Origin of the sequence: Neptuniibacter marinus, from assembly GCF_001597725.1 — a bacterium.
In the GTDB taxonomy this organism is placed as follows: Bacteria; Pseudomonadota; Gammaproteobacteria; order Pseudomonadales; family Balneatricaceae; genus Neptuniibacter; species Neptuniibacter marinus.
This window is the reverse complement of sequence record NZ_LUTR01000007.1, coordinates 1-57,671: the sequence shown is the minus strand read 5'-3', so window position 1 is coordinate 57,671 and position 57,671 is coordinate 1. Positions and strand designations below refer to the sequence as shown.

The 57,671-nt window shown below is 43.6% G+C and carries 46 protein-coding genes (1 of these 46 running past the window's edge); 35 read left to right on the top strand and 11 right to left on the bottom strand.

What is annotated here, in order from left to right; genetic code table 11:
* The 4 genes in view from A3774_RS07280 to A3774_RS07265 are tightly spaced (at most 18 nt apart) and all read left to right on the top strand, a layout consistent with a single transcriptional unit that may run on beyond the window.
* Positions 1 to 306 carry the final stretch of a TetR/AcrR family transcriptional regulator gene (locus tag A3774_RS07280; RefSeq protein ID WP_067865488.1) on the top strand. Its footprint begins 354 nt before the window's first position, so 306 of the gene's 660 nt are visible here — the last part of the coding sequence; its start codon lies off the left edge, out of view; it ends in the stop codon at positions 304 to 306.
* 4 nt (positions 307 to 310) lie between these two features.
* On the top strand, positions 311 to 790 hold the full coding sequence (locus A3774_RS07275; protein ID WP_197468030.1) for a L,D-transpeptidase: 480 nt from the start codon (positions 311 to 313) through the stop codon (positions 788 to 790).
* A gap of 18 nt (positions 791 to 808) precedes the next feature.
* Positions 809 to 1,816, top strand: coding sequence for a beta-N-acetylhexosaminidase (nagZ, locus tag A3774_RS07270; RefSeq protein WP_067865485.1), 1,008 nt, complete (start codon positions 809 to 811; stop codon positions 1,814 to 1,816).
* Positions 1,813 to 2,949, top strand: a complete 1,137-nt coding sequence (locus A3774_RS07265; protein WP_067865482.1) for a mechanosensitive ion channel family protein — start codon at positions 1,813 to 1,815, stop codon at positions 2,947 to 2,949. Before nagZ ends, A3774_RS07265 begins: the two co-directional genes overlap by 4 nt.
* Before the next feature lie 67 nt (positions 2,950 to 3,016).
* On the opposite strand, the gene A3774_RS07260 is transcribed toward A3774_RS07265, so the two are convergent.
* The 3 genes from A3774_RS07260 to mfd all read right to left on the bottom strand — a co-directional run bounded on the left by A3774_RS07260 (position 3,017) and on the right by mfd (position 7,796).
* A complete protein-coding gene (locus tag A3774_RS07260; protein ID WP_067865479.1) occupies positions 3,017 to 3,574 on the bottom strand; it encodes a hypoxanthine-guanine phosphoribosyltransferase in 558 nt (185 codons plus the stop codon).
* A 74-nt stretch (positions 3,575 to 3,648) separates the two neighbouring features.
* Positions 3,649 to 4,353 carry a CsiV family protein gene (locus tag A3774_RS07255; protein ID WP_067865477.1) on the bottom strand — a complete coding sequence of 235 codons (705 nt, stop codon included), beginning with the start codon at positions 4,351 to 4,353 and terminating at the stop codon, positions 3,649 to 3,651.
* On the bottom strand, positions 4,350 to 7,796 hold the full coding sequence (gene mfd / locus A3774_RS07250) for a transcription-repair coupling factor (RefSeq protein ID WP_067865472.1): 3,447 nt from the start codon (positions 7,794 to 7,796) through the stop codon (positions 4,350 to 4,352). Before mfd ends, A3774_RS07255 begins: the two co-directional genes overlap by 4 nt.
* A gap of 267 nt (positions 7,797 to 8,063) precedes the next feature.
* On the opposite strand from mfd, the gene A3774_RS07245 reads away from it, so the two are divergent.
* From A3774_RS07245 to sthA, 10 genes are all read left to right on the top strand, one after another.
* Positions 8,064 to 9,497, top strand: coding sequence for a glyceraldehyde-3-phosphate dehydrogenase (locus A3774_RS07245; RefSeq protein WP_067865467.1), 1,434 nt, complete (start codon positions 8,064 to 8,066; stop codon positions 9,495 to 9,497).
* Positions 9,498 to 9,823: 326 nt separating this feature from the next.
* The gene (locus A3774_RS07240) at positions 9,824 to 11,158 is read left to right on the top strand and encodes a Na(+)-translocating NADH-quinone reductase subunit A (RefSeq protein WP_067865464.1); all 1,335 of its coding nucleotides are present in this window, start codon (positions 9,824 to 9,826) and stop codon (positions 11,156 to 11,158) included.
* 2 nt (positions 11,159 to 11,160) lie between these two features.
* Entirely contained in the window at positions 11,161 to 12,369 is a 1,209-nt protein-coding gene (locus A3774_RS07235) for an NADH:ubiquinone reductase (Na(+)-transporting) subunit B (RefSeq protein WP_067865461.1), read from the top strand.
* Positions 12,359 to 13,141 carry a Na(+)-translocating NADH-quinone reductase subunit C gene (locus A3774_RS07230; protein WP_067865458.1) on the top strand — a complete coding sequence of 261 codons (783 nt, stop codon included), beginning with the start codon at positions 12,359 to 12,361 and terminating at the stop codon, positions 13,139 to 13,141. The genes A3774_RS07235 and A3774_RS07230 overlap by 11 nt, the downstream gene beginning before the upstream one ends.
* Positions 13,142 to 13,144: 3 nt before the next feature.
* Positions 13,145 to 13,804, top strand: coding sequence for an NADH:ubiquinone reductase (Na(+)-transporting) subunit D (locus tag A3774_RS07225; protein ID WP_067865455.1), 660 nt, complete (start codon positions 13,145 to 13,147; stop codon positions 13,802 to 13,804).
* Positions 13,804 to 14,412 carry an NADH:ubiquinone reductase (Na(+)-transporting) subunit E gene (gene nqrE / locus A3774_RS07220; protein WP_067865451.1) on the top strand — a complete coding sequence of 203 codons (609 nt, stop codon included), beginning with the start codon at positions 13,804 to 13,806 and terminating at the stop codon, positions 14,410 to 14,412. The genes A3774_RS07225 and nqrE overlap by 1 nt, the downstream gene beginning before the upstream one ends.
* Before the next feature lie 33 nt (positions 14,413 to 14,445).
* Positions 14,446 to 15,672, top strand: a complete 1,227-nt coding sequence (gene nqrF, locus A3774_RS07215; protein ID WP_067865449.1) for an NADH:ubiquinone reductase (Na(+)-transporting) subunit F — start codon at positions 14,446 to 14,448, stop codon at positions 15,670 to 15,672.
* Complete coding sequence (locus A3774_RS07210) at positions 15,656 to 16,726, top strand: FAD:protein FMN transferase (RefSeq protein ID WP_067865446.1); 1,071 nt, start codon at positions 15,656 to 15,658, stop codon at positions 16,724 to 16,726. Before nqrF ends, A3774_RS07210 begins: the two co-directional genes overlap by 17 nt.
* Before the next feature lie 10 nt (positions 16,727 to 16,736).
* The gene (gene nqrM / locus A3774_RS07205; RefSeq protein WP_067865442.1) at positions 16,737 to 16,976 is read left to right on the top strand and encodes a (Na+)-NQR maturation NqrM; all 240 of its coding nucleotides are present in this window, start codon (positions 16,737 to 16,739) and stop codon (positions 16,974 to 16,976) included.
* A gap of 89 nt (positions 16,977 to 17,065) precedes the next feature.
* Positions 17,066 to 18,466: a Si-specific NAD(P)(+) transhydrogenase gene (gene sthA / locus A3774_RS07200; RefSeq protein WP_067865440.1), complete on the top strand. Its 1,401-nt coding sequence runs from the start codon at positions 17,066 to 17,068 to the stop codon at positions 18,464 to 18,466.
* Between the two features lie 110 nt (positions 18,467 to 18,576).
* Here sthA and A3774_RS07195 read toward each other — a convergent pair whose 3' ends face one another.
* Positions 18,577 to 20,805: an NADP-dependent isocitrate dehydrogenase gene (locus A3774_RS07195; RefSeq protein ID WP_067865438.1), complete on the bottom strand. Its 2,229-nt coding sequence runs from the start codon at positions 20,803 to 20,805 to the stop codon at positions 18,577 to 18,579.
* 404 nt (positions 20,806 to 21,209) lie between these two features.
* On the opposite strand from A3774_RS07195, the gene A3774_RS16370 reads away from it, so the two are divergent.
* Positions 21,210 to 21,380 (top strand): oxidoreductase-like domain-containing protein, encoded by a 171-nt coding sequence (locus A3774_RS16370; protein WP_075107927.1) that lies wholly within the window; start codon positions 21,210 to 21,212, stop codon positions 21,378 to 21,380.
* 6 nt (positions 21,381 to 21,386) lie between these two features.
* Positions 21,387 to 21,545: a hypothetical protein gene (locus A3774_RS16770; protein ID WP_197468029.1), complete on the top strand. Its 159-nt coding sequence runs from the start codon at positions 21,387 to 21,389 to the stop codon at positions 21,543 to 21,545.
* Positions 21,546 to 21,600: 55 nt separating this feature from the next.
* Here the strand turns inward: A3774_RS16770 and A3774_RS07190 are convergent, their stop codons facing one another.
* Positions 21,601 to 21,996 (bottom strand): Fur family transcriptional regulator, encoded by a 396-nt coding sequence (locus A3774_RS07190; protein WP_197468028.1) that lies wholly within the window; start codon positions 21,994 to 21,996, stop codon positions 21,601 to 21,603.
* A 139-nt stretch (positions 21,997 to 22,135) separates the two neighbouring features.
* Between A3774_RS07190 and zigA the strand changes: the two genes are divergently transcribed.
* The 4 genes from zigA (at position 22,136) to A3774_RS07170 (ending at position 27,464) form a co-directional block, all read left to right on the top strand.
* A complete protein-coding gene (gene zigA / locus A3774_RS07185) occupies positions 22,136 to 23,368 on the top strand; it encodes a zinc metallochaperone GTPase ZigA (protein WP_067865435.1) in 1,233 nt (410 codons plus the stop codon).
* 172 nt (positions 23,369 to 23,540) lie between these two features.
* A complete protein-coding gene (locus A3774_RS07180) occupies positions 23,541 to 24,101 on the top strand; it encodes a gamma carbonic anhydrase family protein (protein WP_067865432.1) in 561 nt (186 codons plus the stop codon).
* 31 nt (positions 24,102 to 24,132) lie between these two features.
* Positions 24,133 to 26,097, top strand: a complete 1,965-nt coding sequence (thrS, locus tag A3774_RS07175) for a threonine--tRNA ligase (RefSeq protein WP_067865429.1) — start codon at positions 24,133 to 24,135, stop codon at positions 26,095 to 26,097.
* The gene (locus tag A3774_RS07170) at positions 26,094 to 27,464 is read left to right on the top strand and encodes a dihydroorotase (protein ID WP_067865426.1); all 1,371 of its coding nucleotides are present in this window, start codon (positions 26,094 to 26,096) and stop codon (positions 27,462 to 27,464) included. The genes thrS and A3774_RS07170 overlap by 4 nt, the downstream gene beginning before the upstream one ends.
* Before the next feature lie 83 nt (positions 27,465 to 27,547).
* Here the strand turns inward: A3774_RS07170 and rne are convergent, their stop codons facing one another.
* Positions 27,548 to 30,454, bottom strand: coding sequence for a ribonuclease E (gene rne / locus A3774_RS07165; protein WP_075107926.1), 2,907 nt, complete (start codon positions 30,452 to 30,454; stop codon positions 27,548 to 27,550).
* A gap of 518 nt (positions 30,455 to 30,972) precedes the next feature.
* On the opposite strand from rne, the gene rluC reads away from it, so the two are divergent.
* The 3 genes from rluC to cysB all read left to right on the top strand — a co-directional run bounded on the left by rluC (position 30,973) and on the right by cysB (position 34,141).
* Positions 30,973 to 31,938 (top strand): 23S rRNA pseudouridine(955/2504/2580) synthase RluC, encoded by a 966-nt coding sequence (gene rluC / locus A3774_RS07160; protein WP_067865422.1) that lies wholly within the window; start codon positions 30,973 to 30,975, stop codon positions 31,936 to 31,938.
* A 16-nt stretch (positions 31,939 to 31,954) separates the two neighbouring features.
* The gene (locus A3774_RS07155) at positions 31,955 to 33,055 is read left to right on the top strand and encodes a DNA-binding protein (protein WP_067865419.1); all 1,101 of its coding nucleotides are present in this window, start codon (positions 31,955 to 31,957) and stop codon (positions 33,053 to 33,055) included.
* Positions 33,056 to 33,166: 111 nt separating this feature from the next.
* Positions 33,167 to 34,141, top strand: coding sequence for an HTH-type transcriptional regulator CysB (cysB, locus tag A3774_RS07150; protein WP_067865416.1), 975 nt, complete (start codon positions 33,167 to 33,169; stop codon positions 34,139 to 34,141).
* A 181-nt stretch (positions 34,142 to 34,322) separates the two neighbouring features.
* Here cysB and acnA read toward each other — a convergent pair whose 3' ends face one another.
* On the bottom strand, positions 34,323 to 37,040 hold the full coding sequence (gene acnA, locus A3774_RS07145) for an aconitate hydratase AcnA (protein WP_067865413.1): 2,718 nt from the start codon (positions 37,038 to 37,040) through the stop codon (positions 34,323 to 34,325).
* A gap of 840 nt (positions 37,041 to 37,880) precedes the next feature.
* On the opposite strand from acnA, the gene A3774_RS07140 reads away from it, so the two are divergent.
* A complete protein-coding gene (locus tag A3774_RS07140; RefSeq protein ID WP_067865410.1) occupies positions 37,881 to 40,673 on the top strand; it encodes a bifunctional aconitate hydratase 2/2-methylisocitrate dehydratase in 2,793 nt (930 codons plus the stop codon).
* A gap of 174 nt (positions 40,674 to 40,847) precedes the next feature.
* Here the strand turns inward: A3774_RS07140 and A3774_RS16605 are convergent, their stop codons facing one another.
* The gene (locus A3774_RS16605) at positions 40,848 to 41,000 is read right to left on the bottom strand and encodes a hypothetical protein (protein ID WP_156473677.1); all 153 of its coding nucleotides are present in this window, start codon (positions 40,998 to 41,000) and stop codon (positions 40,848 to 40,850) included.
* 356 nt (positions 41,001 to 41,356) lie between these two features.
* On the opposite strand from A3774_RS16605, the gene A3774_RS07135 reads away from it, so the two are divergent.
* From A3774_RS07135 to A3774_RS07110, 6 genes are all read left to right on the top strand, one after another.
* Positions 41,357 to 41,821, top strand: a complete 465-nt coding sequence (locus A3774_RS07135; RefSeq protein WP_067865407.1) for a hypothetical protein — start codon at positions 41,357 to 41,359, stop codon at positions 41,819 to 41,821.
* Between the two features lie 22 nt (positions 41,822 to 41,843).
* Positions 41,844 to 43,478, top strand: coding sequence for a coiled-coil domain-containing protein (locus A3774_RS07130; RefSeq protein WP_067865405.1), 1,635 nt, complete (start codon positions 41,844 to 41,846; stop codon positions 43,476 to 43,478).
* A 34-nt stretch (positions 43,479 to 43,512) separates the two neighbouring features.
* The gene (locus tag A3774_RS07125; RefSeq protein ID WP_067865403.1) at positions 43,513 to 44,145 is read left to right on the top strand and encodes a hypothetical protein; all 633 of its coding nucleotides are present in this window, start codon (positions 43,513 to 43,515) and stop codon (positions 44,143 to 44,145) included.
* A gap of 64 nt (positions 44,146 to 44,209) precedes the next feature.
* A complete protein-coding gene (locus tag A3774_RS07120; protein ID WP_067865400.1) occupies positions 44,210 to 44,572 on the top strand; it encodes a roadblock/LC7 domain-containing protein in 363 nt (120 codons plus the stop codon).
* Between the two features lie 34 nt (positions 44,573 to 44,606).
* Complete coding sequence (locus tag A3774_RS07115) at positions 44,607 to 45,077, top strand: PAS domain-containing protein (protein WP_067865397.1); 471 nt, start codon at positions 44,607 to 44,609, stop codon at positions 45,075 to 45,077.
* Positions 45,078 to 45,089: 12 nt separating this feature from the next.
* A complete protein-coding gene (locus tag A3774_RS07110; RefSeq protein ID WP_067865396.1) occupies positions 45,090 to 45,839 on the top strand; it encodes a phosphate/phosphite/phosphonate ABC transporter substrate-binding protein in 750 nt (249 codons plus the stop codon).
* 65 nt (positions 45,840 to 45,904) lie between these two features.
* Here A3774_RS07110 and A3774_RS07105 read toward each other — a convergent pair whose 3' ends face one another.
* From A3774_RS07105 to trxC, 3 genes are all read right to left on the bottom strand, one after another.
* Positions 45,905 to 46,207: an antibiotic biosynthesis monooxygenase family protein gene (locus A3774_RS07105; RefSeq protein ID WP_067865393.1), complete on the bottom strand. Its 303-nt coding sequence runs from the start codon at positions 46,205 to 46,207 to the stop codon at positions 45,905 to 45,907.
* Positions 46,208 to 46,288: 81 nt separating this feature from the next.
* Positions 46,289 to 48,430, bottom strand: a complete 2,142-nt coding sequence (locus A3774_RS07100; RefSeq protein ID WP_067865389.1) for a Tex family protein — start codon at positions 48,428 to 48,430, stop codon at positions 46,289 to 46,291.
* Positions 48,431 to 48,437: 7 nt separating this feature from the next.
* Complete coding sequence (gene trxC, locus A3774_RS07095; protein ID WP_231867958.1) at positions 48,438 to 48,956, bottom strand: thioredoxin TrxC; 519 nt, start codon at positions 48,954 to 48,956, stop codon at positions 48,438 to 48,440.
* 77 nt (positions 48,957 to 49,033) lie between these two features.
* On the opposite strand from trxC, the gene A3774_RS07090 reads away from it, so the two are divergent.
* The 5 genes from A3774_RS07090 to A3774_RS07070 all read left to right on the top strand — a co-directional run bounded on the left by A3774_RS07090 (position 49,034) and on the right by A3774_RS07070 (position 57,514).
* Positions 49,034 to 49,459: an acyl-CoA thioesterase gene (locus A3774_RS07090; protein ID WP_067865664.1), complete on the top strand. Its 426-nt coding sequence runs from the start codon at positions 49,034 to 49,036 to the stop codon at positions 49,457 to 49,459.
* A gap of 3 nt (positions 49,460 to 49,462) precedes the next feature.
* A complete protein-coding gene (locus tag A3774_RS07085; RefSeq protein WP_067865386.1) occupies positions 49,463 to 49,906 on the top strand; it encodes a hypothetical protein in 444 nt (147 codons plus the stop codon).
* A gap of 41 nt (positions 49,907 to 49,947) precedes the next feature.
* On the top strand, positions 49,948 to 51,459 hold the full coding sequence (gene sbcD, locus A3774_RS07080; RefSeq protein ID WP_075107925.1) for an exonuclease subunit SbcD: 1,512 nt from the start codon (positions 49,948 to 49,950) through the stop codon (positions 51,457 to 51,459).
* Positions 51,456 to 55,148, top strand: a complete 3,693-nt coding sequence (locus A3774_RS07075; protein WP_067865383.1) for an SbcC/MukB-like Walker B domain-containing protein — start codon at positions 51,456 to 51,458, stop codon at positions 55,146 to 55,148. Before sbcD ends, A3774_RS07075 begins: the two co-directional genes overlap by 4 nt.
* A gap of 407 nt (positions 55,149 to 55,555) precedes the next feature.
* Complete coding sequence (locus tag A3774_RS07070; protein ID WP_067865381.1) at positions 55,556 to 57,514, top strand: nuclease-related domain-containing DEAD/DEAH box helicase; 1,959 nt, start codon at positions 55,556 to 55,558, stop codon at positions 57,512 to 57,514.
* Positions 57,515 to 57,671: the final 157 nt, after the last annotated feature.

Genomic DNA, 57,671 nt, shown 5'->3' with positions numbered 1-57,671 from the left:
TATATGCAAAACCAAGAAGAGCTACGTGGTTTTCTGATTAGTCGCTATCAAGATACCCTGCAGCCTTTTATTCAGTTACTTCGTGCCGATGCTGCGCCTATGGAGGATGATGAATTTTTCTGGCGGCTTCATTTCTGCTTAGGCTCTATCACTTTCACACTCTCTAATTTTCAAACGCTCCATGGCATAGAAAAACGTGAGTTTGATAGTGGTGCTGAGGTTGAGAGGATCTTACACCGTATGATTCCTGTACTTTCTGCAGGTTTGCAGGCTCGAACGGATAAAACCTATTTCTGTCGCGTTTAATCCTATGCTGCAGCTCGTTATCTCTATTGCTAACCAGCAACTATCATTAGTTGATGGGGAGCAGACGCTTGCGATTTATTCGATTTCTACCGCATTGAATGGGGTCGGTGAACTCAAAAATAGTGGATGTACCCCTCGAGGTAAGCATTATATTCGAGCAAAAATTGGCTCCGGTTTACCTATCAATGCTGTATTTGTTGGCCGTCGTTTTACGGGGGAGATTTACTCCTCTAACTTGGCAGCGAAGTTTCCTAAACGGGATTGGATACTGACCCGTATTTTATGGTTATCAGGGTGTGAACATGGCTTTAATCGCTTAGGGGATAAGGATAGTATGCAGCGGTATATTTATATTCATGGCACTCCCGATTCAGAGCCTATGGGTATTGCTCGCTCCCATGGTTGTATACGTATGCGCAATTCTGACATGCTTGAGCTGTTTGAAAGGGTTTCTTATGGCGCTCCGGTTTTTATTCAAGAATAAGTAATTAGGCTTATCTATATGCATGCTTCTCTGTTTCTCGATTTAGATGGTATTGAGCTAACTCAGGCGGAATCTGTTCTATTAAAACATCCGCTTATTGGGGGTGTTATTCTTTTTGGGCGAAACACAAAATCCGCCGACCAAGTTAAGACGTTAATCAAAAAGATTCGTGAGATACGTCCAGAGTTAATTATTAGTATTGATCAAGAGGGTGGACGGGTACAGCGCTTAAAGGAGGGCGTTACTCTGCTACCTCCGGTAAAAAGTGTTCATGCGTTATTCTGTTTGGACCATGCTCAGGGGTTGCAGGCAGCATCTCAGTTAGGTTATTTAATGGCGGCAGAAATGCGCTTATTGGATGTAGATCTTAGCTTTGCTCCCGTGTTAGATGTGGATTATGGGCGTAATTCGGTTATTGGAAACCGTGCATTTGCTACAGACCATAAGGCAGTTACTCAGTTATCTGAAGCGTATATATCTGGTATGGCTGATGCAGGTATGACAGCCACTGGAAAACACTTTCCAGGTCATGGCTGGGCTAATGCCGATACACACCATGCTGACGCAATTGATGATCGCCCTTTTGCCCAGCTCTGGGATACAGATATGCTGCCATTTCGGCGAGCAATTGAGAAGGGTATGCCGGCAATGATGTTTGCTCATGTACTCTATCCTGAGTGTGATTCAGCACCGGCGGGCTACTCTGCTTTTTGGATGCAAAAAATATTGCGAGAGCGGCTAGGCTTTAAGGGCATTATTTTTAGTGATGACCTTAGTATGAAAGCAGCCCATAGTGTAGGTGGCTATGGACAACGAGCAGAAAAAGCGCTGCTGGCAGGTTGTCAGGCGATACTTTGTTGTAATGATAGAGAGGGTACAATAGAGATATTGTCCTATTTGGACGCTTCAGGTTATAAAGCATTACCTGAGCTTCTTGAGCTGAAAGGCTCGGATTGGACTCTAGACGATGAAAGATTAAAATCTGCGCGCTTGTTAGCAAAAACATTGATGGATAACGGGAAATGATAGAATTACTAAATCAATTATTGACTGAATACCTCCCTGCGTATGATGCGTCTGCGTGGATGATTTTGTCGGTTGCTATTTGTGTAGCTGCGGTTGTGGCTGATATTGTAACGCGTGTTGTTCTTGGGCAATTAATGAGACAAGCTGAAAAAACTAAAATGCTCTGGGATGACGTTATTCTCAATGCTTTTAGTCGCCCGCTGCTGTTTCTTATTTGGCTGAGTGCAGGTTATTGGCTTGTACAGATTTTCCAGGCCCATCTATCAATCCAAGTATTAGATGATGATAGCCCACTGCCTCGTTCCGTGCTGATTGTAATTATTGCGTGGTCGTTTTTCCGTTTCCTTAATGGAATAGAAGAAGTCTTGGTGATGCCTGATCGAATGGTTAAGCCTATGGATCCAACAACAGTAGGTGCGCTTGGCCGTTTAGTTCGTTTGATTCTGTTAGTTATTATCATCATGATCGTGATGCAGAACTACGGTTACAGTATCTCTGGGATTCTTGCCTTTGGTGGTATTGGTGGTATTGCCGTTGGTTTTGCAGCTAAGGATATTTTAGCGAACTTCTTTGGTGGTTTGATGATCTATCTAGATCGCCCGTTCAAAGTGGGTGATTGGATCCGTTCACCAGATAAACAGATAGAAGGTACAGTAGAAGATATAGGTTGGCGTCAGACCCGTATTCGTACTTTTGATAAAAGACCGCTCTATGTGCCTAATGCAACTTTTGCGAATATCTCTGTAGAGAATCCATCACGTATGACCAATCGACGTATCTACGAATACGTGGGCGTTCGTTATGATGATGCAGCACAGCTCACTGATATAATTTCAACCGTTAAAACGATGCTTTTAGAGCATCCTGAGATTGATACAAGGCAAACATTGATTGTTAATTTTGATCGTTTTGGGCCTTCATCTTTAGACTTTTTTATCTATACCTTTACCAAGACAACCAACTGGATTCGCTTCCATGAAATTAAGCAGGATGTGATGGTTAAGGTTATGGATATTATTGAGCAGAGAGGAGCTTCAATTGCCTTCCCAACAACAACTGTTCACTTAGCAAGTCAGCCGCCTTTTGCTCTGGATGAGCCGGTTGTGACTGGAGAGTTTTCAGAGCCTCGTTAATATTTGATACACATAAGGCTCGAGTCCACGAGTCTTATGTGTATTTTTAGAATAGAGGATTTTATTTTTATTCCTTTACGGCAAAGATCCCGGGGGCATTTCGCCAATAGCCTTTGTAGTCCATGCCGTAGCCAAAAATATAGCGGTCTTCAATTTCTAGACCGACAAAGTCCGCTTTTAATTCAGGGTTAGGCTTACGGTCATGGTTTTTATGTACAAGTACCGCAACCTTTACCTCGCTAGCGCCTTCCGATCGACAATAACTAACAACCTCAGCTAGGGTATGTCCCTCATCTAAGATGTCATCGATAATAAGCACTGCGCGCCCTTTAAAATCAATCTGAGGTTTAACTATCCATTCGAGTTGATGGCCTGACGTCGTATTGCGATAACGAGTTGCATGCAAATAACCAGCCTCAAGAGGGAAGTTCAATTTAGTGAGCAGCTTGCCCCCAATGACTAAGCCGCCATTTAATACGGGGAATACCACAGGGGTCTTATTCATCATGTCTTTGGTGATTAGCGCGGCTAATTTGTTGATGGCATGCTCGACTTCAGCTTCTCCGTAGAGTAAGTCTGCTTGGATATAAACGCGCTTAATCTCTTCGTCATCTATTTTAGACATAAGGGTTTTCTACTCTTTGATCATATATAAAAAAGCCCAGTTATTCTGGGCTTAGTGGATAATTGGTTGAGTTGTTAATTTATAGGCCGGATTTCAACTAAGATACCCATTAATGGGTGGTCTATATAGTGTAACTCTTTTGATTTCATGCGCCGTGCTTGATTAAGGTTGGCCGTTAAGATATTGGGTATTGTAAATAATTCGTTGGCTAAAGAGCTGCTGGCGCTACTGGAGGCTTGCATTGTAAGCATTGCAGCAGCGTTTTCATCCGCGGCGTCGTTGGTTGCTGTAGGGTCGTCTTTAAGTAGCTTCGTTTCGTCAGCGCTTAATCTGCGGCTTAGGTAGATGTCAGGGCGAAAGTGTAGGTAAGTGCCTCTGCCTACGGCGATATACCCATCTAGTTCATGCATACCATTATCCAATATCTCGCCGCCTGTGATGTGAATTGGCCGTGGTGTTTGAGTGCGGTAAACCGGTTGCATCCATCCTGCATGAAAGAGGATTTTATAGGGGCCTGAGTTTCGTAGCCGGTTTTTTTCATCGTGAAGAGTTAAGGAACTTCCGGGTAGGCGTTTATAAGCACTTCCTTCAGCATTGGATGACTTTAAGTTAATCGCATTGCTGGGAGCAGGGATCTCTTTTATATCGGGCCAATACTCGTCAGCGATAGGAGCGCTGTCCTGATTTGCAAAAACAACAACTTCAACTTTATACCAGTCAGCGGCATTGGCTGTGAGGCTTAAAGCACTAAAAATTAAGGCGCTATACAATTTTTTCATGATGTTTTAACTGCCAAGTCGCTTAAAAGGCTTTCGATAGCGCAGAAGCGAACGTCGCTCTTCTCCATATTTAGGCTAAAACGTAATTTGTCTGCGCCTTCAAGTTTATACTTTTGTGGGTGCTTTTGAACCATTTTTACCAGTGTCAAAGGATCAACTTTAGCATCGGACGCAAATTCGATGCGTCCATTTGTTGTACCTGCATCGATTTTAACAATGTTCATAGCTTCTGCACGTAATTTTAGTTCTGTTACTTTAAATAGATTCTTCACTTGCTCGGGTAATAAGCCAAAGCGATCGATCATCTCTATTTGGAGCTCTTTCAGCTCTTTTGATGAGCTAGCGTTGGCAATGCGTTTGTACATGATTAAGCGGCTATGGACATCAGGAAGGTAATCATCAGGAATAAGCGCTGATAAGTGTAAATTGACTTCTGCGCCGTGCCTTAATGGTTGATCCATATTAGGCGTTTTGCCTTCTCTGATCGATTCAACGGCCTGTTCGAGCATCTCCATAAAGAGTGAGAAGCCTACGGTCTGCATTTGGCCGCTTTGTTCTTCGCCTAATAATTCACCGGCACCGCGGATCTCTAAATCATGGGTCGCAAGAGTAAAACCAGCGCCAAGGTCGTTGGTTGTTTCGATCGCTTCTAAGCGCTTAACGGCATCTTTGGTCATTGATTTTTTATGCGGGGTCAGTAGATACGCATAAGCTTGATGGTGCGAGCGGCCTACACGTCCCCTGAGCTGGTGTAGCTGGGCCAGGCCGAACTTATCTGCTCGGTCAATGATGATGGTATTGGCATTAGGAACATCAATACCCGTTTCAATAATGGTGGTGCACAGCAAAATATTAAAACGTTTATGGTAAAAGTCGGACATGACCTGTTCCAGTTCGCGCTCGCGCATCTGTCCATGACCGACGCCTATACGTGCTTCAGGTACAAGCTCACGTAGTTCTTCGGCGGTTTTCTCTATGCTTTTAACTTCGTTGTGTAGGTAGTAAATCTGTCCGCCACGAAGTAGTTCTCGGAGAATAGCTTCCTTAATAACCGTTGGGTCGCTATAGCGAACAAAGGTTTTAACGGATAATCGTTTGGCGGGTGGTGTAGCAATAATTGATAGATCGCGTATACCCGACATGGCCATGTTTAGCGTTCGAGGGATCGGCGTTGCGGTGAGCGTTAAAATATCTACTTCTGCGCGAAGTGATTTTAAACGCTCTTTTTGTTGAACACCAAAGCGATGTTCTTCATCAATAATGACTAAACCAAGGTCTTTAAAGTTAATGCCACCGCTAAGCAGTTTGTGGGTGCCTATTACTATATCGACACTGCCTGCTTCGAGTTTTTCTATTGCGCTATCTTGTTGTTTTCCTGAGCGAAAGCGTGAGATAAGTTCAATGTTAATCGGCCAGTCAGCAAATCTATCCTGAAAATTTTGGAAGTGCTGTGAAGCGAGTAGGGTGGTTGGGACTAAAATCACGACCTGCTTTCCGCTTTGCACTGCCACGAATGCTGCACGCATGGCAACTTCTGTTTTACCAAAACCGACATCCCCGCAAACTAGGCGATCCATAGGTTGTGGGGCTGTCATATCGCGTATCACATTGCCGATAGCGGCAGCTTGATCTGGGGTCTCTTCAAAAGGAAAAGACGCTGCAAATTGTAGATACTGCTCATCAGGGTCGTGAAATTTAAAGCCTTTTCGTGCCGCACGTCGTGCATAAATATCGAGGAGTTCTGCTGCTGCGTCATGGGCTTTTTCAGCGGCTTTCTGTTTTGCCTTACTCCATTGTTCCGTGCCTAGGCGATGTAGTGGCGCATTTTCGTCCCCCGCACCAGTGTACCGGCTTATTAAGTGTAGGGATGAAACGGGTACATAGAGTTTTGCTTCTTCTGCATACTCAAGGGTGAGAAACTCATTAGCTTGCCCCTCAAGTTCTATAATCTGTAAGCCTAAATAGCGTCCTACACCATGGTCTAAGTGAACAACCGGCGAGCCAGTGTTTAGCTCCGATAGGTTTTTTATAACCTGATCGTTTTGTTCCTGCTCACGGGAGCGCCGTCTGCGTTGGAATACTTGTCGGCCAAAGAGCTGAGTTTCGGTAATTAAATGAAACTCCCCAGGAACTGATAACCCTTGCTCTAAAGGGAACTCTGTTATGGCTAAATCTTCGGCTGAATCAACAAATGACGACCAGTCTTTAGTTTGCGTTGGTTTGATATTTATACGCGAAAGCAGTTCAAGTAGCGCTTCTCTTCGACCTGCTGATTCAGCACAAAATAGAACCGCGCCATCCCGTTGTATTAAAAATGACTGCAGTTCAGACAGGGGGTGTTTATTCTGTGACTGAACGGGGAGTTCCGGTGGTTGTATGCAGTCAAGGTTGGTTCTGCCCGCTTTGTCTTCGATAAGGTCAGTATGTAATGTGAGGCGGCCGTAGCTTTTTAGTTCAGAAAATAGCTCATCTGTTGAGAGGAAGAGAGAGTGCGGCGGGAGAACTGGATTGGTGATGTCGTGTCTACGTTGTTCGTAACGCTCATTAACTTCATCTGCAAATAGCTTGGCCGCTGCCTCTAACCCATCATTAACCAATATTTGAGTGTTTTCGGGTAATGAGGAGAATATGGAGCTGCACTCTTCAAAGAATAGAGGTAAGTAATATTCAATACCCGGAGATGCAAGCCCATCATTAATATTTGTGTAGATAGGGCACTGCTTGTAATCAACATCAAACTGCTCACGCCAGCGAGATTTGAATCCGCTTATGGCGCGTTTATCAAATGGGAATTCTTTGGCCGGTAGTAGATTGATTGAGTCTATTTGCTCAATAGAGATCTGCGTTTCTGTATTAAATGTACGTAGCGTCTCAATCTCATCATCAAATAATTCTATTCGAAAAGGGAGTTCGCTACCGGTAGGAAATAGGTCGATGATTGAACCGCGAATGGTAAACTCGCCGTGTTCCAGTACCGCATCTACAGCATGGTAGCCTGCGTCCGATAGTTGTTTGCGGAGACCTTCGACATTAATAGTGTCGCCCACTTTTAGGTCAAAGCAGTTGCCTGCTACAAACTCAGCTGGAGCAGTACGGTGCATTAGTGTACTGAGGGGAATGATTAAAATGCCTTGTTTGAGGCTTGGGAGACGATTGAGTGTAGATATTCGTTCTGAAATTATATCTTGGTGTGGTGAAAATGTGTCATAAGGCAGTGTCTCCCAATCTGGGAATGAGAGAATTTCCTGTTTGTTCTTTTTGAAAAAACAAACTTCATTATACAGGCGATTGGCTTGGTTGGTGTCATTGGTGATAACAAGCGTGACCCCTTCATAGCGCTCTGCCGCATCGGTGATAAGATAACCAGCGGCGGCTCCAAGAACTTGGCCGATATGTTTTCGGTCGCCGGGACCTGATGGTAAGGGGTATTTCAGCTGCAACACTGCGATGCTCCTGTTCGCATGAAGTTTATTCAGGCAGGGTAGTTTAGCGGCTAGAAACAGAATTGATAGACTTTAGGGGGCAATGAGCGGTTTTTATATCTGTGGTGTTGCTCGTATGGTTCGAAAGTATATCCAGATGAATTTGCTCAATGGACTGTAAAAGAGGATAATGCGCACCAAATTTTTAGCGGGTCTGCTAGTAAGACTTATATAGGGTCTTATTTTAGTAGTTGCCAACGAGTTGACACAGCTTTTTGGAGTCTCATAGTGAGCCAAGATCAAGTATTTACTGATTGGAAAGAACGCGAAGCGATAGCTGAAGCGATGGTGCCACTGATAGGTGGTTTGTACCGTGATCGGAATGTCGAATGTTCAGTGTTCGGTCGTCTGATTATTAAACGTTCTGTTGTTGATATTCTGAAAGCACATCGTTATGTGCGTCAGGTTGAAGAGCAAGAGTTGACTGTATCTGAAACGCTGCCTGTCCTTGAAGCAGTAAGCCGCCTTAATGTTCGCAATGCGCATGTTGATTTGGGCAAGTTGGCTGTTAAGTTTCGTAATGAGGCTAATGGCCAAGCGCTAGAGGCTTTTGTTAAATCTGAGCTAACTGAGGCTATCGACTCTGATGAGCGTGAACCTACAGATGTAGTACTTTATGGTTTTGGTCGCATTGGTCGTTTATTAGCACGTCTATTAATTGAACGTACGGGCGGTGGTCAAGCGCTCCGTTTAAGAGCGATGGTTGTGCGTAAAGGTTCAGCGGCTAAAGATCTTGAAAAACGGGCAAGTTTATTGCGTCGTGATTCAGTACATGGTTCTTTCCGTGGCACTATTACTGTAGACGAAGAAAATAATACGATTACAGCCAACGGCAATGTAATTCAGGTTATTTTCGCTAACTCTCCAGAGGAAGTTGATTATACGGCTTACGGTATCAATAATGCGATGGTTATTGATAACACGGGTAAATGGCGTGATAAAGAAGGCCTGTCTCTTCACTTGCAATCTAAAGGCGCGTCTCGTGTCGTACTGACTGCACCAGGTAAAGGCGTTAAAAATATTGTAATGGGTGTTAATGATGGGGATATCTCACCTGAAGATGAGATCCTATCTGCAGCGTCTTGTACTACAAACGCAATCACGCCGGTTCTTAAGTCTATCTGTGATAAATATGGCATTGAAAATGGTCATGTTGAGACAGTTCATGCTTATACTAATGATCAGAACTTGATTGATAATTACCATAAAGGTGATCGTCGCGGCCGTGCTGCGGGTCTTAATATGGTTATTACTGAGACGGGTGCAGCCAAAGCGGTATCTAAAGCACTTCCAGAGATGGAAGGTAAGCTAACAGGTAATGCTATTCGTGTGCCTACGCCTAACGTATCGATGGCTATTCTTAACTTAAACCTTGAAGCTGAAGCGGATAAAGAGTCGCTTAACGCGTATCTTCGCGAAGCTGCGGTTCATGGCCCAATGCAGAAGCAGATCGATTACAGCAATTCTCCAGAAGCAGTCTCAACTGACTTTGTTGGTTCTCGTGCTGCGGGCGTTGTTGATGCGCTTGCAACCATTGCTGGCGGTAAGCGTTGCGTACTTTATGTTTGGTACGACAATGAATTTGGCTATAGCTGTCAGGTTATTCGCTTAATGCAGAAAATGGCTCAGTGTACGCTTCCAGCTTTTCCAAAGCAGAAGTAAGCATTTAGTTCATTACTATTGACTAAAAAGCCACCTAAGGGTGGCTTTTTGTATATTTATTGCTCTATATTCTAAAATGATATATCCATATAGACAACTGTTCTATGATTGGTTACCTACTTTAGTTTGTGTAACGTCATGATATAGGTGGGTGTTTGTAGAAAAATAGGGCATTGGTCAGGTATACTTAGTCGGATTTTTGGGTGGGGTAATTTAATTTTCGTAATAACTATATAAAGTTATTCTTTGCGCTCGGGGACAGGGTGCTGAGAATTAAAGAAACGAAAATTGAATCCTGAAGAGTTTAACGTAATTGGGTGAGGCGTATGATCAAGATCAAGCAAGGTCTGGATCTACCGATCACGGGCGCTCCTGAGCAATCTATTAAAGATGGCCCAGCAGTGAACTCCGTTGCTATTGTTGGCTTTGATTATGTAGGTATGAAACCTACCATGGCTGTCAAGGTAGGTGATCGAGTAAAACTCGGTCAAGTGATCTTTTCCGATAAGAAAACAGAAGGTGTTAACTTCACAGCGCCAGGTGCGGGTGTAGTTAAGGCAATCAATCGTGGGGACCGTCGTGTTCTTCAATCTGTAGAGATTGAGTTGGATGGCGATGATGCGGTTGAATTTAATAAATACAGTGCTAGCGAATTGACTGGTTTGACGCGAGAGCAGGTTGAAGAAAACCTAATCGCTTCTGGCTTATGGACTGCGTTACGCACGCGACCATTTAGCCGTGTACCACAACCAGGTTCAACGCCAAATTCTATCTTTGTAACAGCAATGGATACCAATCCTCTTGCTGCTGATCCTTCAGTTGTTATTGCAGAGCAGAAAGAGGCATTTTCACAAGGTCTTGAAGTACTGACTAACCTTGCTGCTACAGTCTACTTGTGTAAAGCGTCTGGTGCCGATATCCCTACAACCGACGGTGTTACTGTCGAAGAGTTTGAAGGGTGTCATCCAGCGGGTAACGCAGGGACTCATATTCATTTTCTAGATCCTGTGTCTCAAAATAAAACGGTTTGGACTATTGGCTATCAGGATGTGATTGCTGTTGGTAAGTTGTTTACTGAAGGTAAGCTATTTACTGACCGTGTTGTTTCTGTTGCTGGTCCTCGTGCAGCTTCACCTTGTTTGTTGCGTACACGTCTTGGTGCTTCATTAGATACTTTGCTTGAAGGCGCTCAAGTCGGCACAAATAATCGAGTGATTAGTGGTTCTGTCTGGAGTGGTCGTACTACTCAAGGACCTACTGCATTTTTAAGTCGTTACGCGAATCAAGTGACTATTCTTGAAGAAGGCAATCAACGTGAATTTATGGGCTGGGTCGTGCCTGGTACGAATAAGTTCTCTGTGTTGAATCTATTTGCTTCTTGCTTGAACCGTTCTAAGAAATTTGATTTTACAACGACGACAAATGGCTCTGAGCGAGCAATGGTACCTGTTGGGCAGTTTGAAAAGCTGATGCCACTAGATATCTTGCCTACTCAACTTCTGCGTGCGCTTGTTACGGGTGATATTGTTCATGCGATGGAGCTTGGTTGTCTAGAACTAGATGAAGAAGACCTCGCACTGTGCACGTTTGCTTGTCCCGGCAAGTACGAGTACGGCCCTATTCTTCGCGATAACTTGACGCGTATCGAGAGAGAGGCCTAATCATGAGCTTAAGAAATATTCTTGATAAAATGGAGCCGCATTTCCATAAAGGCGGTAAGTATGAAAATTGGTATGCTCTTTATGAAGCAGCAGATACTATTTTTTATACACCAGGCCATGTAACTAAAACAGCAGCTCATGTACGTGACGCAGTCGATCTGAAGCGTATGATGATTTTGGTGTGGATGTGTACATTCCCCGCTGTTTTCTTTGGTATGTACAACGTCGGCCTACAAGCAAATACTGCTATGGCTCAGATGGGGCTTACTGAAGCTTCATCTTGGCAGGGTGCGATTGCTGGTGCATTAACTAGTTTCAATCCTGAAAGTATCTTTGACAATATTATTCACGGTGCCGCCTATTGGTTGCCTATCTATATTGTTACTTTCGTTGTGGGTGGTTTCTGGGAAGTTTTGTTCGCAATGAAACGTGGACATGAAGTCAATGAAGGTTTCTTCGTAACTTCTATCCTGTTTTCACTTATTCTTCCTCCGACTATCCCGCTTTGGGAAGTTGCACTAGGTATAAGCTTTGGTGTTGTGATCGGCAAGGAAGTTTTTGGTGGTACAGGTAAAAACTTCTTGAACCCTGCATTGACGGGTCGTGCATTCCTTTTCTTTGCTTACCCTGCTCAGATGTCAGGTGATGCAATTTGGACTGCGGTTGATGGGTTCTCCGGTGCTACACCGTTGAGCCTTGCAGCTGCGGGCGGTGTTGATGCGATCTTAGCGCAGAATATTACTTGGTTTGATGCGTTTGTTGGTCAAGTTCAAGGTTCTGTAGGTGAGGTTTCTACGCTTGCCATTGCAGCGGGTGGTTTAGTCTTGCTCATTGCTAGGATTGCTGCGTGGCGTATCGTCGCGGGTGTTTTCTTAGGTATGGCTGCGACTGCGACCTTATTCAATCTTATTGGTTCTGATACTAACCCTATGTTTGCATTGCCATTTTACTGGCATCTCGTGTTGGGTGGTTTTGCTTTTGGTATGTTCTTTATGGCAACTGACCCTGTGTCAGCGTCTATGACGAACAAAGGCAAATGGTATTTTGGGGCGTTGATTGGTGTGATGGTTGTGTTGATCCGTGTGGTTAACCCAGCATTCCCTGAAGGGATGATGCTTGCCATTCTGTTTGCCAATCTGTTCGCACCATTGATCGACAATTTTGTTGTTCAGGCGAACATTAAACGGAGGATGGCGCGCGATGTCAGCTAATAACGACTCTATCGGTAAAACGATTACCGTTACCGTTCTTTTGTGTGTAGTTTGCTCGGTTATTGTATCTGCTGCGGCGGTACTACTTAAACCGCAACAAATTGCTAACAAAAATCTAGATCGCCAGACCAATATTTTGGCTGCGGCCGGTGTTGATTATCAGGGTAAGAGTATTCCTGAGCTGTTTGAAAGCACGATCACTAAGAAGTATGTTGATCTTGCAACAGGCAAATATACTGAAGTGGCTGATCCTGCACGTTACGATGCTAAAAAAGCCGCTAAAGACTCTGAGCTTGGTATCAAACTTGATAAAGCAAAAGATCTTGCTTCAATCAAGTATCAAGCTAAGGTCATGCCGGTTTATTTGGTTGAAGATAATGGCCAGATAGAGAAGGTTATCTTACCTATTCATGGTTACGGTCTTTGGTCTACGCTTTACGGCTTTATTGCACTTGAAGGCGATCTAAACACAGTTGTTGGTTTAGGTTTCTATTCTCATGCAGAAACACCGGGCTTAGGTGGTGAGGTTGATAACCCTAACTGGAAAGCGTTGTGGCCTGGTAAGAAAGTTTATCCTGAAGGTTCTATGGAGCCAGCGCTTGGCTTGATTAAAGGGTCGGTTGACTCTTCGTCAGCCAAGGCTAAGCACCAGATTGACGGCCTATCGGGTGCCACTCTGACAAGTAATGGTGTAACCAATCTAGTTCATTTTTGGATGGGTTCGAATGGTTATGCGCCATTCCTAGCTAACTTAAAAGCAGGGGGAGCATAAATCATGTCTGCAACTAAAGACGTTCTAGTTACTCCGCTATTTAAGAACAACCCGATTGGTCTACAGATCTTAGGTGTTTGTTCTGCGCTAGCTGTAACTTCAAACCTAAATACAGCGTTGGTTATGACGTTGGCAGTAACAGTCGTTACTGCTTTCTCTAACATGTTTGTATCTTTGATTCGTAATCAGATGCCAAGCAGTGTTCGAATCATCTGTCAGATGACCATCATTGCTTCATTGGTAATCGTAGTTGATCAGATTCTGAAAGCTTATGCTTATGATGTTTCTAAGCAGTTATCGGTCTTTGTCGGTTTGATTATCACTAACTGTATCGTAATGGGTCGTGCTGAAGCGTTCGCAATGAAGAATCCTCCGGGGATCTCTTTCTTGGACGGTCTAGGTAACGGTCTAGGTTATGGTGTAGTGCTGATTTTCGTAGGCTTTCTGCGCGAGCTGTTTGGTGCGGGTAAACTATTTGGTATAGAAGTATTACCACTTGTGAATGATGGTGGTTGGTATTTAGCGAATGGCTTAATGTTACTTCCGCCAAGTGCATTCTTTATCATTGGTATATTCATCTGGATTGTACGTAGCTTTGACAAACAACAAGTTGAAGCACCAGAATTTGAGCTTGCTAAGAACTCTAAGAAGGAGGCTGTATAATGGAACAGTATATCAGCCTTGCCGTAAAGGCGATTTTCGTTGAAAACATGGCGTTAGCGTTCTTCCTAGGTATGTGTACTTTCTTGGCTATTTCTAAGAAAGTACAAACGGCTCTAGGTTTAGGTATCGCTGTAATCGTTGTATTAGCTATCACTACACCGGTTAATAACCTGATTTATAACTTACTATTGCGTGAAGGCGCATTAGCTTGGGCAGGTTATCCGGATGTTGATCTTAGTTTCTTGGGTTATATCTCTTATATTGGCGTAATCGCCGCGATCGTTCAGATCCTTGAGATGTTCCTAGATAAGTTCGTACCTGCTTTATATAACGCACTGGGTGTATTCCTACCGTTGATCACAGTTAACTGTGCGATCATGGGTGCTGCGTTATTTATGGTAGAACGTGATTACACATTTAGTGAATCAGTTGTTTATGGTGTCGGTGCAGGTGTAGGTTGGGCGTTAGCTATCACTGCACTAGCGGGTATCCGTGAGAAACTTAAATACAGCGACGTACCAGAAGGCTTACGTGGTCTAGGCATTACCTTCATTACCGTTGGTTTGATGTCTCTAGGCTTCATGTCTTTTTCTGGTGTGCAGCTTTAATGCCTACATGGTCAACAAAGGAAGGATTAGCCAATGAATGCTGAAATCGTTCTAGGTGTTGTCATGTTTACTGCGGTAGTGCTTGCACTTGTCGCAGTAATTCTGGCAGCTCGTTCTAAATTAGTAAGTTCCGGTGACGTTACGATTAATATCAATGACGATCCGGCTAAATCTATTACTGTACCTGCCGGCGGCAAATTGCTGCAGACGCTTGCAGATAAAGGGATCTTTATTCCTTCTGCTTGTGGTGGTGGCGGTACTTGTGCGCAGTGTAAGTGTCAGGTTCTTGAGGGTGGTGGTTCTATGCTGCCTACTGAGGAATCCCACTTCACTATGCGTGAAGGCAAGGAAGGCTGGCGCTTATCTTGTCAGGTGGCGGTTAAGCAGGACATGGAGCTTGAACTTGAAGAAGAGATCTTCGGGGTTCAAAAGTGGGAATGTACTGTTGAATCCAACCCTAACGTTGCGACCTTTATCAAAGAGTTAACGCTTCGCCTACCTGAAGGCGAAAATGTTGATTTCCGTGCCGGTGGTTATGTTCAGCTTGAATGTCCTCCTCACGTAGTTAACTACAAGGATTTTGACATTCAAGAAGAATATCGCGGTGATTGGGATCAGTTTAATATGTGGAAGTTTGTCTCTACAGTAACTGAACCTACTATCCGTGCATACTCTATGGCGAACTACCCAGAGGAGCGTGGTGTTGTTAAATTCAATATCCGTATCGCTTCTCCACCACCGGGAACTGATCACCCACCAGGTATCATGTCATCCTACGTCTTTAACCTTAAAGAAGGGGATAAGATTACGGTTTATGGACCATTTGGTGAGTTCTTTGCCAAAGATACTGATAATGAGATGGTCTTTATCGGTGGTGGTGCAGGTATGGCACCAATGCGGTCACATATTTTTGACCAGCTTAAACGCCTTCAGTCTAAGCGTAAGATCTCTTTCTGGTATGGTGCACGTTCTATGCGTGAAGCGTTCTATAACGAAGAGTACGATAAGCTTCAGGAAGAGAATGAGAACTTCCAGTGGCATTTAGCACTGTCAGACCCTCAGCCAGAAGATAACTGGGATGGTATGACTGGCTTTATCCATAACGTGTTATATGAAAACTATCTTAAGGATCACGAAGCGCCTGAAGATTGTGAGTATTACATGTGTGGGCCGCCAATGATGAACTCTGCTGTTATCCAGATGCTTGAAGATCTGGGTGTAGAGCGCGAAAACATCTTCCTTGATGATTTTGGTGGCTAATACGTCTATGTTTGTCATTATGCGACAAGCTAAAAAGTGGCCCGCAGCTTTGCTGCTGGCCACTTCTGTTTTTGTTTGTCTACTTCTGTCAGGTTGCGAGTCAGAGCAACCAAAAATCGTTAGCCATCAAGGCATGACGATGGGGACCACATTTACCGTGAAGTGGGTGTCCTCCCAATCGCCCCAATCTGATACTGAATTAAATAAATTGATTGATAATACGCTCGTTGATATCAATCAAAGTATGTCCACTTATATTCCCGATTCTGAATTATCGATTTTAAATCGAACCCCTGCTGGCGAATTCCTATCGGTATCTGAGCCGCTTGCTCACGTATTAGCGCTGTCTAAAAAAATTAGTGTGGAGACTGAGGGGGCATTTGATAATACGGTCGGTCCATTAGTGAATCTTTGGGGATTTGGTCCTGATGGTCGGGTTGTTAAGATGCCTCTGCAATCTGAACTTGATAGCGTTCGAGACCGTGTTGGCTATGACTATGTTAAAATCGAAGGGACTCAGGTCGTAAAGCAGCGTCAAAGTTACATTGACTTATCTGCCATTGCTAAAGGTTATGGTGTTGATGTGCTTGCCGAGCTTCTTGAGTCCCATGGTATAGAAAACTATTTAGTAGAAATTGGTGGTGAGTTGCGTGCGCGGGGTTTAAAGCCGGATGGTAATGAGTGGCGTATAGCCATCGAGTCGCCGACTAATGCAGCAGAGCGAACCATTCAACGAATTATAGCGGTCAAAAATGTGGGTATTGCTACCTCTGGTGACTACCGGAACTATTTTGAAGAGGAGGGCGTTAGGTTTTCCCATACTATCGACCCTGTTACCGGTAAGCCGATTAACCATAAATTGGTATCGGTTACTGTCTTAATGCCAACCTGTGCGGAAGCTGATGCGTTGGCAACGGCCATGATGGTTATGGGGCCAGATAAAGCATTTCAGTTTGCTCAAGCACATAAACTAAATGTGTTTTTGATTGTCAAAACCGATACAGGTTTTGAAGAGAAAATGACGCCTGGATTCAATGAGTTCATGGTACAGTGAGGTTAAAATTATGGATACGATGATACTTACGTTTGTAGTGTTAATTTCCGTTGTGGTGGCGATGTCGGTGGGTGTGCTGATGGGGCGCAAGCCGATTGCCGGTTCATGTGGTGGTATGGCTAATTTAGGCATGGATACCGCATGCGATATATGTGGCGGTGATCCGAAAAAATGTGATGAAGAGCAAGAGCGATTAGAGAATGAAGGATCTCAGCTTAATCTTTCTTATGAAGTTAAATCTAAAGAATAATTGAGTTGTGCGTCACTAAGCGTAAGCTGTTATGGGTAATAAAAATACCAGCAAAACAAGAAGATAACGATAATAGATAGGGGAATGTGATGGCGGTTTATGACTATGATGTCATTGTGATTGGCTCGGGGCCTGCAGGTGAAGGTGCGGCAATGAATGCGTCTAAGAAGGGGCGTCGAGTTGCGGTTATCGAGGAGCAGGAGTCTGTGGGCGGAAACTGCACTCACAAAGGGACAATACCGTCAAAGGCGCTACGCCATTCTGTTAAGCAGATCATTGAGTTTAACACTAACCCAATGTTTCGAGATATCGGAGAGCCTCGCTGGTTTTCATTTCCTAAAGTACTGAAACGTGCTGAGAAAGTTATTTCAAGTCAGGTTGTTTTACGTACAAATTTCTATGCTCGCAATCGTATTGATGTATTTTTTGGTACGGCTGAATTTGAAGATAAGAATACGGTTCTTGTGCGGGGTACTGTCAAAGGTGATGAGACCTTAAGGGCAAAAAATATTGTTATCGCTACAGGTTCTCGACCTTATAAACCGGTAGATATCGATTTCAACCACCCACGTATTTACAATTCAGATACTGTTCTTAAATTAAGCCATACGCCTCGTACGTTAATTATTTACGGTGCCGGTGTTATTGGTTCTGAGTATGCATCTATATTCAGCGGTCTCGGTGTAAAAGTTGATCTAGTTGATAATCAAAGTCGTTTACTCTCATTTTTGGATGAAGAGATCTCAGATTCATTAAGCTATCACTTACGAAATAATGCTGTAAAAATTCGCCATAATGAAGTTTATGAGAGTGTTGAAGCTGACGATCGTGGTGTAGTGCTTGAGCTTAAATCCGGTAAGCGGATTCGAGCGGACGCTTTCTTATGGTGTAATGGTCGTAGTGGTAATACTGAAACCTTACATTTAGAGCGCATAGGTCTAGAGGCAAATAGTCGAGGACAGCTCGAAGTTGATGAACATTATAGAACGGCTTGTGAGGGAATCTACGCTGCAGGTGATGTTGTTGGCTGGCCAAGCTTGGCATCAGCTGCGTTAGACCAAGGGCGTGCTGCTGCTGCGGATATGCTATCAGCTGAAGATTTCCGTTATATCAATGAAGTACCAACAGGGATTTATACTATTCCTGAAATTAGCTCTGTTGGTAAAACGGAAGAGGAGTTGACAGAGGAGCGTGTACCTTACGAAGTCGGTCAGGCTTTCTTTAAAGATACCGCCCGCGCACAAATTTATGGGCAGCCTGTCGGTATGCTTAAGATCTTGTTTAATCGTGATACCTTCCAGATTTTAGGTATCCACTGTTTTGGCGAGCATGCCTCTGAGATCGTACATATAGGTCAAGCGATTATGGCGCAAGAGGGTGAAGCTAACACCCTTAAATATTTCATTAATACAACCTTTAACTACCCCACAATGGCAGAGGCTTATCGTGTGGCCGCAATTGCTGGCTTGAATCGAGTAGCGAACCTTTAGTAAGTCGTTTGGTAGAGATATAAAAAAACACGCATATGCGTGTTTTTTTGTATCTAAATGAAAGAAAAAAAGCTCGGACTTAAGCCGAGCTTTTTAGATTTACTTCTTCGTTATTTAGTTGCTAACGCTAATGCTTTATTCAATGTCTCACTAGGGCGCATTACCTTTTTCACAGCTTCACGGTCCGCATGGTAGTAACCATCTAGAGGCGCTGGAGAGCCTTGGCAAGCAGCTAGTTCGGCAATGATTTTATCTTCATTGTCAGAGAGTGTCTTAGCAAGATCTTTGAATTGTGCAGCAAGCTCAGGATCTTCAGTCTGATTAGCGACCTCTTGAGCCCAGTACAAGCCTAGGTAAAAGTGGCTACCGCGGTTATCTAGCTCACCAGTTTTACGTGAAGGAGATTTGTTCTCTTCAAGTAGTTTACCTGTGGCAGCATCTAGTGTTTTAGACAAGATCGTTGCACGCTGATTATTGTTTTTCATCCCCATATCTTCAAGGGAAACGGCAAGTGCTAGGAATTCACCTAGGGAATCCCAGCGAAGGTGGTTTTCCTCTTGTACTTGCTGTACGTGTTTAGGAGCTGAGCCGCCAGCGCCTGTTTCGTACATACCACCGCCTTTCAGCATAGGTACAATAGACAGCATCTTAGCGGATGTGCCTAGTTCCATAATTGGGAATAGGTCAGTTAGGTAATCACGTAGTACGTTACCTGTAACAGAAATGGTATCTTTACCGCGAATTAATCGATCCATTGTAAAACGGATTGCTTGGCTGTAAGACTTGATAGAGATATCTAAGCCTTCAGTGTCATAATCTTTGAGATATTCTTTAACTTTTTTAGTTAATTCAAGATCATGTGCGCGTTCTTGGTCTAGCCAGAAAATAGCAGGAGTATTTGATAGGCGAGCACGGTTTACAGCGAGTTTAACCCAGTCACGTACAGGCTCATCTTTAGTTTGGCAAGCACGCCAAATATCACCTTTTTCAACATCGTGCTGCATTAGAACTGTACCATCGGCGCTTACTACACGCATAACGCCTGTTTCAGTTTCGAATGTTTTATCGTGCGAGCCATACTCTTCTGCTTTTTTCGCCATTAAACCAACGTTTGGAACTGAACCCATTGTTGTAGGATCAAAGGCGCCATTAGTTTTACAGAAGTTGATCATATCTTGGTAGATACGTGCGTAAGTACTTTCAGGCATAACCGCTTTAGTATCTTTTGGCTTGCCATCAGGGCCCCACATTTTACCGCCATTACGAATCATTGCAGGCATTGAAGCATCTACAATTACGTCGGAAGGTACGTGAAGGTTAGTGATCCCTTTGACCGAGTCTACCATCGCCATTTCTGGACGATGTGCCAAACACTGATGGATATCTTCTTCAATAATTTCGCGCTGTGAGCGAGGTAGAGAAGCGATTTTATCGTAAACGCTGCTAATACCATTGTTTGGGTTAACGCCAAGCTCTTTGAATAGTTCGCCATGCTTGTCAAAAACTTCTTTGTAGAAAACAGTAACGGCGTGGCCGAATACGATAGGGTGGGATACCTTCATCATTGTTGCTTTAACGTGAAGTGACCACATAACGCCAGTTTCTTTAGCGTCATTCATCGTTTCTTCAAAGAATTCGCGAAGGGCTTTGCAGCTCATTCGCATGCCATCAAGGATTTCACCTTTTTCTAGGCTCAGCTCTTTTTTAAGTTCAACCTTGCCCGCTGGATCAACAAACTCAATACGCACATCGCCAGCGTCTTGCATGGTAATCGAATGTTCGCTTGAGAAGAAATCACCGTCTGTCATGTAATCGGCGTGTGTGCGAGATGCTTTGCTCCATTTGCCCATAGAGTGTGGGAATTTGCGAGCAAATGCTTTTACTGCACCTGGGGCACGACGGTCAGAGTTACCTTCACGGAGTACTGGGTTTACAGCACTACCTAGAATTTTAGAGTAGCGAGCAAGAATCTCTTTCTCTTCATCAGTTTGCGGATCTTCAGGGAAGTTAGGAATGTCATAGCCCTGTGCTTGTAGCTCGGCAATGCATGCTTTTAACTGTGGGATAGATGCACTGATATTTGGTAGTTTTATGATATTCGCATCTGGGTCTTGTGTTAATGCGCCTAAGAACTTAAGGCCATCTTCTTCGCGCTGTTCCTCTGTAAGCTTTTCGGGGAAGGTCGAGAGAACACGGCTTGCTAGAGAGATGTCTGTAATTTTAACATCGATGCCAGCAGTAGAAGTAAATGTACGAACAATAGGTAGAAGCGAGCATGTAGCTAATGATGGTGCTTCGTCGGTTAGAGTGTAATAGATGGTTTGGTTCGTTGTAGTCATTGTATTCCCCAAAGATTTTATGGCAATGCAGCCAAGGGTTTGAACAAAGGCGGCTTGTGGCTACCTTTCTCCACTATTTCAAACCCGATGGTTGTAATTTAGTAACAGAATTATACTGAATTAAGTGCAATAGTCATACGTCTGGCCTATGTACTTATGGCTAATGTTGTTGTGTTTTTACAACTTTTTTTTCTATATTCATGCTGCAGCGCAGCATAAATCCGTTTGTAGTTTTATAAATAGAGCTGATTATTTATTTAATCGAATAACTATTGCCAATTAATGACAGTTATCGGTTAAGACTTTAGTTAAGATTTAGTTTTGGAAAAATAGGGGGCTAGGTTTTGTACGAGAGGAAAGGCGTTTATATTTAATTTAATTGGAGATAGGGCTAGAATAAAACAATGGATAAAGAGGATGACATGGCTGAATTAATGGAGAAACCTACGCCTCCCGCAGCTTGTGAATGTTGTGAAAACGCTTGTTCGCCTTGTGTATGGGATACCTATTTTGAGGCTTTAGCTGTTTGGAATGCTCAGCAGGCTTTAATAAAAAAAGAAAATGACAGTGAGTGATTAGTCATGGGTGATGTTGTAGATATGCGTTCTTCTAGGGAGAAGGCAAAACATAAAAAGAAAGAAGAGAAGTTCGCCTTATTGCAAAAGCGATTTGAAAAGGCGTTACCTGCTGATGAGCAGGATCCCAAACAGAAACTATTAGATTTATTTAAGAAAAAATGACTTTTATTAACGACCGTTTTTTATCGCCTACTAATGTTTCAACTGATTCATGCAGTTAAGACTCTTTCGATTTTTGTGCACTACATTCTTTACATTCGCCGTATAAAATAAGTTCATGATCTTCAACTGTGAACCCTTCAGGCATGAACTTCTCAAACCCCCCAGGACATAAATTTACCTCAAATACCTGTTCACAATATCGACATTGAAAATGATGATGGTGGATATGATTTTTTATCTCATACCTTGGATTTTGGCCGGGGAGTATAACGCTAGTAATAATGTTGTTTGCCTGAAGCCCTTTTAAATTTCGATAGACTGTTGCTAACGACATTGTAGGTACAATAGCGGAGGCTAAACTCAAAACCTCTTGGGCAAGTAGAGGGCGTTTTGCTTCTGTCAGTACTGTACGAATAGCCTCATACTGACGGGTTTTACGTTCTATCGTCATTTTTTCCTCAACATCTAGCTACTAATAATATTAATGGATTTAAACAGAGTGTGATTCTGACTGCACGAATAAATTCTTGTCAATTCTTTAATGATAATGCATTATCATTAGCAGCAAGAAAGGTGAGGAATAATAAGAGATGAGTTCTGAAAGTAGTCAAGCAAAGCGTCTTCCCGTTACGGTTATTTCCGGTTTTTTGGGGGCAGGAAAAACAACCCTGTTAAATCATATTCTTAATAATCGAGAGGGGCGACGTGTCGCTGTTATTGTTAATGATATGTCGGAGGTCAATATTGATGCCGCGCTTGTTAGGGAAGGGGGTGCAGAACTTTCTCGCACTGAAGAAAAGCTTGTAGAGATGAGCAATGGATGTATCTGCTGCACATTAAGAGAGGATCTGTTAGATGAAGTCAGCCGTTTAGCTAAGGAAGCTAGGTTTGATCATCTCGTGATTGAGTCTACTGGTATATCAGAACCTTTACCGGTTGCAGAGACATTTACCTTTGAAGATGAGGGAGGGCAGAGCCTTAATAGTGTAGCGCAGTTGGATACTATGGTGACTGTAGTCGATGCATTTAATTTTTTGCGTGATTACAGCTCACAAGACAGTTTACAGATGCGCGGTGAGTCCCTAGGTGATGAAGATCAGCGAACGGTAGTTGATCTATTGATCGAGCAGGTAGAGTTTTGTGATGTGATCGTGCTCAATAAAACTGATCTAATTTCAGCTGACGAGCGGGAGCAACTTGATGCCATTCTTCGTAGTTTGAATACGCGGGCTCGTATTGTGGTTGCTGAATATGGAAAAGTCTCGCTTGAGCATGTTTTAGGAACGGGGCTGTTTGATTTTGAGCAAGCTTCATTAGCGCGTGGCTGGCTGAAAGAGATGCGTGGTGAACATGTACCGGAAACTGAAGAGTACGGTATTAGCTCTTTTTTATATCAGGGAAGACGGCCCTTTCATCCTTTAAGGTTTAAAAAATGGGTGGAGAGTGAGTGGCAGGGAGTCGTGCGTTCTAAAGGCTATTTTTGGTTGGCTTCTAATCCGACGATGGCGGGCAGTTGGTCTCAAGCTGGGGCTGTTGCTCATCATGGTCCTGCGGGACATTGGTGGGTATCTGTACCAATTGAAAAGTGGCCAGATGATCCTCAAAGCGTTGTCTTTATACGTCAGAAATGGGATGCAGATGTAGGTGATGCTCGCCAAGAGATCGTGTTAATCGGCATGGATATGGATAAGGATGCGCTTTGTGCGGGGTTTGATGAATGCCTACTCACAGATGAAGAGATGGCATGTGGTCCTGGTATTTGGTCCACTTGGGAAAACCCTTTTATTAGTTGGCCGCAAGGTGAACAAAATACTTATTCCTAAGCACCTCCTTAAAATAGGGATTAGTTTATTAATTTTAGGTCATTTTAGTGGGTCGCTTTGATATGCGGCCTACTATTTCTATGACGTTTATTTTATTTCCTCTCTTTTTATATGGCGATAACAGCATCGTTGTTTCGTCATACTTAATTCGAACACTTTCCAGAGAAAAAATATGATTCGAAAAAAACCCCGCGGCGATGTGCCCCAGATTCATCCAGATGCTTTCATTGATCCCACAGCTATTATCTGTGGCTTAGTTATCGTTGAAGAAAACGTTTTTATTGGTCCTTATGCGGTTATTCGAGCTGATGAGGTTGATGCTGATAATCATATAGAACCGATCATAATCGGTGCGCATTCTAATATCCAAGATGGGGTAGTGATTCACTCTAAATCAGGGGCGAAAGTATCGATAGGGCAACGAACCTCTATTGCTCATCGAGCCATTGTTCATGGCCCCTGCACAGTGGGTAGTGGTGTGTTTATTGGTTTTAACAGCGTGCTATTTAACTGTACCGTCGAAACCGGATGTGTGGTTCGACACAACGCAGTGGTGGACGGTTGTCATCTTCCTGCTGGTTTCTATGTTCGCTCTACTGAACGAATAGGCTCAGAAACCGATCTTGCTTCTTTGCCGCAGGTTTCAGTAGCAGCGAGTGAATTTTCCGAAGATGTAGCACGGACCAATAATGAGTTGGTCATGGGTTATAAGCGAATTCAGAACGAGTTTTAATATATGCAGTCCGTTAATATCACACTGCCCGATGGGGGCAAGCAAATGTTTTGACAAGCCTGTTACCTCTTTGGATGTAGCCCTGTCGATTAGCAAAGGCCTTGCTGAGAATGTCATAGCGGCCAAGGTCAATAATAGGCTGGTGGATCTAAGTGATCTCATTGAGCGGGATGCAAGGGTACAGCTTATTACGGTACGAGATGATGAGGGGGTAGAAATTATTCGCCACTCCTGTGCACATCTAATAGGTCATGCGGTTAAGCAGCTTTACCCTTCAGCCCAAATGGTTATTGGGCCTGTGATTGATGATGGCTTTTACTATGATATAGCGTTTGAACGGCCTTTTACGCATGAAGACCTCAATGCCATTGAGCAACGTATGCAGGCATTAATCGCTAAACAGTATACGGTTGTTAAACGTGTATTACCTCGCGATGAAGTTATACAGAATTTTACCAAACGACAGGAAGCCTACAAGCTGCGTCTTATAGAGGATATGCCGGATGAGCATTCTTTTGGCCTCTATTTTCATGAAGAATATATAGATATGTGTCGTGGGCCGCATGTGCCTAATACACGCTTTTTAAAACACTTTAAGTTGACTAAGTTGTCAGGTGCTTATTGGCGTGGTGATGCTAACAACGAGCAGCTCCAGCGTATCTATGGTACGGCATGGGCCAATAAAAAAGCACTCTCTGCATATTTGCATCGTATCGAAGAAGCAGAAAAGCGTGACCATCGTAAATTGGGTCGTGAGTTGGATCTATTCCACTTTCAAGAAGAGGCGCCGGGGTCTGTGTTTTGGCACGCTAAAGGGTGGACGCTCTTTCAGCAGCTTATTGATTATATGCGTTACTGTCAGCAGCAAGCTGGTTACGTTGAGGTGAGTTCACCGGATGTGATGGATAGAGGTTTGTGGGAGCAGTCGGGCCATTGGCAGAACTATCGTGATCATATGTACACAACAGAAACTCAAGATGGAAAAGTACTCGCGCTTAAACCGATGAACTGCCCTGGTAGTATTCTGATGTATCGACACGGGTTTAAAAGCTATCGTGACCTACCAATCAGGATGGGAGAGTTTGGTAAAGTACATCGTTATGAACCTTCTGGTGCACTTCATGGTTTGTTGCGCGTTAGGCATTTTACACAGGATGATGCCCACATCTACTGCACACCTGAACAGGTTAAAGATGAGTGTCGATCTGTTGTGCGACTTGTGCTGGATATCTATAGTCATTTTGGTTTTAACGATGTGCGGATTAAATTGTCTACGCGTCCAGAAAACCGCATAGGTACAGATGAAACGTGGGACTTTCTTGAGGGGGCATTAACCCAGACCTTAGAAGCGATGGAACTTAGTTTTCAGGTAAACCAAGGGGAAGGAGCATTTTATGGTCCAAAACTAGAGTTTGTTCTCCGAGATGCTATTGGCCGCGATTGGCAGTGCGGTACCTTACAGGTGGATATGAATCTCCCCGAACGCTTTGCACTGGAATATGTTGATGAGGAGGGGCAACGTAAACCTCCTATCCTGCTGCACCGAGCTTTATTTGGTTCTTTAGAGCGTTTTACCGGTATTTTGTTAGAGCACCATGAAGGTAAATTACCTCATTGGTTGGCACCGATTCAGGTCGTAATTCTGTCGATTACTGATGCGCATGTAGGTTATGCACAAACCATTGGACAGTGGTTATCCCTTGAAGGGGTGCGTACTGAAGTGGATAGCCGGAAAGAAAAAATAGGCTACAAAATACGAGAGAGAACGCTACAACGAGTCCCTTTCATGTTTATTGTTGGAGCGAAAGAGCGTGATACTTGTTCCGTTTCTATACGAAGCCGTGGTGGCGAAGATCTAGGTACTTTCTCGTTTGCCGATGCGTTAAATTTTTTGCGCAGTGAATGTGCGCCGCCCTATAAAATATCGCAAGAGCAATTATTAACGTCACTGCAAGAAACGCTGCGAATTGACTCAGCTGATAAGGCATTGATATGAAAAAAATTACTGGGGAATTAGAACAATTTAATAGTCAGCATGCTGATCTATTGATTTTGGGCGGCACGGTTATCACGCCTAATGGTGCTGAACATATAGATATAGCAAGTTCCGGTGGGATTATTGTTGCTTTAGGTGATTTAAAGGGGAGGTGGCAGGCCGATCAAGTGATAAATGCACAAGGTTTACATGTATTGCCGGGCGTGATTGATAGTCAAGTGCATTTCCGTGAACCTGGACTCTCCCATAAAGAAGATATTGAGAGTGGCTCTCGTGGGGCTGTTTTGGGAGGCGTTACTGGTTTTTTTGAGATGCCGAATACTGACCCGCTGACACTTTGGGATGCTGATCTTCAGGCAAAGCTGGATGCTGCGGAAGCTAAAGCATGGTGCGATTACGCATTTTATATAGGTGGTTCCGCTGTTAATGCAAAGCAGTTAGATAGGCTAGAAAATCTGCCTGGATGTGCGGGTGTTAAAGTGTTTATGGGTAGCTCTTTTGGTGACCTACTAGCTGATGATGACGCGGTGTTACGTAACATATTGTCTCATGGCCATCGGCGTATGGCGGTTCACGCGGAAGATGAGGCCTTGTTAAAAGAACGTAAACAGATCGTGGAAGAAAGTGGCGATGTATGTCAGCACCACGAGTGGCGTAATGTGGAAAGCGCTTTTAAAGCGACTCAGCGTATCGTTGCTTTGGCGGCAGAAAGCGGGCGGCGATTACATGTTCTCCATGTATCAACTGCCGATGAAATGCGATTTCTAGCGCAGCATAAGCGTCGTGTTACAGTGGAAGTGACCCCGCATCACCTATCTATGTTTGCGCCTGATTGTTATGAAACGCTTGGGAGTTTGGCGCAAATGAATCCTCCTGTACGCGAATTAGAGCATCAAGAGGCATTATGGGAAGGTATTAAAAATGGCACAGTGGATGTTATTGGAAGTGATCATGCCCCTCATACATTAGAAGAGAAACTCAGGCCTTATCCTCAATCCCCAAGTGGGATGACAGGGGTGCAAACGTTATTACCTTTAATGTTAAATCATCTGCATGAAGGTCGATTAACACTTCAGCGATTAGTAGATTTAACCAGTGCTGGTCCTGCACGTATTTTTGGTATTGAGGGGAAGGGACGTATAGCTTTAGGGTTTGATGCAGATCTAACCTTAGTGGATCTTAACGCTCAACGTATTATTGATAATGAGTGGATTGCGAGCCGCAGTGGTTGGACGCCTTATCATGGCAAAAAGATTACGGGTTGGCCTATTCATACTGTGGTTAGGGGATTAGTCGTCGTCAAAGATGAGATCTTGGTTGGGGAGCCGCAAGGGAAGGCGATGGCGTTTCTTGAGGTGGTAGATTAAACCGATAGTGAAAACGAAGTAATTCTACAGATAAAAAAAGCGGGGCTTAAAAGCCCCGCTTTTTATTTGTGCTTTAAGCGGTTTTAGCTATCAGCATTACTTTCTTGGCGCTTACGTAGTTCGCGAGGGTCGTTAGGTGCACGGCGTGTTCTGCGTTTACGAACAGGAGGCGCTTCTTTGCTAGGCGCTTCAGTCGTTTCGCTAACGTCACTTGGCGTTTCGGTTGCTTCGCTAAGTGCTTTAGCGGTTTCGTTAACTTCGCTTGGCGCTTCAGCGGTTTCGCTAACTTTACTTGACGCTTCAGTTGCTTCGCTAGGTGCTTCAGCAGTTTCGCTAACTTTACTTGGTGCTTCAGCGGTTTCGTTAACTTCGCTTGACGCTTCAGTTACTTCGCTAGGTGCTTCAGCGGTTTCGTTAACTTCACTTGGCGCTTCAGCGGTTTCGTTAACTTCGCTTGACGCTTCAGTTACTTTGCTAGGTGCTTCAGCGGTTTCGTTAACTTCACTTGGCGCTTCAGTTACTTCGCTAGGTGCTTCAGCGGTTTCGTTAACTTCACTTGGCGCTTCGGTTACTTTGCTAGGCGCTTCGGTTACTTTGCTAGGTGCTTCGGTTACTTTGCTAGGTGCTTCAGCAGTTTCGTTAACTTCACTTGGCGCTTCGGTTACTTCGCTAGGTGCTTCAGCAGTTTTGTTAACTTCACTCGGTGTTTCTACTGTTGAGTTAAGTGATGTATTAGCTGTTTCCGTTGCCACCGATGCTTCAGTTACTTCAACAGGTGTTGTTTCTACTGTCTTCGGTGTTGTGTCTTCCGCTGTAGAAACCGTTGTTTCTTGTTGAACTGGATTAGAACGGTTTGCTGTACGTTCAGAAGGACGACGACGACGACCCCTACGGCGAGGGTTGCGAGGAAGTTCTTCATTATCAGAAGATGATGAGCTATTTGTATTAAGCTCTTCATTGTTGCGATTTTCAGTACGGTCTTGTTCCGATTTGCGTTTACGGCGTCTACGTTTAGGCTTTTCATCTGATGTAGATGCCGTTGGTAAAGGCTCATCGGGCTCCGGTTTTACTGTGATGATCTCATCATTCTGCTTTTTCGTGCCTCGAGACTTGCGATCATTATCACGGCGACGACGTTTGTTGCGGCTATTTTCACTACGGTCGTTGCGATCCTTGTTGTTGCGTTTGCTTTTTGGCTTGCTGCTTTCCTGTTTTTTAACAGGTGCTTCTTGCTTAGGCTGTTCGCTTGAGCCGAAGATCTCTTTAATAAACCCTATTAAGCGTTCCACAATACCTGTCTGAACCGGTGCTTTTTCAGCCTTGTTCGCGGGCTTTGCAGCTGGTTTATTTGAGCTTGCAGGAGTTGCTTCTGGTGCTGGAGTTGAGGGTGCGACGCTACGAACGGCAGCCTGTTCGCGAGCAACAACCGTTTGAGCGGTTGCTGATGCTTCGATAGGATCTTCGTTTGTGGGTTCTGGTTGCATTGTGTAGCTTGCATCGTTTGTCGTAGCTACAGTGTTGTCATCACGTAAGCGAACAACTTCATAATGCGGTGTTTCCATATTTGGATTTGGCACAATGACGACGCGAACACTTTGGCGTATTTCAATGTCATGAACCGCGTGGCGTTTCTCGTTCAGCAAGTAGGTTGCTACAGTGACAGGTAAGATAGCTCTAATTTGTGCAGTTCTATCTTTTCCAGACTCTTCTTCGATCAAACGCAGAATAGATAAGGCAAGGGACTCAGTATCGCGAATCGTGCCTTGTCCGCTACAGCGAGGACAAACAACACCACGTGTTTCGGCTAGAGATGGACGTAAACGCTGACGAGACATTTCGAGTAGACCGAAACGAGAGATGCGACCCATCTGTACGCGTGCTCTATCTAATTTAAGGGCATCGCGTAAACGGTTTTCCACTTCTCGTTGGTTTTTGATCGGTGTCATATCGATAAAGTCGATTACCACTAATCCACCAATATCTCGAAGGCGAAGTTGACGTGCAATTTCGTCTGCTGCTTCAAGATTGGTTTGTACTGCTGTTTCTTCAATATCACCGCCACGAGTTGCTCGTGCAGAGTTAATGTCGATTGAAACGAGTGCTTCGGTTGGGTCGATAACGATCGAGCCGCCTGAAGGTAAGGTTACTTCCCGCTGAAATGCGGTTTCAATTTGCGCTTCAATCTGGAAGCGGTTGAATAGAGGAGTTTGATCGTCATAAAGACGAATCTTACTCTCATAAGTAGGCATCACCTGTTTTACGAAGTTACGTGCATCTTCAAAAACTTGAGGGTCATCAATCAGTACTTCACCAATATCTGAGCGCAGGTAATCACGTACTGCACGTATAACAACGTTGCTTTCTTGATAGATCAAGAAGGGTGCAGGTTTCTCATCTGATGCTTGAGTGATCGCTGTCCAAAGAGTTTTTAAGTATTCAAAATCCCATTGAAGTTCTTCGCTGCTACGACCAACACCTGCTGTGCGAACAATGATACCCATCTGTTTAGGTACATTAACACCGGCAAGGGCTTCTTTAAGTTGGGTGCGCTCATCTCCTTCGATACGTCGGGAGATACCGCCAGCTCGAGGGTTATTTGGCATTAAAACTAAATAACGGCCGGCAAGGCTGATAAAGGTAGTAAGTGCAGCACCTTTGTTGCCACGCTCCTCCTTATCAACCTGAACAATAACCTCAGTGCCTTCTTTTAATACTTCTTTAATGCTTGGACGAGAACCGCGGCTTGGTGGCTGCGTGAAGTATTCTTTAGATATCTCTTTTAGTGGTAGGAAGCCGTGACGTTCCGAGCCGTAGTCAACAAATGCTGCTTCAAGGCTGGGTTCAATACGAGTGATTTTTCCTTTGTATATGTTGGCTTTTTTCTGTTCACGTGATCCAGATTCAATATCTAGATCATACAGGCGCTGTCCATCAACCAGCGCTACGCGCAACTCTTCAGGTTGAGTTGCGTTAATAAGCATTCTTTTCATAGCGTTCTCTTATAGAACGCTTCTCACGCAGCAGGGAGGTTCTGGAATCTCCAGAAGCCTGTCTTTTGGACGATTATATACATCAAAAATCCTAAGGGTATTTAAACCACTTCTGATTCAATAAGAGTTTCAGCTGCTCAAACAATATAATTGGAGCGGGAGTCGCATCTTACATTTAATGTGTTTTACGTTACTTCGCAAACGGCAAAGTAACTGTCCTCGGTAGAGGAAACATCAGCCTCATGTTCTTCTTTCTAATTGTTGCTGCTGTAAAAGCAGGTTCCTGGCTAATGCGCATCTCTACCTCCAACCGGTTTTTCCGACTGGGTGAAAAGCTATTCTTAATTTATATTCATGATAGTTGCCGCTTTTTTTCAGCAGAATTTGTTTTTTTTCCGCGATTTTCGGGTCTGTATTACAGCAATTGAAAAAAGATAAAGCCAACAGACCACGGCAGGGCTAGAATATAGCAGTTATCCACTACAGCATCAATTCGCTAATCGGTTTTCATTATAAATATGTCTCAAGAAAATAGTTCGCCAACCAATCAAGTACGCTTCGTTGAAATTACAGAAGGGAATGCAGGCCAAAGGGTCGATAATTTCTTGATCACTGCCTTAAAAGGTGCGCCGAAAAGTCTAATTTATCGGATTGTGCGTAAAGGCGAGGTGAGAGTTAATAAAAAACGAGTGAAACCAGAATATAAATTACAACTTAATGATTTGGTGCGTATCCCGCCCGTTCGCTTAGCGGATAAGCAAGCACCCGCAAAAATTGGTAATAAGCTGATAGATCAGCTTGAAGCCGCTGTCCTTTATGAGGATGATGATCTGATCGTCGTAAACAAACCATCTGGGATTGCAGTACACGGCGGTAGTGGTATTAGTTTAGGGCTGATTGAGAGTTTTCGGCAGATGCGACCTCAGGCTAAGTTTTTGGAATTAGTCCATCGATTGGATCGTGATACATCAGGTTGTATTCTTTTAGCTAAGAAGCGAAGCGCATTAAAGTTAATGCATGAATCTTTGCAGAAAAGTCGTATTACTAAGATCTATCATGCCATGGTGATGGGCTCATGGAGTGAAAGAAAAAGAAGAGTAGATGCGCCGCTGAGGAAAAATGAGCTTAAATCGGGAGAACGCGTAGTTAAAGTCTCTGCTGATGGTAAGGCATCATTGACTGAGTTTAAGGTGCTTGAGCGATTTGGTCGTCAGGCAACCTTGATTGAGGCGCGACCCATTACAGGTAGAACGCATCAGATTCGTGTTCATTGTCAGTTTTCAGGCCACCCCATTGTAGGTGATCAGAAGTATAATACGGATGAAATGAATGAGGTAATGCGTACTCATGGCTTTGATCGTTTATTCCTCCATGCTGCAGAATTGCGGTTCCCTCTACCTTCGGGTGGTCGTAAAGTAATAAAGGCTCCGCTTGAAATAAAGCTTCAAAAAGCGGTGAATAGTTTTAAGAGCAAGAATAGTTAATGGATTTTATTTTTATATGAGTGATTTGGCTTTAAAAGAGAGAATATATTCAACTGCAGATCGTTTGTTATTGGCTGGGTTTCAGCCGACAGCAATGCTTATATCTGAATCTTTAGGTTGCGATGAAGCAACAGTAGAAACTGATTTGCATGAGTGGTGGGCTTTAGTACCTGAACGTATTGTTTTGAATGTAGCTGATGTTAGCATTCCTGAGATTCCTGAATCGCTAACACAGTCATTTTCTAAACTTTGGCAGCAAGCGGTACAGGAGGCGAATGGTTTACTTAGTGTTGATAAGCATAGTCATGATGTTGGGCTTGAGGTGGCTCGTCGAGAAGCAGATGAGTCACTTAAAGAGTCGCGTGGCCGTTTAAGTGATATAGAGGAGAGGTTGAGAGCGGAAATAAATAAAAAAGAAGATGCAGATACTCAAATTAAAGGGCTTGAAGCTGAAATTGAAGTGCTGAAAGCTAACCTGACGGCGGAGACGTCACAGAAGAAGCAGGAAGAGCAAAACCGTTTAAATATTGAGCAGGAACTTAATCATTTACGAAAAACCTATGATGATAGTAAACGTACGTTTGATTTGCGTATAAAAGAGGAACAGCGACACACTCTCGAGGCGGTGAGTAAAGCAGACGCTGATGTGCGATATTATCGAGGCGCTCTTGAAAAGCTCAGAGATGAAGTGGGTAAAAAAGAATCAGCGCTGACTAAAAATATCCATGACTTACAAACTGAATTAGCTAGAAAAGATGTTAAAAATGACACACAGAAAACCCAGATAAAAAGTCTAGAAACTGAGCTTAAACAGATTAAGCAGGATACCTCTGGACAGACAAGAGAATTATCAAAAATCAATTCGTCACTACTTGCTGAATCTAATAAAAACAAAAGATTAGAAGATAAAGTTAAGATTATGGATGAAGAAGTTAGGCGGGCAAGACAGAAGCAAGTTAGCTTGGCTTCTGAGCACTCTAGGCGCGAAGCAAGTTTGCGTTCACAGTTCAAAGATAAAGAAGATGAACTTGTACGGTCGTTGGCTAAAATCAATAGTCTTGAAAAGAAAATTATTGCTCAGGATGAGGAAATCAGGCGATTGAATGCGCGAGGATAGTTCTTATCGCTCTTGCTTTCTGATCTATTGAATTTATTCTAAACTGTTATAATAACGTTAAATTTCTTATGACACAGACATAAGCTGTGTTGTTGTTTTTGGGAGTGCTTAATGAAATTGCAGCAGCTGCGGTACATCTGGGAAGTTGCCCGTCATGACTTAAATGTCTCGGCGACAGCTCAGATTTTATATACCTCCCAGCCTGGTATTAGTAAGCAGATTCGTCTTCTTGAGGATGAATTGGGTGTTGAAGTATTTGCGCGCAGCGGTAAGCATTTGACTCGGGTTACCCCTGCGGGGCAGGCTATTTTATCTGTTGCGGGAGAGATTCTGCAGAAAGTTGAAAGTATTAAGCAGGTTGCGCAAGAGTTTAGTGATGAGCGTAAAGGTAGTTTGGATGTGGCGACTACGCATACCCAAGCTCGCTATGCTTTACCTCCAACTATTACCAGTTTTATGAAAGAGTATCCTGATGTGTCTTTGCATATGCATCAAGGTACACCGATGCAGATTTCTGAAATGGCTGCGGATGGTACTGTAGATTTTGCTATAGCTACGGAAGCGATGTCGCATTTCAGTGATCTTGTTATGATGCCTTGTTATCGCTGGAATCGTTCTGTTGTTGTGCCTAAAGACCATCCACTTACGCAGATTTCTAAGCTAACTTTAGCTGATTTAGCTGAACATCCTATAGTGACTTACGTGTTTGGCTTTACGGGACGCTCTAAATTGGATGAGGCATTTGTAAATGAAGGCTTAGATCCTAAAGTGGTGTTCACCGCGGTTGATTCGGACGTGATTAAAACTTATGTCCGGCTAGGTCTAGGTGTAGGTATTGTTGCGACAATGTCGTTTGATGAGAAGCAGGATAGTGATCTTGTGCGTTTGGATGCCAGTCACTTGTTTGAGCCAAGTATCACCAAAATTGGTTTTAGGAAAGGAACCTTCTTGAGAGGTTATATGTATGAGTTTATTCAGCGCTTCGCACCACATTTAACGCCGGACGTTATTCATAGGGTGTTAGAGTGCAGTAATCGAAATGAGATTGATGAGTTATTTGCGCATCAGGTCCTTCCTGATCTTTAACGTTGCGTTAATATCTACCGAAGGCTTGTTTGTTTAAACAGGCCTTTTTTGTGTCTGAGTTTTATCGCAATTAGTATCTGCATAGGAATAGCAGTAGAGGCGCGGAGTCCGTCTCTGGCTGTTTTTGAAAAAGGGCAACCATATCCGAACTGAACTCAGATATCGTTGCCCAATTATGTTGTTAAGAGTTCGAGGCGATAATATCGCGTAACACCATCGGTAAGATGCCTTTATGACGTATTTGATCCAGTTCTGATGAGGTGTCGACGCGCGACAGCAGTTCTATTTTTTGAGATGTCCCATCCGTTCTGTGAATAGTTAGCTCCACAGATCCCCTTGGTTTAAGTGTATTTATACCATTTAAATCAAAGGTTTCTGATCCATCCAAGTTGAGAGAAGCGCGTGTGACTCCTTGTGGTAATTGCAGGGGTAAAACACCCATCCCCACTAAATTAGATTTGTGAATACGTTCAAAGCTTTCAGCGATAATAGCCTTTACACCCAGCAAGGCAGGCCCTTTAGCAGCCCAATCCCGTGAGGATCCTGTGCCATAAAGTTTGCCGCCAAACACTAGGCTAGGCGTGTTTTCTTCACGGTAACGGGCGGCGGCATCGTAAATAGACATTTGAGTGGGTTTACCTTCAGGCGGGTGATAACGGGTTACCGCGCCAGTGGTGCCGGGTAGCATCAGGTTTCTGGCTTTGCCATTGCCGAAAATACTGCGCAGCATCACATGATGGTTGCCTCGGCGTGCCCCAAGCGATGTCAGGTCGTTCTCTGTCACGCCTTTTGATATTAGGTACTCACCAGGAGGGGAGTCTGGACGTATACGGCTGACCGGTGATATATGGTCGGTGGTTGTATTATCATCACACATCACCAGCATGCGTGCTCCTGAGATATTGTTTAGTGCGTCTTTAGGTGTTTCCAGTGAGAAGCCATCGAAGAAAGAGATTTCTTGTATATAGGTTGAGTCTGGATCCCAGTCATAAACAGGACCGGTAGGAGAGGTTAAGTTTTGCCAAGTATCAGGCCCATCGAGTGAATTCTCATAGGTTTCTCTAAAGGCTTTCGGATCCATGCATTCGTGCATGGTCTGAGTGATTTCTGCATTGCTCGGCCAGATATCTTTAAGGAAAACATTGTTTCCTTCTGCATCCTGACCAATGGGCTGAGTGTTCACATCAATATTCACATTGCCCGCAATGGCCATGGCAACCACTAGAGGAGGGGACATAAGGAAGTTAGTATCAACATCCGGATGTACGCGGCCTTCAAAGTTCCGGTTACCGGATAAAACAGACGCGGCGATAATATCGTGGTTTTGTAATGCGGCTTCAATGCTTGGCGCTAGAGGGCCAGAATTACCCACACAGGTTGTGCACCCGTAACCGGCAGTATTAAAGCCCAGTGCATCCAAATGTTGTTGTAGTCCTGCCTTCGTTAAAAAGTCGGTTGCAACCGGAGATCCCGGTGCCAGCGATGTTTTAACGCCGTTAGGTACTTGCATCCCAAGGTCATTGGCTTTTTTGGCAAGCAAGCCAGCTGCAATCAATAAGCTTGGGTTGGATGTATTGGTGCAGGACGTAATCGCTGCTATTAGGATATCGCCGTCTTTTAACTCTCTTTCAGGAAGGGGGGCGAAAATGCCTGTTTCATCTGCTTTCATTGGTGTCACGTTAATCACTTCAGGCGTACGATCGCCTTCAGTTGCCGCTTTTTTGAAAACGTTGCCAAGTTCAGCCAGTGGTAGTCTGTCTTGAGGTCTTTTAGGGCCAGCCACCGAAGGTTCAACAGTGGATAGATCTAACTGCAGAAGATCAGTGTAGCGAGGCAAGGATTGTCCCGGCGTCCACGTCATATTTTGTGCTTTATAAAAAGCAAGTGGTAGATCGCCATCTCTACCCGTTGCTCTTAGATACTCGGCAGAGATTTCGTCAAATGGAAAAAAGCCCATGGTTGCGCCATATTCTGGCGACATGTTGGCGATGGTGGCACGGTCAGGCAGGGAAAGGTTTGCACACCCTTCACCGATATATTCAACAAACTTTCCAACAACTCCTGCTGGATATTTTCTCAACATCTCAGTGATCGTCAGTACCAAATCTGTTGCAGTGACGCCTTCCCTTAATGCGCCAGTAAGCTCAACACCCACTACTTCGGGTGCTAGCATCTGCATAGGTTGGCCAAGCATGGAAGCTCCGGCTTCAATGCCGCCAACGCCCCAGCCAACAATACCTAAGGCGTTAGCCATTGGTGTATGGCTATCCATACCAATGAGTGTATCCGGAACCATCAGCCCATTAATGTCGAGATAACCTTGTGCTAAATACTCTAGGTTGACCTGATGAACAATCCCGGTTTGTGGGGGGATTATTCTGATGGTATCAAATGCCTGTGCGCCCCATTTCAAAAATGCATAACGCTCTTTATTTCTGGTAGCTTCTAGTTCTCCATTGATTCTAAGGGATGCTGGGCTGCCTGTATTGTCCATTGTAACCGTATGATCGATAACCAGATCTGCACGAACTAAAGGTTCAATGATGGCTGGATCCATGCCCATGCGCTGAACAGCTGAGCGCATAGCTGCAAAATCCACAATGGCAGGGGTGCCACTCAGGTCGTGCATAAGGACGCGACCTGCAGTGAAAGGAATTTCGATCGGTTTTTTGCCTTGGTCTTCTGCCCAACTTCCAAGTGCCTGAACCTGCTCTGCGGTTATGCCGTTTTGGCCAACGTTTCGGGCGATACCTTCCAATATAGGGCGGAGAGAAAACGGAAGTTCATTAAGGTTTATGCCAAATAATTCAGCGGTATCTGGAAGACTATGGTAGCTGAGTGTTGTTCCGGGGAGTGTTTTAATGGAACAGGATGGATCAAAATTGATTGGGCTTGTCATATTGTATACCTCACGCAGATCGGATGTTGCTGGCTCTACAACTTTTCTTGCACGAGACTCCGGTCAGTGTCGAAGTTGCTCGGTTTTCTTGTCAGTTGTTTAGTTGGCCGTCAAACGAACCCTTGTTACCTGCAACATAAATTATTGCTTTATTTAGATTGTCGACAATGTTAGACGATGAGTTGCTTAAAACAAGTGTTGTAGGCATCTTTTTGGCATAATTACATACAATCTACGACTATTTGCTAGTAAATGTAGAGGTTTTAAAAAATTTCCACGTGGTGTTAGGCGTATTTATATACTGTTGTGTGACTGTGATGCTATTTACTAGAGCGAAAAAGGGTTAAGGGGTAAACCGGCATAGATAAGCTGTCTCTGTCTCTGTCTCTGTCTCTAAATTAAAGCCGATAATAAAAAGGCTTGCATGGCTGGTGGGCGAAAACCTATCTATGTTTAAGTGATCGGCAGCGTTTCAGTTAGACTGCTTCGAGTATGATTAATGGAGCTTAAGTATTAGGTATTAACTATAGATACGAGAGCTAGTTAATCGATTCTATAACAGATATTGGTTGACTCACCTTGGGCGATCCTAAAAATCAAATACGTTTTAAATGATTGTTGTTCTCAATAAGGGGGCGGGGCGGCAATATCTGTAAAAAAACATATGTACCTACAACCAATGTATACCATCTTTAACTATCTGATTTTACTTGTATTTATTTTATTTATATCGACTATAAGCTTTATTTAAATTGTTTTCATTGAGCTGTTTGTCGCTTTTTCCTTATAATATGTGACTGATTCATAATTAGAATTAATTGAGACGAGACGCTTTACGCTATGAGTTATTATTCTGACTACCTAGAAGAAATAGAGGTTCGCAAAAAGGACCTTGGCCTGAATCCCAAACCGATTGATAGTGCTGAGCTACTTTCTGAAATCATTGCCCAGATTAAAGACGTTGGTAATGAGCATCGCGAAGCATCTTTGAACTTCTTCATCTACAACACGCTACCGGGTACGACTCCAGCGGCTGTCGTTAAAGCGGCTTTCCTGAAAGATATTGCTCTGGGCACAGAAACAGTTGCAGAGATCTCTCCTGAATTTGCGCTTGAACAATTATCTCATATGAAAGGCGGTCCTTCTGTTGAAGTATTGCTGGATATCGCATTGTCTGACGATGCTCAGGCGGCAGCTGCGGGTGAAGTTCTGAAGTCTCAGGTATTCCTGTATGACGCAGACTACGCTCGTCTGGCTGATGCTTTCAAAGCGGGTAATGCCATCGCTAAAGAGCTCTTGGAAAGTTACTCAAAAGCTGAATTCTTCACCAAGCTGGATGATATCCCAGAGAAGATCGACGTTGTTACTTATATTGCCGCTGAAGGTGATATATCTACTGACCTTCTTTCTCCTGGTAACCAGTCTCACTCGCGTGCAGACCGTGAGCTACACGGCAAGTGCATGATCTCCCCAGAAGCTCAGCAAGAAATCGTTGAACTGGGTAAGAAGCACCCTAACGCTAAAGTGATGCTGATCGCTGAAAAGGGCACAATGGGCGTAGGTTCTTCCCGTATGTCGGGTGTAAACAACGTGGCACTGTGGGCAGGTGAGCCAACTTCTCCATACATTCCATACATCAACAACCGTCCGGTCGTTGCTGGTACTAACGGTATCGCACCTATCTTCCTTACGACTGTTGGTGTAACTGGCGGTATTGGTCTGGATTTAAAGAACTGGGTTAAGAAAACTGACGCAAACGGCGAGATTGTTCGTGACGCAAATGGTGACCCTGTACTGGAAGAAGCATACTCTGTCGCTACAGGTACTGTTCTGACGATCGATACTAAAGCTAAGAAACTGTACAACGGCGACAAAGAACTGGCCGACATAGCGGATGCTTTCACTCCTCAAAAAGTAGAATTCATGAAGGCTGGCGGTTCTTACGCGGTAACTTTCGGTAAGAAACTGCAAACGTTCGCAGCTGAAACTTTAGGTGTAGAAGCGCCTGCTGTTTACGCGCAATCTAAAGAGATCTCTATCGAAGACCAAGGCCTAACGGCTGTTGAGAAGATCTTTAACCGCAACGCAGTAGGTGTAGCGTCTTCTACTCCTTTACACGCAGGTTCTGATGTTCGGGTTAAAGTGAACATTGTTGGTTCTCAGGACACTACGGGTCCTATGACCTGTCAGGAACTTGAAGCGATGGCCGCTTCTACGATATCTACAAGTGTGGATGGTGCCTTCCAGTCTGGTTGTCACACTGCCTCTGTATGGGATAACAAAGCGAAGGCAAATACGCCTAAGCTGATGGCGTTCATGAACGCGTTCGGCGTAATCACAGCCCGTGATCCGAAAAACGTTTATCACTCCATGACTGACGTGATTCACAAAGTACTAAACGACATTACAGTTGACGACCGTGCAATCATCATCGGTGGCGACTCTCACACCCGCATGTCTAAAGGTGTAGCGTTCGGTGCTGATTCTGGTACGGTTGCGATTGCACTGGCAACCGGTGAATCGGCTATGCCAATTCCTGAGTCTGTGAAGGTTACCTTCAAAGGCAAGATGCAGCCTCACATGGATTTCCGTGATATCGTACATGCAACTCAGGCACAAATGCTGAAGAAATTCGCTGGCGAAAACGTATTCCAGGGCCGTGTTATCGAAGTACAGATTGGTACGCTGTTAGCTGACCAAGCGTTCACCTTCACTGATTGGACAGCAGAAATGAAAGCGAAAGCTTCTATCTGTATCTCCACTGATGACACGCTGATCCAGTCTTTGGAGCTGGCTAAGTCTCGTATCCAGATTATGATCGATAAAGGTATGGATAACGAAGCTCGCATGCTGCAGGGGCTGATTGACCTAGCAGACAAGCGTATCGCTGAAGTGAAATCTGGTGAAGCGCCTGCTCTGGCTCCAGATGATAACGCTAAATACTACGCTGAGCTTGTTGTTGATCTGGACGTAATTGAAGAGCCAATGATTGCTGATCCAGACGTCAACAATGATGATGTCTCTAAACGTTATACTCATGATGTGATTCGTCCTGCTTCATACTACGATGGCCGTAAGGTTGATCTGGGCTTCGTTGGTTCTTGTATGGTTCATAAAGGCGATATGCAGATCATCGCTGCAATGTTACGTAACCTAGAGAAGAAAGGTCCTGTGACCTTTAAAGCACCATTGGTTGTTGCGCCACCGACTTACAACATCGTTGATGAGCTGAAAGCTGAAGGTGATTGGGAGTTGTTGGAGAAATTCGCCGGGTTCGAATTCTCTGATGCTCATCCAAAAGAAGCAGCACGTACCAAGTATGAAAACATTCTGTATCTGGAGCGTCCTGGATGTAACCTATGCATGGGTAACCAGGAAAAAGCAGAAGCGGGTGATACTGTATTGGCTACTTCTACGCGTCTTTTCCAAGGTCGTGTTGTAGAAGATACTGCAGAGAAGAAAGGTGAGTCTCTACTGGGGTCTACCCCAATGGTTGTACTATCTTGTGTTCTAGGTCGTTTCCCGACGTTAGAAGAGTACAAAGAAGCGGTTGAGGGTATTGATTTGACTACCTTCACGCCACCGACTGATGACTTGAGTGTCGCGCATACTATCCCAGCTGCACGTATCTAATTATTGATAACGTGCTAACAGAAAAGCCCTGATCCTTCAGGGCTTTTTTATTTCTGTAGGTAAGCTTTACGTCCTGATTCAATTCGATTAACGTCCTGTTAGCCGAACTTATCACTTAATATCGAGTAATCCCAATTTTATTTGCCTGCGTTCCTAACAGCGCTTTTTACAGTCTTAATATTGATCTTTCGGCAAACAGTAATTTAACTGAAGTTGGAGGGTAACGTTGATGTGCGCGCTTTTAGGTGTGCACTTTTCTGCATATTCAAGGTCATCTAAGAGTAGCTTAAGGTCCTTATCTTTATAGTTATGTGCCGTAATCGTCATAGGTATTCTGATGCTGTCCCGTAGAAGAATGCTAGGAAATATATTGATGTTTAGCAGGTTAAATTCCGTTTATTTTCAGTGTGAATTGTAAGACCGTCGATAACTTTCAGGCTAATGCTTTAGGATGAAGTCAAAGGGATACTATTAGTTAGATGAACGTAAGTGGTTTGAATTGTATGATATTTATCTGAAATAAGGTAATAGATGTCAATTTAGTCTAAATTAGAATTTAATTTGCTTAATATATGCGATTTATGGCCAATAGATTTGTAATCTGACGTTTGTCAGGATATAAACAAACAGTTGTTTACATCTTTCTCATCGTTAGAACGATAATTATAGGATAGGAGGGAGCCTTGAATTCTCCAATTTGGGATGCGTTAGCTGATTGGGAACTAAATTCGGACTTTGATAGCCCAAATACAGGCCGTATCCAAGCTGCATTTGATGCACAGCATCCTAGGTACCTCATTTATAAGGGGCATCAAGGAAAACGGATCTTGTACCATTTCACCCGTATGGTTGCTGCTGAGCCGGATAAGCTTCGTCTTCATACTAAGCGAATTTATCTGTCTATTGCCTGTTATGATAGTGAAGCTCTTGAGGGTGCGTTTGCTGACTTTTTATTAGTGCTTGGTAAAAAGGGAGCAACATTACGTAAAAGGCTTTTTGAGCAAGCTAAGTCAGTTATGACACCAGAAGTTCAAAAGGTCATAAAGCGTGCTATCGAAGAAGATAATCTGGAAGGTTTGTCTAAGCTTTCTACAAAGCATTCAGTATTGATCAATGGACGCTTTCAGCCTGCTAGTTTACATGGATGAAATGAAGGGTAGCTGAATTTAAATGAGTATAAGAAGAAGCAATCAGTTAGAAAATGTACGGAAGGTTGCGTTGGTTGGTTTTATTGGACCCAGTCAGGCAATGCTTGAATATTGTTTTTCTTCTGTTGTCGATTGTGAACTAGTGAACGCAAGTAGTGCGGCTATCATTATTGTCAATGGTGATCAAGCGAGTAAAGATGCTGATGTGCAGCAGCAGATCAATGAAAAATTTGCCGATACTTATAAAATCGTCATCAGCATTAGAGATCTAAGCTGGGATGGATTTGTTCTTCTTAAAAAACCACATAATTCTGATGATTTACTCAATATCGTAAGAGCATTTGATCTTGAATCAGAGAGTGCTGGCTCTATGAGTGGTGACAGTAAACCATCCGAGCAGCAAGTACGTCCCAGAGATGTAGATTTTTATCGTGGTGGTGAATATTCCAAAAAACGAAAAAGTGAAGCACTTAAACAGAAGCTGATGCGTGGTAATTTAGTTGTCAGCGCTTCAGACCGTTTAGTTCACCAGCTTGAAGAAGAGATTAAAGCACAGGAAGCAGAGTTAAGAGCCAAATTAGAGGCTGAGAAGCTTGAACAGACAAAAGTGCTTTTGGCGAAAAAGAAGGCGCTAAAGCTTAAAGAACTCAAACTTGAAAAGCTAAAACAAGAGCGTTTAGAGCAGGCACGTATAGAGCAAGAGCGTTTAGAGCAGGAACGTATAGAGCAAGAGCGTTTAGAGCAGGAACGTTTAAAGCAAGAGCGTTTAGAGCAGGAACGACTTGAACAAAAACGTGCAGAACAAGAACGTCTAAAAGCAGAGCGTATCGAGAGTAAACGCTTGGAAAAGGAGCGTATAGAGAAAGCACGGTTGACGCAGGAGCGTATTAATAAAGCTCGTTTGGAAAAGTTGCGCATAGAAAAAGCCCGCAAAGATAAAGAAAAGTTAAAAGAAACTCAATCCAACGAAGCGGCTGATAAGACCGAGCTTCAAGTCGATGATTTGGATATAGAAGCGCTAGATGCGGATAGACAGCGATTTGCCAAGCATGAGCTTACCCCCGAAGAGGTTGTTCAGCGTTGCGGTAATTCCGGTGATGTAGATCTTAGTAAAAGAGAAGAGAGGCGACGTATATTCTTTAGTGCCGAAGACTCTCTGCTCGCAAAAATTATAGAGGCTGTCGCTCTAGCAAAGAAAATGGAGCAATCTGTCGAAATCACTGGACTGCCAGGAGAGATGTACTACTTTCCCGAGGAACAGGTTTTTTATTCTACATTTACTGACGATTTTTTAAATCAGCTTGCTTTAACCCGTTTTGGTTATCAGGAACTTGATATAAAAGCGCAAAGTGAGTTTGAGTTAGAAGGTAAAAGCAAGCATCTCGCAGAAGATGCACAAACGTTGATCTGGAAGGTGGCTATCTGGACAGCGCGAGGACGGTTATTTAATGGGATGGATCCCGAAAAGAATATGCAATTATCTACACAGCCTGATTTTGTTCGCTTTCTGCCATTGCCAAGTGGTGAAGAGATCAGTGAAGTATGGGCTGGACATAGTTTGTCTGCGTTAGATGTTGTAAGGATATTAGATGTTCCTCAGCGTGTTGTATTTTCATTCATGTCAGGGGCATATTCACTTGGATGGTTTCAGGAATGAAACAGAGTTAGACGATAGGTTTCGGAGTTAATTTGTGACGAGTGCTACTATTCAGAATCAGTTTATTCAAATCTGTCCGGCGGGTGCCTTCTATGCAACTGTAGGATCAGAGCCTGATGATGCCAGAGCTCTACTATTGCAGCTTCTTAGTACAGATGTGTCGCTGCCTTTTAGTCACGAGCTGATCATGGAGTTGACTGACTTAGAAGAAACGGAAGCGAAAGAGCTTTTTGATAAGCTATTAGAGAAGAATTTTGTCCAGTTGAGTGACACACCCGTGCGTGTTGTTGATGATTCTATTGAAAAAATTCTTCCTAGCTTATTGGCAAACCTTTCCAGTACTTCTAAGGTTGCGTTAGCGGACGATCATGGTTTTTGCCTGGGTTCTACCGGCTATAATCCAGATCATGCTGAAGCACTATGTGCTTTAGCCGCTGATATTAGTTCACTGCATGAGAGGCATAGTCTTCTTCTTAATCGCGACCTTTCATTTATGGGAGAGTCATGGGGAATGCTTGATCCAGTTGGGTTAAGCCAAGTTGGTTTCTGGGTGATTCATTTAGGCCATCAGCGCTTTGTGCTGGTTATCGATCAGATGCCACGATTGAATCACAACAATTATGTTGATTTATTAAGTGCCTTAGCAAGGCGCTATCTCGATTATTGATGTTGATCAATAAACGATTTTTAAATTCCTGTATTTTAACGCCTTACATAAAAGGAGTATGTATATGCGCTCAGAAATGTTGACCTCTATACTGAGTGACTTGAACGGAACTTCGGCAGAAATCGAAGCGTCCGCTGTCATTTCAACAGATGGTCTAATGATCGCAGCTCTTCTTCCAGCGGGTCTGGATGAAGATAGAGTCGGTGCAATGAGTGCGGCAATGCTTTCACTAGGTGAACGTACTGCCACTGAGCTTGCACGTGGAGAACTAGAACAAGTACTCGTAAAAGGTGATAAAGGTTACATACTGATGACTCATGCAAATGATGAATCCGTATTGACTGTTGTTGCCAAACCGAATGCTCGTCTTGGCTTAATCTTTTTGGATGTAAAACGTGCAGCAGAGGCAATAGGGAAGATACTCTAAACCGTTTTCTCCAAGTAACAGAATAGGTTTTTTGATGCCTGAACATGATGTGAAAGATGTTCGTGATGTTCGTGATACAGTCATCAACTATCATGATGGAACTTCTCGTAAAGCAATCGTTCTTGATCGAGAGGTTCCTTATCCTGAGGGAAAACTGATCGTTTCCCGCACTGATACTCAAGGCGTTATTACTCATGCTAATCAAGCATTTGTGGAAATGTCGGGCTATACTGAAGATGAATTAATTGGTGCTAATCACTACATTCTTCGGCATCCCGACATGCCCTCAGTGGCTTTCGCTGGGCTTTGGGAAACAATAGAAGCAGGTAATAAGTGGCATGGATACGTAAAGAATTTACGTAAAGATGGTGCTTATTATTGGGTCAAAGCGACAGTTATTCCAAACATACGTAATGGTGTGGTTGTTGGATATACCTCAGTAAGGCGTAAACCTTCACGCAGTAAAGTTTCTGAAAGTGAAGCGCTATATAAAACACTTAGCTAGGTTACGTCTCAAATGACATTAAATTTAACGGTTAGTCCTGATTTTGCGCCCGACCATATTTCTGGCTGGTTTATTTTCAATACTTGGTTACAGAGACAGTTAGGAACTGGGGTTCACCTAGAGCTTTATGATTGTTTTGATACCCAACGTAAAGATATTAAATCCGGTAAGTTTGATCTGGTTTATGCGAACCCCTTTGATGCGTCTATGTTAGTGCGCGAACTTGGTTTTAAAGCGCTCGTACGGCCCATATCAAAGCCTGATGAAACTATTATCGCAACCCATAAAGATGCTGCCATCCAATCGGTAGAGGACTTAAAGCCTGGGGCGACCTTAGTTACAACCGATGACCCTGACGTTAACCGCATTGGTATGATCATGCTGGAACCAGCAGATCTGGATGCAAGTAATACAGAAACCTTAGCCGTTGATAGTTATGTGATCGTTGCTAAAAATGTATTAAATCAAGATGCGGATGTCGGTTTTTTTCTAAAGGATGCCTATGATGAGCTATCTGATCTCATTAAAAACCAGATGAAAATTTTGGTGAGTAGTGAAATTAGTGTTGTGCATCACACCTTGTTATTAAGTCCTAAATTGCAAAAATATGCGTCTACCATTCAACAGCGGCTCATTAAAATGATGGATGATGAAAAAGGGCGTAGTGTGCTTGAAAGTATGAACCTTCTTGGCTGGGAGGCGATGACTGAAGAGGAAACCGAGTTTATGATCGACTTGATAGATACCTTGATCGACGAATAGTTATCTTAGTCTTCGGTTTTGTAGAGCAACCACATAAAGTGATTGCTCTGCTGATTCTTTTATTCTTATAGTACTGAGCTAAAGCCTTCAAATGAGGGCGGTCCTAAATAAATATCGGTGGCGGGCTTAGCATTAGCGTGCGCTTTACGGAAAGCTTCTGATTTAGTCCACCCCATAAATGCCTCTTCCGATTCCCAAACACTATGAGACGCGAACAGAGTACATTCCTCGTCGGTTTTGCCTTGTAGAAGGTTAAAGCTTTTAAATCCAGGGACTTCATCTAGAAAAGTTTCACGATTTTTCCAGATATTAATAAAGTCATCTTCCTTTCCGAGTGCGATTCTGAATCTATTCATTGCTACATACATTGATACAGTACCTACTGATTTTTTAAAAAAATTAATATAACCGATTAAATGACAACAACCTATCTGTCATTACTACGTTTATTATTGATCCGCTTTCATACTAAGAGCGATACGTTTTCTTTTAATATCGACTTCAGTTACGCGTACGCTAACGATTTGACCGGGTTTAACAACAGTATGGGGATCTTTAACAAACTTATTCGCCAACTGAGATATATGCACAAGCCCATCTTGATGTACGCCTATATCAACAAAAGCGCCAAAGTTAGTGACGTTGGTCACCGTACCTTCTAGTTTCATGCCCTCATGTAGATCAGCGATGCTTTCAACACCCTCTAGTAATCTAGCAGTTTTGAACTCAGGGCGAGGGTCACGTCCGGGCTTTTCTAATTCAGCCATGACGTCAGCAATCGTATATTGTCCATATTTAGCACTGATAAAATCAGAGGGGTTTAGCTTAGCTAACGAATGCTTGTCACCGATTAGCTGTGCAATAGGGCAGTTACTGCGTTTGGCTATTTGCGTAACCAAATCATAAGATTCGGGATGTACCGCAGAATTATCAAGAGGTTGAGTGCCATTTCGTATTCTTAAAAACGCTGCGGATTGCTCGTAAGCTTTAGGGCCAAGTCTAGGAACCTTCAACAACTGCTGACGCGACTTAAAACGACCTATCTCGTTGCGGTACTGAACAATGTTGTTTGCCAACGTTTGATTTAGCCCAGAGACTCGGGTTAACAGCGCTTCGGAGGCACTATTCAGATCAACCCCCACCGCATTGACACAATCCTCTATAACGGTTTCTAACTGCTCAGAAAGGTGGTTTTGGTTCACGTCATGTTGATATTGTCCGACACCAATCGCTTTAGGCTCAATTTTAACCAACTCTGCAAGAGGGTCTTGCAAACGCCTTGCAATGGAAACGGCACCTCGAATCGTAACATCTAGATCGGGAAACTCTTTTGTGGCGAGTTCCGAGGCTGAATAAACTGACGCACCCGCTTCACTGGTAATCAGTTTTTGCGCATGGATATCAGTGTGTTCCTGTAATAGTTCAGTAACCAGCTTTTCCGTTTCTCTTGAACCTGTGCCATTACCAATGCTGATTAACTCGACTTGATAGCGGTGACAAAGTTCGTAGAGTTTGTCCTTAGAGGGCTGCCAATCGTTTTTAGGCGGGTGAGGATAGATAGTCGTGTAGTTGATCAGTTTTCCTGTTTCATCAACCACAACGGCTTTAACGCCGGTTCTAAGGCCAGGGTCCAATCCTAAGGTAACTTTAAGGCCAGCTGGAGCGCTGAGTAGCAGATCTCTAAGATTACGGCTAAAGACCAAAATAGCTTCGTTCTCTGCTTGCTCTTTGTAATGCTGTATCAACTCTTTTTGAAGCTTAGTGCGTAAGCGGGTTTTCCAGCAGTTTTTGAGTTGATCCTGCAACCATTCTGCGCCCTCACCATTACGAGGTAGTTGTAAGTATCGAGTAATCAGTTGTTGGCAATGCTCTTCGTCGGGAATGATAAGCTTTAGTTTTAATATGCCTTCATTAGTGCCACGTAACTGAGCTAGCATCCGATGGGAGGGGATTATTTTTAGCTTCTCAGTGTAATCAAAATAATCTCTAAATTTAGTGCCGGCGTATTCCTGTCCTTTAACGACTGAGGCGTGCAGTTGCGCCTGCTCAGTTAAGGTGGAACGTAAACGGTTTAACAGCTCAGCATGTTCACAGATGCGATCGCTCAGTATAGCGCTGGCACCTTCTAGTACCCCATCAATATCAACAAAGCCTTTGTCTGGATTTACAAAGCCGCTACTTAATTGAGAAGGGGCGGTGTGAGGCTTCGCGATAATCTTATCTAAGAGTTGATCAAGCAGTGCCTCACGGGCTATCTGTGCTTTAGTACGGCGCTTACTTTTATAAGGAAGATAAAGGTCTTCTAGTTGTGTTTTGTTATCCGTTGATAGAATCGCCTGTCTTAACTGAGGTGTAAGGCTGGACTGTTCTTCTATATTTTTAAGAATAACGTCTCGGCGGGCATCTAATTCTCTTAAATAGATAAGTCGTTGGGATAAAATGCGTAACTGTTGGTCGTCCAGTGCACCGGTTAACTCTTTACGGTAGCGGGCAATAAAAGGCACGGTATCGCCACCATCTAAAAGCTTTATTGCGGCGTCAATCTGAGGGAGCTTAACGCCCAGCTCATCAGCAATTTTTTTCGCTATCATCTGTAGATCAAGCCTTATTCAGAGTTTGCAAGATCCACTGTTTTAACTGGGCTTCTTGTAATGCACCTGATACGCGATCGATCTCATGACCATTTTGGAACATGATAATGGTTGGAATGCTTCTGATATGCACATTCGCACTAACTTTTTGAGCCTGTTCTGTATCTACTTTAGCAAACAGCAGTGTTTCAGATTCTGCCGCTGTTTTTTCAAAAATAGGTTTCATCATTTGACAAGGGCCACACCAGCTTGCCCAGAAATCGACAATTACGGGTAGTTCGCTTTGGCTGATATATTTCTCAAAATTAGCATCGGTTAATTCAGCGGGGCTATAAGTATGCAGTGCGCCTTTACACTTTCCACACTTTCCCTGCAGATGAGACTTGTCATCAGGTATGCGGTTGGAGGTCATGCAAGTAGGGCAGACAATGATCATAACGTTCTCTCTAAACTCTGTGTTTACAAATATAATAACGTGCATCACAACTGATATGGAGATAAAAATAGATCTATTCTTTAAAGTCATATTAATCGCCTTTTCCAAAGGCGCTGTAATCCTCTATGCTACGGCCATATTTTATTGAAGGTGATAGGTTTTCATTTATGAGTGATCAGAATAATAAACCCCAAACACGGGGCCGTTTAACAACAAGAACGATTGCGATGCCAGCCGATACTAACCCATCAGGTGATATCTTTGGGGGGTGGGTTTTATCGCAAATGGATATAGCGGCAGGTATCTGTGCTGGACAGCGAGCGCAGACACGTGTTGTGACAGCATCCCTAGATAGTATGAGCTTCATCCGGCCTGTAAAAGTAGGGGATATTCTGGGTGTTTACACGGATGTCACCCGCGTGGGGCGCAGTTCGATGGATATCCATGTAGAAGCTTGGGTGCGCCGAGGCCGTATAGGGCAACGTGAAAAAGTAACCGAAGCGACCTTTAAATTTGTTGCTATTGATGAGCAGGGCAATCCAACACCTGTACCAGCTGAAGCGGATCTCCCTGATTACGTAATGGAGCTATAAACCGTGACGCAATTTGTGCCTGTGGAAGCGCTTGTTCCACTTGAGGTTGAGTCAGGATGTAATTATGCCTATCTGGTCATGCAAGAGGATTCGGCAGATAAATTGTTTCTTGCTTATGCTGCTAAGCGTGACTTTCTTTCTGTTCCACTGACTTACAAGATAGTTTGCTTTAGCAGTTCATCTGTTTTGGAAGTTCATAAAATGGGCATGGATGAATATCTGGATGGGTTTGAGGAGGATGTTCTGATTCCTGAGCCTGGTTTCTACCAGTTTGAAACTCATGATGATGGTAGAGATTCCGTAGAGGATGAGCTTGATATTATGCTCTTGGCTGATCCCGTTAGTGTGCTTGAAATTATGTATGAACGTATGGATAAACTACCTGAGGTTTACCATTGCGCTGATGCAAAAACCGCACTTATTACTGCCTTGTCCGCCCTAAGCTAGCGGAGTAGAACGGTACAAATGATAAGGAAGTTCAAAGCTCTATGATGCGTATTTTACACACCTCTGATTGGCATCTTGGTCAACACTTTATAGGTAAAAGCAGATTAGCTGAACATCAAAAATTTGTTCAGTGGCTGCTTGATAAAGTTAAAGAAAAACAAATAGATGCGGTGATTATCGCAGGTGATATCTACGATACGGGATCGCCACCCAGTTACGCTCGTGAGCTATATAATCAGCTGGTAGTTTCTATCAATAAGCTAGGCTGTCAGCTTATAGTTTTAGGTGGAAATCATGATTCAGTTTCAACCTTAAATGAATCTAAAGGACTGCTTAAATACCTAAGCGCTGATGTGATTGCCAATGTGCAAGACAACCTAAATGATCAGGTGATTACACTTAACAATCGTCAGGGCGAACCTTCAGCCATTTTGTGTGCGATACCCTATATAAGACCCCGAGATGTACTGCAAAGTCATGCGAATGAATCGGCTAGCGATAAAGCGCAAGCACTAGGTAATGGGATTGCCGAGCATTATCAGAAGGTATATGAAGCAGCCGATCAAAAACGCAAAGCACTAGGATTAGAACTGCCGATTATTGCCACTGGCCACTTAACCGCTATGGGGGTTAAAAGCTCAGATTCGGTAAGAGATATCTATGTAGGTTCTTTAGAGGCCTTTCCGGCGAGTGCCTTTCCGCCTGCCGATTATATCGCGCTAGGTCATATACACCGTCCGCAGATCGTTGCTAAATCAGAACATATACGTTATTGCGGATCGCCTATCGCATTGAGCTTTGATGAACTGGGCAGTCAAAAGCAGGTGCTGATGGTTGAGTTTGATGATACCGCTTTAGTGAGTGTAGAGCCGCTCTATGTCCCTCAATTTCAACCTATGCAAGTGATTAAGGGGGACCTTAAAACTATTGAAGAGGCACTGCTTGAGATTGATCGCACTGAGCATGAGTTACCTGTATGGCTTTCTATTGAAGTTGAAACTCAAGATTACCTGAATGACCTGACGCAACGTATAGAGAAACTAACCCAAGATATGCCGGTTGAGGTATTACTCCTACGTCGAGCGCGTAAGCAGCGCTCTAGCGAGATGACCCGTCAAGAGAAAGAGACACTGGATGAGCTGAATCCCTTTGAGGTCTTTGAACGGCGCTTAGCAAGTGAAGTATTTGAAGGTGATGAAGACAAACTTCGCATGCAACGAATTAAAGAACGTTTTGCCCAGATTGTTAATCAAGTGGAAGAGGAGAGCGGTTTCGCCCCGAGTAAGCCGGTTTCTACAGCCATTGATGCCGCTAAGGTTGTTCCTGAAGCGACAAGGCTAGCGCTTAATGAGGCTATGCCCATAGTGACCGATGGAGAAACTGTCGCGTCAACTCAAGTTGAAGCTGAAGCCTTGCCCTTGTTTGATGAGGAGCCACCGCTTTCAGCGACCTCAGCGGTACAGGTTACCTCCACCGTACCCGCAAAAAAATCTAAAAAAGAGAGTGACGCACCGATTGTGGATGATCTTTTTGCAACGGGAGATGATGTATGAAAATTCTATCCCTACGTTTTAAAAACATTAACTCCCTGAAAAACGAATGGAAAATTGATTTCACAAAATCGCCTTTTGTCGACAATGGCTTGTTTGCCATTATCGGGCCGACCGGTGCAGGCAAAACCACCATTCTTGATGCCATCTGTCTCGCCCTTTATCACCGCACACCTCGATTGGTTAATATTTCTAAGTCGACCAACGAGCTGATGACGCGTGGTACAGCGGATGCGTTAGCGGAAGTTGAATTTGAAGTAAAAGGTAAACGTTATAGGGCATTTTGGAGTCAACGCCGTTCCCGTAACCAGGTAGATGGAAACCTGCAAGACGCTAAAGTTGAGCTGGCAGATATCACCGACTCACCGATAGGTACTATTCTGGCCAGTCAGATTAAAGTGAAGAGCCAGTTAATTGAGCAGATAAGCGGTTTGGATTTCGATCGTTTCACTAAATCGATGATGCTCTCCCAGGGACAGTTCGCTGCGTTTTTAAATGCCGATGCCAATGAGCGAGCAGAACTACTCGAAGAGTTAACCGGCACTGAGATCTATGGTCTTATCTCTGAAAAAGTCTTTCTCCGTTATAGTGAAAGCAAACAAGCCTTAGAGAAGCTACAAGCTAAAGCTGAAGGTGTGGAACTGCTTACGCAAGAGCGTTTAACTGAGCTTATGGAAAAACGTGACGCCCTAGGTCAGCAGTTTACGGAGAAAAATAGCCAGCTTGAGCAGTTACAAAAACAAGCCACCTTTTTGGCTGAAAAGAAAAAAGCGCTTAATACACTGGCTCAAACAGAGAGGGAACTGGTTACAGCAGAGGAACAGCTTGCGCGTGAAAAACAGAATTTTGAGCGTTTAGCGCAAAGCACATTGGCCGAAAAGCTAAGCCGCGTTTATAACCCGTTAAAAGCGAACGAACCTAAGTTAGTAAAAATCGATGCTGAGTTAAGCGCGTTAGCCGAGTCGAAAGCGCAAAAGCGCACAGAGGTCGAGACGCTACAGACCCGCCAGAGCGTAGAGCAGGATGCCCTGCAAACCTTAAAGCAAAACAATACCGCGTTAGAAACACTGTTAAATGAAAAAGTGGTGCCACTCGATGCCGCTTATCAGCAGCAGGTTGATCAGTTAAAGGAAAAAGAGTCCCAGCTTCAACAGCTACAATCAGAGCAAGTGGAGTGCGAACAGACACTTAAGAATAATCAACAACGCAGTGATGAACTAAACCAGCGCCGTGGCGAGATCAGCAGTCTATTAACCAACCCATCTATCAATAAAGCGTTAGTGGATAAACTCCCCCTTTGGCGCGCACAGTTTGGGCGAATGATAGAGCTGCAAGCGGTTGAGCAAGCTAAACAAGCTGAGTTAACAGAGCTACAGCAAACACGGGTTGATCAGCAGCAGCAACTGAGCCAGGCGGATAAACAGCTAGATGAGGCAAGGTTAAACGTGGCCCATGCCCAGCAGCAGCTCGATAACCAAGCCGCATCACATCAACAGGATAGCCAAACCTTACAGACCTTTCTTGAGCAATCTTTACATAGGGTGATGGGGGAGCGTGGTGTTGTTGGACAGCTACCCGCTATCGCCTCAAGTTTTACAAAACTGTCGGCAGAGAAAACAGCGCTACAGGATAAAATAGCGCAAGCGAATCAAGATAAGCAGCACATTGATCAGCAGCTCAAGCAGTTTCGGGAAGCGTATAAAGATAAACGCGAGCAGCTTAGCGATATAGAACAGCGCTTAACATTAGAAAAACAGATCTCAGATCTGACGGCAGCGAGACAGCAACTTCAACCGGATCAGCCTTGTCCTTTGTGTGGCTCAAAAGCGCACCCGCTGGTGGAGACTTATCAAACCCTAGATCAAAGCGAAACCGAGTTACGTTACCGTACCCTTGAGGCGGCGCTGGAGACGGTTAAAGAGCAAGGGACTAAGCTTAACGAGGAACAGGTTAAGCAAACGCAATTACTGCAAAGTGCGACAGAGCGCCTTGAACAGATTGAAATTGATATAAAACAGGAGATGGACCGTTGGCAGGTGCTTGTGTCGGATCTGCCTTATGCTAATCCATCCCAATCACCCATTGATATAAACGATCAGGCCGCTTATGCCGCGTTAGCTCAGGCGCTTGAGCAACGAATGGCCTTTTTGCAAACACAGATTGAAGAAGCAAAACGCTACAACGCTCAAGTGCAAGCCGCCCAAACCCAATTACAGCAGGAGGAAGGGCAGCAAGCGTTAACGCAAAAAGCGTTAAATTATAGCGAGCAAACCATTAGCTCTTTGAGCCAAACGCTTAAAAAAGTAGTAGAAGAGAGCGAAACCCTCAAACAAAGCCTAGCCGAAAGCATCGGTGCACAACAGTTGCCGATGCCAGAGCTTGTAAATGCGACGCAGTGGCTAGAACAACTTAGTGCAACGGTAGAAAGCTACCTAAAAGCTGAAGAAGAAAAACAGCAGATAGAGATAGAGATCGCTGCACTCACTTCAGAGCGAGAGCAAACCCAGCGACAGGCAGAAAAAATCACACAGAGGCTGGGACAAGTTACGACAGAATTACAGGCCATTAAGGAGCGAGCTGAGAGCAATCGTCAGCAGCGCTACGCATTATTTGCCGATAAACAGGTGGGTGAGGCGCGGCAAAAGGCCCAAACTGCGCTGCAGGCATCAGAGCAGAACTATCAAAGGATTAATGAGCAGCATCAGCTTATCAGTCAGCAGCTACAGGACCTTAACGCAACAGAAAATGCGTTGCAGGAGCAGAGGGCGAGTTTACATACAGAGGGTGAACAACTCCGTAATGAGTGGGATGCGCAACTGGCTCAGAGTCTTTTTGGGAGTGAGGCCGAGTACCTAGCGGCGCTACTTAATGATGAGCAGCGTGCGCAACTGCAAGAACAGAAAGATCAACTAACCACCGCATTGCAGCGATCTATCGCGTTAAAAGAGCAAGCAGAGCAACGGTTAGAAACATTACTTGCTGAGTATAGCGGGGGAGAAAGCGACCCTGAAGCACTGCCGAGTCTTGAGCAACGCATGAGTGAAGACAAAGAGACGTTAAGAGAGATAACCCATGAACAAGGCCAAGTCAGTGCTCTGCTAGATGATGATAAAGCCCGCCGTGAGGGACAAACTCAGCTCTTTAAGCAAATTGAAGCCTCTAAACAGCAGTACGATGATTTAGCCTACCTACAAAGCTTAATTGGTTCGCAAAAGGGGGATAAGTTTAGACGCTTTGCCCAAGGCCTAACACTTGATCATCTAGTCCACCTTGCTAACGTTCAGCTAGAACGACTGCATGGCCGTTACTGCTTACAGCGCAAACAGGGCGCAGCCTTAGAGTTAGAAGTGCTGGATACTTGGCAGGCTGACACCTCAAGGGATACCAAAACCCTCTCCGGTGGCGAAAGCTTTTTGGTTAGTTTGGCGCTCGCCTTGGCTCTATCTGATCTAGTGAGCCAAAAAACCAGTATCGACTCACTCTTCCTAGATGAGGGCTTTGGCACCTTAGACAGTGAAACCTTAGACACCGCCCTCGATGCACTCGATAGCCTCAATGCCTCAGGCAAAATGATTGGAGTCATCAGCCATATCGAAGCCATGAAAGAACGAATACCTGTACAGATTAAAGTGAATAAAATGAGTGGCCTAGGTACAAGCCGACTTGATGAACAGTTTGCTCGGGCGGGGTGATGGATAGACTTACTGTTGGCGAGCCTCTGAACCGCTCTTGCTTATGTAAAATTAATCAGTAAATAGACGAGACTAGGCTCTTTATCGCTTTTTTTATTATTAAATTTCGACCAACGATAGGCCTTCTACAAGGAACATCCTAATCTAGGCGCTCACCCCGTGAGCGAAGGTTGTATAGCAAATATTTTATCCTGCTTTACTTTATGTAAGGATAGTAAGACAATTTTGTGTATTTTCTCCGGTAATAGGAAAAGTTAGCTAAGGAAAGCTTATGATAATCAAAGAGCTAGGTTGTTTTTCTCAAGTTTTTTCATGTAGATATATGACAAATTGTCGTGTTTAAACGCGACAATCTGTCATATATTTAGCTGTTAGTGCTCAAAGTAGTTCAGTCAAACTGAGGATGTATGGCCAAAATATTTCCAAGCCTTGATGTCATCAAGAAAAGCAAGCAGAAGCCGACTGAAGGTGAGTTATTTCTTCTGAATGAGTTGTCGCAGAATTTTGATGCGGAAGTGGAGATATACTTTCAGCCATTTTTTAATGGTGAAAGACCTGACATTATTATTATTCACCAGATATTGGGTGTAATCATAATCGAAGTAAAAGACTGGGACTTGTCATTTTACAATTTGGATGAAAACAACAAATGGCATGTGAATAAAAATGGGGCAGTAATACGCTCACCGTTCGCCCAAGTTTTTGGCTACAAGAAGAATATGTTTGATCTTCATATTAATGGGCTTTTAGAAAAAAACTTAAATAATAAGAATTTTTACAAGGCGATATCTTGTTACGTTTATTTTCATAGCGAGAACAAAGACTCTATTCAAAGTTTTTTTTCTCCCAGAATGGACGAATTCAAGAATATTCTCAGAGAGCATAATAATACATATGCTGAAAACCCAATAGACCATGATAAATATGAAAGAAAGAGAGAATGGCTCAACTCAAAAATAAGAAGGTTTGAAAGGGATTTATATAAACATGCTGTCACCAAAGACCAGTTAAAGAAGGTCAAGCTTCCATTTTCTAGAAAAAGTGAAATATTTCCATTATCAATCTATGAAGCTTTCTTAAGATATTTACAGCCCCCTTACCATTATCTTAATGATGGGAAAGAAATAGAGTACACAAAGGTTCAAGAAAGGCTTGTAACCAGCGAGCAAGGAAAACGAGAGAAAATTAAAGGTGTTGCAGGTTCAGGTAAAACCACTGTACTGGCAAAAAGAGCTGTAAACGCACATGCGAGACATGGAGGTAACGTTCTTATACTCACGTTTAATCTTACTCTTAGGATGTACATTAAAGACAAAATAAATGAAGTGAGAAGTGATTTTTCCTGGGGAGCTTTTGGCATCATTAACTACCATAGATTTATGAGTGCAGCACTCAGTCAATATGGAATAGACGTAAGTGTTCCTGAAGAAATAAAAAATGATAAAGATAAGGTCAGTGCTTACCTAGATTCAAAATACTACTCAAATGAAAATGCTTTTGAAAATTGCGAAATTGAAGAGAAATTCGACACAATATTAGTCGATGAAATTCAAGACTATAAGCCTGAGTGGATAAAGATAATACGTAAATACTTTTTAACCGACCAAGGCGAAATGGTTCTTTTTGGGGACGAGAAGCAGAATATTTACGAAAGGGAAATTGATGAAGAAAATACCACAAAAGTAGTTCAAGGTTTTGGTCGCTGGAATAAGCTGTCTAAATCTTTTCGTTATAAAGAAGATTCTCACATCTTAGATGTTGCAAAAAGGTTTCAGGAAGTATTTTTTAGTGGTCGGTACGAACTCGATTTTGCAGAGGCGATGCAACCCGCGTTGTTAGGAGTGGGGGTCAATCAATGTGTATTGATTGACGCAAACGATATCAACTCAATTGTTAATTATGTTTTTTCTGTCGCAAAACGTGAGTCTATTCACCCAAATGACATGGTTATTCTTTCATCCAGCATTTATCAAATGCGGGAAATCGATTTTTTAATAAGACAAAATCCACATTTTAACGAAAAAACCTTGACAACATTTGAAACCAAAGAAGCTTATGAATCTTCACGCATAGACCGTAGTGAAATTGAAAAAATAAGAAGTAATAAAAAATATGGATTTAACCTGAATAGTGGTGTTTTAAAGATATCGACAATACATAGTTTTAAAGGTTATGAGTCACCAACTGTTTTTTTGATTGTTAATGAGCTAGATAACGCGGAGTTGGTTTACGTTGGCCTCACAAGGGCAAAGTTCAACCTGGTTGTTTTTATCACAAAAAACTCTAAATATTTAAACTTTTTTGAAAGCGCTCTTGAAGTCATTCAATTAGCAGGCGCTATAGAAAACGATATGGAAAGAGCATAATCGAGTAGCCGAGGGTCTCTAACCCTCAGCCCCCACAACACCCTGCATGCGGATCCGCACAGGGCGTTTCACTGAGAATAGTGAAGCTTGATCCATCCATCGCGCAATTCATAAAGCCCCTGAGATTTTAAGTAAGCATTGGATAATGCCTGATTAA

What these genes read in the sequence shown, in the direction of transcription:
- A3774_RS07275 (WP_197468030.1), top strand. Translation starts at nt 311, where the DNA reads ATGCTGCAGCTCGTTATCTCTATTGCTAACCAGCAACTATCATTAGTT.
- nagZ (WP_067865485.1), top strand. Translation starts at nt 809, where the DNA reads ATGCATGCTTCTCTGTTTCTCGATTTAGATGGTATTGAGCTAACTCAG.
- A3774_RS07265 (WP_067865482.1), top strand. Translation starts at nt 1,813, where the DNA reads ATGATAGAATTACTAAATCAATTATTGACTGAATACCTCCCTGCGTAT.
- A3774_RS07260 (WP_067865479.1), bottom strand. Translation starts at nt 3,574, where the DNA reads ATGTCTAAAATAGATGACGAAGAGATTAAGCGCGTTTATATCCAAGCA.
- A3774_RS07255 (WP_067865477.1), bottom strand. Translation starts at nt 4,353, where the DNA reads ATGAAAAAATTGTATAGCGCCTTAATTTTTAGTGCTTTAAGCCTCACA.
- A3774_RS07240 (WP_067865464.1), top strand. Translation starts at nt 9,824, where the DNA reads ATGATCAAGATCAAGCAAGGTCTGGATCTACCGATCACGGGCGCTCCT.
- A3774_RS07235 (WP_067865461.1), top strand. Translation starts at nt 11,161, where the DNA reads ATGAGCTTAAGAAATATTCTTGATAAAATGGAGCCGCATTTCCATAAA.
- A3774_RS07230 (WP_067865458.1), top strand. Translation starts at nt 12,359, where the DNA reads ATGTCAGCTAATAACGACTCTATCGGTAAAACGATTACCGTTACCGTT.
- A3774_RS07225 (WP_067865455.1), top strand. Translation starts at nt 13,145, where the DNA reads ATGTCTGCAACTAAAGACGTTCTAGTTACTCCGCTATTTAAGAACAAC.
- nqrE (WP_067865451.1), top strand. Translation starts at nt 13,804, where the DNA reads ATGGAACAGTATATCAGCCTTGCCGTAAAGGCGATTTTCGTTGAAAAC.
- nqrF (WP_067865449.1), top strand. Translation starts at nt 14,446, where the DNA reads ATGAATGCTGAAATCGTTCTAGGTGTTGTCATGTTTACTGCGGTAGTG.
- A3774_RS07210 (WP_067865446.1), top strand. Translation starts at nt 15,656, where the DNA reads ATGATTTTGGTGGCTAATACGTCTATGTTTGTCATTATGCGACAAGCT.
- nqrM (WP_067865442.1), top strand. Translation starts at nt 16,737, where the DNA reads ATGGATACGATGATACTTACGTTTGTAGTGTTAATTTCCGTTGTGGTG.
- sthA (WP_067865440.1), top strand. Translation starts at nt 17,066, where the DNA reads ATGGCGGTTTATGACTATGATGTCATTGTGATTGGCTCGGGGCCTGCA.
- A3774_RS07195 (WP_067865438.1), bottom strand. Translation starts at nt 20,805, where the DNA reads ATGACTACAACGAACCAAACCATCTATTACACTCTAACCGACGAAGCA.
- A3774_RS16370 (WP_075107927.1), top strand. Translation starts at nt 21,210, where the DNA reads ATGGATAAAGAGGATGACATGGCTGAATTAATGGAGAAACCTACGCCT.
- A3774_RS16770 (WP_197468029.1), top strand. Translation starts at nt 21,387, where the DNA reads ATGGGTGATGTTGTAGATATGCGTTCTTCTAGGGAGAAGGCAAAACAT.
- A3774_RS07190 (WP_197468028.1), bottom strand. Translation starts at nt 21,996, where the DNA reads ATGACGATAGAACGTAAAACCCGTCAGTATGAGGCTATTCGTACAGTA.
- zigA (WP_067865435.1), top strand. Translation starts at nt 22,136, where the DNA reads ATGAGTTCTGAAAGTAGTCAAGCAAAGCGTCTTCCCGTTACGGTTATT.
- A3774_RS07180 (WP_067865432.1), top strand. Translation starts at nt 23,541, where the DNA reads ATGATTCGAAAAAAACCCCGCGGCGATGTGCCCCAGATTCATCCAGAT.
- thrS (WP_067865429.1), top strand. Translation starts at nt 24,133, where the DNA reads ATGGGGGCAAGCAAATGTTTTGACAAGCCTGTTACCTCTTTGGATGTA.
- A3774_RS07170 (WP_067865426.1), top strand. Translation starts at nt 26,094, where the DNA reads ATGAAAAAAATTACTGGGGAATTAGAACAATTTAATAGTCAGCATGCT.
- rne (WP_075107926.1), bottom strand. Translation starts at nt 30,454, where the DNA reads ATGAAAAGAATGCTTATTAACGCAACTCAACCTGAAGAGTTGCGCGTA.
- rluC (WP_067865422.1), top strand. Translation starts at nt 30,973, where the DNA reads ATGTCTCAAGAAAATAGTTCGCCAACCAATCAAGTACGCTTCGTTGAA.
- A3774_RS07155 (WP_067865419.1), top strand. Translation starts at nt 31,955, where the DNA reads ATGAGTGATTTGGCTTTAAAAGAGAGAATATATTCAACTGCAGATCGT.
- cysB (WP_067865416.1), top strand. Translation starts at nt 33,167, where the DNA reads ATGAAATTGCAGCAGCTGCGGTACATCTGGGAAGTTGCCCGTCATGAC.
- acnA (WP_067865413.1), bottom strand. Translation starts at nt 37,040, where the DNA reads ATGACAAGCCCAATCAATTTTGATCCATCCTGTTCCATTAAAACACTC.
- A3774_RS07140 (WP_067865410.1), top strand. Translation starts at nt 37,881, where the DNA reads ATGAGTTATTATTCTGACTACCTAGAAGAAATAGAGGTTCGCAAAAAG.
- A3774_RS16605 (WP_156473677.1), bottom strand. Translation starts at nt 41,000, where the DNA reads ATGACGATTACGGCACATAACTATAAAGATAAGGACCTTAAGCTACTC.
- A3774_RS07130 (WP_067865405.1), top strand. Translation starts at nt 41,844, where the DNA reads ATGAGTATAAGAAGAAGCAATCAGTTAGAAAATGTACGGAAGGTTGCG.
- A3774_RS07120 (WP_067865400.1), top strand. Translation starts at nt 44,210, where the DNA reads ATGCGCTCAGAAATGTTGACCTCTATACTGAGTGACTTGAACGGAACT.
- A3774_RS07115 (WP_067865397.1), top strand. Translation starts at nt 44,607, where the DNA reads ATGCCTGAACATGATGTGAAAGATGTTCGTGATGTTCGTGATACAGTC.
- A3774_RS07110 (WP_067865396.1), top strand. Translation starts at nt 45,090, where the DNA reads ATGACATTAAATTTAACGGTTAGTCCTGATTTTGCGCCCGACCATATT.
- A3774_RS07105 (WP_067865393.1), bottom strand. Translation starts at nt 46,207, where the DNA reads ATGTATGTAGCAATGAATAGATTCAGAATCGCACTCGGAAAGGAAGAT.
- A3774_RS07100 (WP_067865389.1), bottom strand. Translation starts at nt 48,430, where the DNA reads ATGATAGCGAAAAAAATTGCTGATGAGCTGGGCGTTAAGCTCCCTCAG.
- trxC (WP_231867958.1), bottom strand. Translation starts at nt 48,956, where the DNA reads ATGACTTTAAAGAATAGATCTATTTTTATCTCCATATCAGTTGTGATG.
- A3774_RS07090 (WP_067865664.1), top strand. Translation starts at nt 49,034, where the DNA reads ATGAGTGATCAGAATAATAAACCCCAAACACGGGGCCGTTTAACAACA.
- sbcD (WP_075107925.1), top strand. Translation starts at nt 49,948, where the DNA reads ATGATGCGTATTTTACACACCTCTGATTGGCATCTTGGTCAACACTTT.
- A3774_RS07075 (WP_067865383.1), top strand. Translation starts at nt 51,456, where the DNA reads ATGAAAATTCTATCCCTACGTTTTAAAAACATTAACTCCCTGAAAAAC.
- A3774_RS07070 (WP_067865381.1), top strand. Translation starts at nt 55,556, where the DNA reads ATGGCCAAAATATTTCCAAGCCTTGATGTCATCAAGAAAAGCAAGCAG.